Origin of the sequence: Methylobacterium haplocladii (genome assembly GCF_007992175.1) — a bacterium.
GTDB classification, from domain to species: Bacteria; Pseudomonadota; Alphaproteobacteria; order Rhizobiales; family Beijerinckiaceae; genus Methylobacterium; species Methylobacterium haplocladii.
Window position 1 is genome coordinate 56,149 of record NZ_BJZT01000004.1, and the last position, 53,298, is coordinate 109,446.

Sequence of the window (53,298 nt, forward strand, 5' to 3'; positions counted from 1 at the left end):
TCGCGACCAAGAACGACATTTTCAACGCGGTCGCGTCCTGGACGTCTGGCGGGACCTGAGGCCCGATCCGCCGTCGGCGGCAGGCTCGGGGATATCGGGTCGGACGCCACGAAAAAGTCTCAAAACCAAGCGTTCACCAACCGTGAAGAAGCTTCGGGGCGTTTGGAAAAACCCTCGGAGCTTCCGACGTTTACGGGGCATTCACCCTGTTGTGCGATCGTGTGGAACTCCCCCGCATCGTTAAGTTGCCCGAAGGCCACGACCCGTCAAAATCCCCTTGGGTCGTCCCTGTGGCCGTTGCTTCGCTTCGGAATCCCGATAGAAGCGTGGCTGGGACCAGAGGGCGCTACGCCGCAAAGGCGAGCGTCTGCGGGTGCGAACCCGTACTGATAATAACGAGACGGGCGAATACATGATGTCGATGACGGGGATACGCCGGCGCAAGTCGGCGGAGCGGACCATCGTACTGATCGCCTCCGCAGCTGCCGGTGTCGTTCTGGGCGGCGCGGCATACGCGCAGCAGATCGTCGTCGAGGGCAACCGCCGGGTCGAAGCCGATACCATTCGCTCCTACGTGACCGGAACGGCCTCCGGGTCGCCCGAGGAAGCACGGCGCAGCCTGCTCTCCACCGGCCTGTTCTCCGATGTTCAGGTCTCCGCCCGCGGCGGGACCACCGTCGTCCGCGTGCGTGAGAACAACGTGATCGGCCGCGTGTTCTTCGAGGGCAACAAGAAGCTCGAAAAGACGACGCTTCAGGGCGTGGTCGAGTCGAAGGATCGTGGGGCGCTCAGCAACGCCGTGATCGCCGCCGACGTCGAGCGTATCCGCGAGACCTATCGCCGTTCCGGCCGCGGCGGGGCGAAGGTGACCTACCGGTTGGTCGACCTGCCGAACGGCCGCACCGACGTCGTCTTCCAGGTCGACGAGGGCGACAAGACAGGCGTGCGCGAGATCGTGTTCGTCAACAACAACGCCTTCTCGGAATCGACCCTCAAGGGGCTGATGACCACCTCCGAGATGAACTTCCTGAGCTTCATCAAGACCTCCGACGTCTACGATCCCGATCGCATCGCCTCCGATCTCGAGATCGTCCGCCGCTACTACCTGCGCAACGGCTACGCCGACTTCCGCGTGGTCAACGCCGATGCCCGCTACGTCGACGGCGACGGTGAGGCCGGCTGGGTCGTCACGGTCACCGTCGAAGAGGGCGAGCAGTATACCGTCGGCGCCGTCTCGGTGGATTCCCGCGTGCCGGGCGTCGACCAGGGCTCCCTCGATGGCGAGATCCGCGCCCAGGTCGGCGACGTTTACAACGCCGAGGACGTCGAGAAGACGCTCTCGGGCGTCACCACCGAGGTCAACCGCCAGGGCTATCCCTTCGCGCAGGTCCGCCCCACCGGCCAGCGCGACCGCGCCACCCACCAGGTGGCCCTCGGCTTCGTGGTCGAGGACGGCCCGCGCGTCTACATCGAGCGCATCAACGTGCGCGGCAACACCCGCACCCGCGACTACGTCATCCGCCGCGAGCTCGATCTCGGCGAGGGCGACGCCTACAACCGCGTGCTGGTCGACCGGGCCGAGCGCCGTCTGAACGGCCTCGGCTTCTTCAAGAAGGTGCGCTTCTCCAACGAGCCGGGCTCTGCGCCCGACCGCGTGGTGGTGAACATCGACGTCGAGGATCAGCCCACCGGCTCGTTTTCGGTCTCGGGCGGCTACTCCACCCAGGACGGCATCATCGGCGAGGTCTCGGTCTCCGAGTCGAACTTCCTCGGCCGCGGCCAGTACGTGCGCATCGCCGGCACCGGCGGCCAGTACGCCAAGGGCGTCGACTTCTCCTTCACCGAGCCGTACTTCCTCGGCTACCGCCTCGCCGCCGGCTTCGATGCCTTCTACAAGTATTCGGACCTGACCCGGTACTCGCGCTACGAGACGACCGTCTATGGCGGCCAGCTCCGCATCGGCCTGCCGATCACGCAGGAACTCGGCGTGACGTTCCGCTACTCGCTCTACAACACCGAGCTGACAGTACCGAATACGCTGAAGCGGCCGTACAACGACTGCTCGGTTCCGATTCCTGGCTACACGGTGCTTAATCCAGCCGGCACGATCGACCCGACGACTGGGCTGAACGTGAGTGGTCTCGCGGCTTACCCGAACTGTGCGTATGACGGCGAAGCCTCGATCGCGCTCAAGGGCTCGCAGGGCAACACCCTCACCTCGCTCGTCGGCGCGACGCTCGCCTATTCGACGCTCGACAACATCGCTCGGCCGACCAACGGTTTCTACGGCGAGATCAAGCCGGACATCGCTGGTCTCGGCGGCGACTCGAAGTTCTTCCGCGTTACCGGCGATGCCCGCTATTACAAGGAAATCTACGAGGACGTCGTCGGCTTCGTACGCATCCAGGGCGGTCACATCTCCGCGCTGAACGACGAGCCGCTGCGCATCACCGACCAGTTCTTCCTCGGACCGTCGCTGGTCCGCGGCTTCGCGCCGAACGGCATCGGCCCGCGTGACGTCGGAACCTCGGATGCCCGTTCGAACGCCATCGGTGGCACCACCTATTTCGGCGGTACGCTCGAAGTTCAGTTCCCGATCCCCGGCATTCCGAAGGATCTCGGCCTGAAGGGCGCCGTGTTCGCCGATGCCGGTACGCTGTTCGGCTACAGCGGTCGGACCCAATTCAACGTGAACGGCGACGCGTTCATCAACGGTACGCCGCAAGGCGCTGGTGGTATCTGCAATTACACCAGCATCGGTGCCGGCGCGACAAGGGTCGAACCCGAGTGCGTGAACGTGCGTGATAAGCCCACGATCCGCTCCTCGGTGGGTGCTTCGATCCTCTGGAACTCGCCGCTCGGCCCGATCCGCTTCGACTACGCCTACGCGCTCAGCAAGGACGAGGGCGTCCAGACCGCCTTCGGCCGCGTCGGCAAAGACCAGATCCAGGCCTTCCGCTTCTCGGGCGGCTCGCGCTTCTGATCCGAACGACAGGCCGCCCGGCCCACGGGCGGCGCTCTCTCCCGAAGCCCGGAAACGCCAGCCGTTTCCGGGCTTCCTCATGTCCGGAGCGGAGACCGCCTCCCGAGACGGATCGGGGTCCGCTTCGCCCGAAATTGCCGGGGGTTGTTGGAATCCGGGCGGTTCCGTGGTCTTGGACCGCATGATCGCAGAAACCGTCGTGAACGCCTGATGTCGGACCGCGCATTCTTTCGGACCAACGGCCCGTTGAGCCTTGCCGGGATTGCCGAGGCGGCGGGGATCCCCTTGCCCGATGGCGCCGATCCGGCCGCTCGGGTGACCGGCGCGGCTCCCCTCGAGAGCGCCGGTCGGGACGATCTCGCCTATATGGACAACGCCAAGTACGGCGACGCATTGGAGACGACGCGGGCTCGGGTCTGCCTCGTCTCGAAGCGGTTCGCGACCCGCGTCCCCGCCGGCACCGTCGCGCTCGTCGTGCGCGACCCCTATCGGGTCTACGCGACCCTCCTCGGGCAGCTTTATTCCGACGCCCTGCGGCCGGGCTCGCTGTTCGACTCCGCCGGCGTGTCGCCCGGCGCGCACGTCCATCCAGAGGCACGCCTCGAAGACGGCGTGCGCGTCGATCCGGGCGCCGTCATCGGACCGGGTGCCGAGATCGGATCGGGCACCGTGATCGGACCGGGGGCGGCCATCGGCCCGAACGTCTGCGTCGGCCGTGACTCGTCGATCGGTGCAGGCGCGACCCTGACGAACGCCCTCGTCGGCAACCGCGTCATCCTCCATCCCGGCGTCCGGATCGGCCAGGACGGCTTCGGCTTCGCCATGGGTGCGGCCGGCCACCTCAAGGTGCCGCAGATCGGCCGGGTCATCATCCAGGACGACGTCGAGATCGGCGCCAACACCACGGTGGACCGCGGCGCCAGCCGCGACACCGTCATCGGCGAGGGCACCAAGATCGATAACCTCGTCCAGATCGCCCACAACGTGGTGATCGGACGCCATTGCGTGATCGTCTCGGGCGTCGGCATCTCCGGCTCGACGACGCTGGAGGATTACGTGGTGCTCGGCGGCCAGGTCGGCGTGGTCGGCCACGTGCGCATCGGCATGGGCTCGCAGATCGCCGGATCGTCCAACGTCAACCGGGACGTACCGCCGGGCTCACGCTGGGGTGGAACGCCGGCCAAGCCCGTCCGGACCTGGTTTCGCGAACTCACCACGCTTGCGCGCCTCGCCGAGAAGAGCACCGACAAGGGCGGCGAACCGGAGGCGTAAAGGCCTTCGTCAGGCCGCGTCGAACAGCGCGCGGATCTCGGGCGCGCCGGACCAGTGTTCGGTACGGTGGCAGATCAGGCGCGCCCTCGGCATCGCGTCATAAAGCGCGAGGCTCTCCGCAACCAACCCCTCCACACCCAGCATCGACGGAGCCGCACCGGGCACTGCGCGCCGCTTGAACGCGTAGGAGCCCGCCAGGCCGTAAACCTCTGCGACCGGTGGGTAGATCGGCCAGATCACGTCGTCGAGCAGGTCATCGACGAGATAGGCGTCGACGGCGAGGTCGAGGGGAGCGAGACCCGCATCGCGGGCGACACGGCCTGCGAGATCCGCCAGCACGAACAGCTTCGGATGATTGATCGCGTGCATGAACGCGCCCCTGCGCGACCAGCGCAGGATCTCGGGCGCGAGATCGACGCCGACGGCCCGGCTCGATCGCGCGAGGTCGTCGGCGGAGAGTTGCCAACCGTCGAGATAGCCGAGGGCTGCGAAGGTCTCTTGGCGAAACAGCCGGACGATGCGCTGGGCGGACAAGCCGCGCAGGTATCCGAACAGGACGATGGCCGAGTGGTAGGTGTGGAGCGGGGACGGGACGAGGGCCAGTTCCGCGCCCGCGCCGAAGTCGCCGACATAGACCATGTCGGGATGGAAGGCCGGAAACACGATCGCCGGAAACAGCCGCGCCCGTGGCAGCATTCCGACCAATTCCGCCGAACCACCATCGCGAAAACGTCCGGTCAGGAAGGGCTGCGTGAAGACATGGTCGTGGTCCGTCAGACCGTCCGCCAAGGCCTTCAGGCTGCGCCGGCCCCGGCCGAGCGTTCCGATGGGCATCAGCTCGATGCGGGCATTCGGCAGCAGCACGGTCAGCGCGCGTGCGACGCCGCGGGCCTGGCAATTGCCGATCACCGCGATCCTCGGCCCGGTGCGGCCAGACGCGGCGCGATGTATCCCGGTCCAGGGCAGCAGGGCGAGGCCGCGCTGCAAGGCCTGCCGGCCGGTCTCCAGAAGAGCCACGCGGCGTCTATTCGCGCTTGATGATGCGGTCGACCACGAGATCAGACCAGAAGCCCGGACGGAAATCGCGCTTGAGCGCTTCGGGATCATAATCGTGCTCGACCCAGTCGAGGAATCCCTGGCCGCGTGGCTCGCCCTCGCGCAGATACATGGCGAAGAACGCATCGAGGATGCCGGTCTTGGCGAAGCGGAAATGGCCGTAGCGGGGCGACAGCTGCGCCGCAGCTTCACGGACCGACACGCCCTCGTGCAGGATCAGGAACAGGGCCGCGCCGAGGCCGGCCCGGTCCGCGCCGGACTTGCAGTGCATCACGGCGGGATATTCGACGCCGGCGAAAAAATCCGTGGCTGCGAGGATGGTGTCCCTGGCCGGCGCCTCGCGGGAGCGCAGTACGAACTCGACGAGCTTCAGCCCCTCGCGCTCGCAGGCCTCGCGCTGCAGCTGCCAGGAGCCGTGCTCGCGGCCGCCGCGCAGCGAGATCACGCTTTTGACGCCCTGCCGCCTGAACCAGGCGAGCTGGTGCGGGCTCGGCTGAGCCGAGCGCCAGATGATGCCGCTGCCGACCCGGTGCCGGTTGAGGTAGGCGAGTCGGAAGACGCCATGGTCGACGAGCAGCATGTTCGCCCACGCCCCAGCGCGCGAGAGCGGTCCGGCGATCGGCTGCTCGAACTTCGCGATGCGCGCCATGCGCCGCGCGTAGCGCGTCTCGGGGGGAAGGAAGCGGTTGAACACCTGGACCGGTCGCGGGCGTCTCGGCACGGTTTGCCGGCGCCGCTCTAACAGGCGGCCGGGCACCCGACAACGCGTCGGTCCCTGGCGTGCGGCCCTTCGCCTTGGTTTCGCCATTGCTCCGGGTCTCCATTTGTCGGCATCATGCACCGACCTGCTTCGGAGGCACCCGCATCCATGAGCACGAAGACCTTCAGCGTCCGCCGGGCGAAGCCGGCCGATATCGGGATGCTGTCGGCGGTGTTCGACGCGGCTTGGCGGGAAGCCTACCAGGGTGTCATCCCGGGCGTCGCGCTGGAGCGCTTCATCGCCAAGCGTGGACCCGCCAGCTGGCGCGGGATGATCGGCCGGGGCCGCGGTCTCGCCGCCATGGAATTCGGCGACAATCTCGTCGCCTACGCCGCGTACGGTCGAGCGCGCGACCGGTCTCTGACGGCCGAGGGCGAGGTCGACGAGATCTACGTGGCGCCGGAATACCAGGGGCTCGGGCTCGGCTCCCGCCTGTTTCGTGCCGTCCGCAACGATCTCGCCGACCACGGCCTGGCGCGGGTCGGGGTCTGGGCGCTCGCCGACAACGGTCGCGCCCGTGCCTTCTACGAGGCGCTCGGCGGCCGCGCCGGACCCGAGGCGATCGAGCGCGTCTCCGGCTCGTGCCTGCCGAAGGTCGGCTACCTGTTCGGCTGATAGCGTCACCGAGAACGCGAAACTGGCCTAACGGCCGATTTCCTTCATGCGTTCGGCGGTTTAGAAGGCCGGGACAGGACAAGAAAGCCGCTCTCGGGCCTCTCAGGAAACGCCATCATGCTCATCGACGCCATCTCGCTCGGCAAGAATCCGCCCCATGACGTCAACGTCATCATCGAGGTGCCGTTGGGCGGCGAGCCGATCAAGTACGAGATGGACAAGGAATCCGGCGCCCTCGTCGTCGACCGCTTCCTGTACACGCCGATGTTCTATCCGGGGAATTACGGCTTCATCCCGCACACGCTCTCGGGAGACGGCGATCCCTGCGACGTGCTCGTCGCGAATACCCGCGCCATCGCTCCCGGCGCCATCATGAGCGTCCGGCCGGTCGGCGTTCTGGTGATGGAGGACAATGCCGGCGAGGACGAGAAGATCATCGGCGTGCCCTCGCGCCATCTCACCGCCCGCTACAACAAGGTCGAGAACTACACCGACCTGCCCGACATCACGATTTCCCAGATCCAGCACTTCTTCGAGCACTACAAGGATCTCGAGCCCGGCAAGTGGGTGAAGATCCTGCGCTGGGGCGACAAGGAGGAGGCGCACCGCCTCATCCTCGAAGGCATCGAGCGCGAGAAGGCCAACAAGGCCGCAAAGGCCTGAGACCTAGTCTCGCGCTTTCCAAGCTTCGCGCTCGGCGCTGGAAGCGGGCCGTTCGGTCTGGTTCTCCGGCGCGGAGAGCCTCGGATCGGGGCCGAGCGGGATCTCGATCGCGTGCTTGGTGAAGGCGCTCGGCGTGACGACCAGAACGCCGTGGGCGTCCAGGAAGGCGACGCCGATTTCCTGGGGACCGCGCCAGACCACCGTCACGGGACAATCCTCGCCGGTCTTCTGGACGACGAGCCGAAACTGATTGGGAATGCCGAGCACGCTGTCGACGAACAGCCGCGCGCCATCCATCGACCTATCCTTGATCCGGCAGGCGACGGGATTGCCGGTCTTGGTCACGATGAAGGCCACGCTGTCGACGCGCATGCGTGGCCTGTGTCTGCGCTCTGTCACGAACCATCTCCCTATCTCCGGAGACTATACGCGCAAGAGTTGTATTGTTTGGTTGCAATCTCGTTAAATCAGCTTGGCAGTCACAGGCTTGTCGTGCCGTGGGTTGCAATCACCCTTCCAGATCGTGATCTCGACGCGGTCGCGGGCCGATGAGCCGCTGACGCTCCACCTTATCGGCCTCGGCCACGCGGACGGCTCACGCAATTCGGGAATCGCCGCTCTCGCCCAGCAGGGTCGACAGCGTACCGATGCAACGGTCTCGAGACAGAAGGGGCGCAGGCCAGGCTCGTCGGAAGCGTCTAAACGAAAAGGGCGGCATTGCTGCCGCCCTTGAGAAAATCCGTGATTCAGATCGGCGCCGATCAGCGCGACATCGCCGCCACTTCGGCCGCGAAGTCCGGGCCTTCTTCCTTCTCGATGCCCTCGCCCAGCGCGTAGCGGACGAAAGCAGTGAGCTTGACGGGGGCGCCGGCCTTGCCCTCGGCCTCCTTGAGCACCTGAGAGACCGTCTTGGAGCCGTCGTGGACGAAGGGCTGCTCCAGGAGGGTGACCTCCTTGTAATAGCTCTTCAGGCCGCTCTCGACGATCTTGGCCATGACGTGGTCCGGCTTGCCAGCGTTCTTCTCGCGCAGGATGTTGCTCTCGCGCTCGAGCACGGCCGGATCGACGCCCGAGGCGTCAAGTGCCACGGGGTTCGTCGCGGCAACGTGCATGGCGATCTGGCGGCCGAGCGTCGAGAGGAAGTCGACGTCGCCTTCGGATTCGAGTGCGACGAGCACGCCGATCTTGCCGAGGCCGGGGCTGACCGGGCCGTGCACGTAATTGGCGACGACGCCCTTCGACACGTCGAGCTTGGCGACACGGCGCAACGTCATGTTCTCGCCGATGGTGGCGATGAGGCTCTGCAGCTTGTCGGTGACGGTCTCCTGCGAGCCCGGGTAGGTCTTGGCCTGTAAGCCTTCGAGGGTGCCGTCGGAATCCAGCGCCAGCTTGGCGGTCTCCCGAGCGAAGCCCTGGAAGCTGTCGTTGCGGGCGACGAAGTCGGTCTCGGAGTTCACCTCGACCAGCGCGGCATGGTGGCCGGCGGACTCGACGGCGACGAGGCCCTCGGCGGCAACGCGGCCGGCCTTCTTTGCGGCCTTGGCAAGGCCCTTCTGGCGCAGCCAGTCGACACCGGCCTCGAGGTCGCCGGCGACCTCGGTGAGGGCGCGCTTGCAGTCCATCATGCCGGCGCCGGTCTTCTCACGAAGCTCCTTGACGAGGGCTGCGGTGATCTCGGCCATGGGATTCTCTCTCAGCGAATAGGGGGCGGACGGGTCTTTGAAGTGAGTGAGCCCGGCGCTTGGATAAGCGCCGGGCTTTGCAGTGGAGTGACGCGCTGTCGAACCGGACTGACGCCCGGTGGCAGCCGGCCGTTACGCGGCGGCGGCGTCGAGCAGGCCACGCGCCTGGGCGACCCAGCCGTCGCGCTCGATGCGGCCGTTCAACTTGAGGTCGGCGTCGAGCTTGGCGACGTCGTCCGGGGTCATGGCGGCGAGCTGCCAGTAGTGCCAGACGCCGGCGTCGTTGAGCTTCTGCACGATCTGCGGGCCGGCGCCGTTGAGCTTCATCATGTCGTCCGGCGCACCGCGCGGGGCGGGAAGCAGCTCGTAATGCTCGGTCGAATCGGCGAGCGCGGCGACCTCGGCCTGGGTGATCGCGTCGGACTCGATCGAGGCCGGAGCGGAGGTCTCCTCGGGCGGCAGCTCCTCGGCGGTCGGCTCGACGGAGGCGCCGGTGTCGACACCCGACTGGCCCTGGCCGCGGCCGATGCCCTCGATCGCCGCGCGGGCGATGAGATCGCAGTACAGCGCGATGGCGCGGCCGGCGTCATCGTTGGCGGGCACGATGTGGGTGATGCCCTCGGGGTTGCAGTTCGTGTCGACGATGGCGGCCACCGGGATCCCGAGGCGGTTCGCCTCCTTGATCGCCAGCTGCTCCTTGTTGGTGTCGATGACGAAGATCAGGTCGGGCACGCCGCCCATGTCCTTGATGCCGCCGAGCGCCTTCTCGAGCTTGTCCTTCTCACGCGTGAGCATGAGGCGCTCCTTCTTGGTGAGGCCCGTGGCGCCGCCTTCGAGCGTCTCGTCGACCTTGCGCAGGCGCGCGATCGAGCCGGAGATGGTCTTCCAGTTGGTCAGCATGCCGCCGAGCCAGCGGGAGTTGACGTAATACTGGGCCGAGCGCTTGGCCGACTCGGCGATCGCCTCAGCCGCCTGACGCTTGGTGCCGACGAACAGCACGCGGCCGCCCTTGGCGACCGTATCGCTCACGGCCTGCAAAGCGGTGTGGAGCGCCGGCACGGTCTGGGCGAGATCGATGATGTGGATATTGTTGCGGGTGCCGAAGATGTAGGGCTGCATCTTCGGGTTCCAGCGGTGCGACTGGTGACCGAAATGGGCGCCCGCTTCGAGGAGCTGACGCATAGTGAAATCGACGGCCATATCCGTTTTTTCTCCGGTTGATTCCGCCGCGGAGGTTGTAGCTGGCTGAACGCCGGCCACCGGAAAGGCCTCATTCAGGCATGAGGCCGCCTCCGCGTGTGGGATGGGTGGTGGCGTTAGCAGATTTGCTTGAATTCAAGCAAGCCGCAAACAGCGGCACGGATCAGGGCAATGTCCGAAACGGCAGTCCGCCGGACCTATGTCGACGATCTCAAGCGATGCCGGCCCGCAGCAGATCGTGGATGTGCAGGATCCCCACCGGCCGCCCCTCCGACGTCACGAACAGAGCCGTGATCCGCTTGCGGTTCATCAAACCGAGGGCCGAACTCGCCAGCAGATCCGGCTCGACGACGACCGGGTCGGCGGTCATCACGGCATGCACGGGCGTGTCGAGGAGGGCCGGGCCCATGTGGCGGCGCAGGTCGCCGTCGGTGACGATGCCGACGAGGCGGCCGTCGGTGTCGGTGACGCCGCAGCAGCCGTAGCGGCGGCTGGCGATCACGATCAGCGCCTCGGACATCACGGTATCGTCGCGCACCAGCGGGACTTCGGTGCCGGCATGCATGAGCTGCTGGACGTTCTTGAGCCGGGCCGCCAGCTTGCCGCCCGGATGCAGCACCTTGAAGCCGGCGGAGGTGAAGCCGCGCTGCTCGATCAGCGCCACCGCGAGCGCATCGCCGAGGGCGAGCTGGATCAGGGTCGAGGACGTCGGCGCGAGGTCATAGGGGCAGGATTCGCGCACCCGCGGCAGCGCCAGCAGGATGTCGGCGGCGCGGCCCAGTGTGCTGTCGGGCTTGCTCGTGATCGAGATTAACGGAATCGAGAATCGCCGCGAAAAGCTGACCACGTCGCCGAGCTCGGCGGTCTCGCCGGACCAGGACAGGGCGATGATCACGTCATCGGGGGCGATCATGCCGAGGTCGCCGTGGCTCGCCTCGGTCGGGTGGACGAAGAAGGCGTGGGTGCCGGTGGAGGCGAGCGTCGCGGAGAGCTTGCGGCCGATATGCCCGCTCTTGCCCACACCGCAGACGATGACCCGGCCCTTGGCCTGGACGATGGTGCGCACGGCCCGCTCGAAGGCCTCGCCGAGATCGCCCTCGAACGCCGCCGTCAATTCCCGCATCGCCGCCATGCCGGATTGCAGGCTGCGCGTCGCGGACAAACGGATGTCGTCCGTCGCTTCCTGCGCCGGGACGAGGCTGAGGTTGCGGAAAGGAACCGTCTCGGTCGCAGTCTTCATGTGCCGGTATCGACTCCAGGCAGTCCCCGTCACCGGGACGCGACGTGCCGAACGACTGCAAAAGATCTCGGAAAATCGAGTGCGCGCAGGGCGTTGAACCTGCGGTCGGAGGGTGTGTAGACGGTATGGTTTAATTGTGACGCCTGCCGGCCGGCCCGCGCAACAGAGCCATTTCCGGCCGAGCGGCGAAGGCCTATCTGACTAGCGCAATGCGCCTTCTCATCATCGAAGACGACCGCGAGGCCGTCGCTTATCTCGTCAAGGCCTTTCGCGAGGCCGGCCACGTCGCCGATCAGGCCTCGGACGGGCTCGACGGCTACGCCCTGGCCCGGGAGGGCAGCTACGACCTGCTCGTCGTCGACCGGATGCTACCGAAACTCGACGGGCTCTCACTGATCCGAAGCTTGCGCGAGCAGGAGGTGACAACGCCGGTGCTGATCCTCTCGGCGCTGGGCCAGGTCGACGATCGCGTGAAGGGTCTGCGCGCCGGCGGCGACGATTATCTGCCGAAGCCCTACGCCTTCTCGGAATTGCTCGCCCGGGCCGAAGTGCTGGCCCGTCGCCGGTCGAGCACGGCAGGCTCGGCCGAGGCCACCGCCTATCGCGTCGGCGACCTCGAACTCGACCGTCTCTCGCACCGGGTCGCGCGGGCCGGCCGCGAGATCGTGCTTCAGCCACGCGAGTTCCGGCTGCTCGAGTACCTGATGCGCCATGCCGGGCAGGTCGTGACCCGGACGATGCTGCTCGAGAACGTCTGGGACTACCATTTCGACCCGCAGACCAACGTGATCGACGTCCACGTCTCGCGCCTGCGCGCCAAGATCGACCGCGGCTTCGAGAACGCCTTGATCCAGACGGTACGCGGCGCCGGCTACGTGGTCCGGGCCGAAGAACCGCGTGCATCGTGAGTGATCCGACGGCGCAACGTGAAAACCTGCTGGCTCGAGTCGGCAAGCTGTTCCGCACGACGGCGTTCAAGCTGTCGCTCGCCTATCTCGCGGTCTTCGCGGTTCTCGCGGTGCTGGCGCTCGGCTACGTCGCGTGGAACGCGCGCCGCGTGCTCGATGACCAGATCGTCCAGACCATTGAGGCCGAGATCAACGGTCTGCAGGAGCAGTACACGGCCGGCGGCCTGCGCAAGCTGATCACGGTGATCGAGCGGCGCGCCAAGGAACCCGGTGCCTCGCTCTACCTCGTCACGACACCGGCAGGCGAGCACATCGTCGGCAATGTAGGCTCGCTGCCCTCCGGGCTGCTGTCGCAGACGGGCCAGTTCGAAATCTCCTACGGCCGCGACTCCGAGACCAGCGGCGCGCAGCACCGGGCGATCGTCCGGATCTACACCCTGGCCGGCGGCTTCCGCCTCCTCGTCGGCCGCGACACCGAAGAGCGCGACCGTCTGCGCGCCGCCATCGGCAACACCTTCGGTACCTCGCTGGCGCTGGTGCTGTTGCTCGGCGTCGTCGGCGGCTGGTTCGTGGCGAGCCGCGTCCTCAAGCGCGTCGACGACATGACTGAGACGACTCGCAGCATCATGGCGGGCAATCTCGACGGGCGGCTGCGCGTCGGCGGCAGCGGCGACGAGCTCGACAGGCTGGCACAGAACCTCAACCTGATGCTGGAGCGCATCGGCGAGCTGATGCGCGGCATGCGTGAGGTCTCCGACAACATCGCCCACGACCTCAAGACGCCGCTGACCCGCCTGCGCAACCACGCGGACGAGGCCCTGCGCGGAGAGCGCTCGCCGGAGGAATTGCGCGCGGCGATCGGCGCGGTGATCGAGGAGAGCGACGGGCTGATCCGGGTGTTCGAAGCGCTCCTCACCATCGCACGTCTGGAAGCCGGCAGCGCCCGCGAGACCTTTTCGCAGTTCGACGCGAGCCAAGCGCTACGCGCAGTCGGCGAGCTATACGAGGCGTTGGCAGAGGAGAGTGGTCTCACGCTTACCGTCGCAGCGGAGCCCGGTCTGATGCTCCACGGCAACCGCGAACTCGTCGGACAGGCGCTGGCGAACCTCGCCGACAATGCGATCAAGTACGGTTCGGCCGGCACCGGCGAGCGGCGCATCGCGATGACGGCGCGGCGCGGACCGGGCGGGATCGAACTGATCGTGGCCGATCACGGCCCCGGCATCCCGGAGGCCGAGCATGCCCGCGTGCTCGGCCGCTTCGTCAGGCTGGACGACGCCCGCTCGCGCCCCGGCTTCGGGCTCGGCCTCAGCCTCGTCAACGCGGTGGCGCGGCTGCATGGCGGTACGCTGGCACTGCGAAACGACGCGCCGGGTCTGATCGTTACGCTGTCGCTGCCGGCGGCCTGACGGGCCGGGGGAAGATTTGCGCCGGCGCGAAAGCGACACCCGTGCAGCCCCATGTTAGGAGACGGCATGCCCACGATGCCGACGCGCGACCCTCCCAAAAGAGACCGCTTTTTTGCCGAACCCCAGCGCGGCGGCGGCCATCGATGACCGGTGAGCCGGCTCGCAATGGCGACGAAGCATGCCGTCTTGCGGCGCTCCGCAGCTACGACATCCTCGACACGCCGCCCGAGGCCGAGTTCGACGACATCGCGCAGATGGCCGCGCAGGCCTGCGACACGGCAATGGCGCATATCAACTTCATCGACGCCGACCGGCAGTGGATCAAGGCCGCCGTCGGCCACGACGCCCGCGAGATGCCGCTGGATTTCGGCTTCTGCACGGAAACGCTGGAGAAGGCCGGCCTCCTGATCATCCCGGATCTGTCGGAGCAGCCGGAACGGGCAGACAATCCGCTCGTCAGTGGGGCGCCACACCTGCGCTTCTATGCCGGCGTTCCGCTGAAGAGCCCCGAGGGCTGGGTGATCGGCACGCTCTGTGTGCTCGACCGGGTGCCGCACGACCTCAGCGATCAGCAGATCTTCATCCTGCATGCGCTGGCGCGCACGGTGATGGCGAAGCTCGAAATGCGGCGTACCGACAATGCCCTCCGCCGCAGCGAGACCCGGCTGAGGCTGGCGCTCGCCGCAGCCGGCCAGGGCGATTGGGAACTCGATCTGCGCACGCTGAACCTGCAGACCTCGGAAACCTGCCGGGCGCATTTCGGCCGCGCTCCCGATCGGCGTTTCACCTACGACGAGTTGCAGGCGAGCGTTCACCCGGACGATCGCGAACGCATGCAGGCCGCGGTGGCGGGCGCCATCGCGGATAAGGTCGACTACGACATCGAGTACCGCTGCATCCGGCCGGATGGGATCGAACGGTGGATGCACATCCACGGCCGGCCGAGCTACACGGACGACGGTACTCCGCGCAGCATGGTCGGCATCTCCACCGACGTCACAGCGCGGCGCGAGATCGAGACGGCGTTGCGCGCGAGCGAAGCCCGGCTCTCGGCGAGCGAGGCGCGCCAGGCCTTCCTGCTCAAGCTGGCCGACGCGATCCGTGCGCTGACCGATCCGCATGCGATCATGTCCGCGGCGGTCGAAGCGCTGTGCCGCCATCTGAAAGTCGGCCGAACCGGCTACGGCCGGGTGCAGCCGGACGGGCGCACCATCGTGCGCGAGGTCGGCTACACCGACGGCGTCCAGCCGGCGACCGGCCCCCAGGACATGGAAGCCTTCGGCAGCGAGCTGCTGGACAAGCTGCGCGCCGGCAAGACCATCGTCGTGAGCGACGTCGCGTCCGGTACGGCGGCCGATCCTTCGGTCTGGCAGGCCGTCGGCGTCCGCGCCTTCATCGGGGTGCCGCTGGTCCGCGACGGACGGCTGATCGCGACGCTCTACGCGACCGAGAATCGAATGCGCGTCTGGACCTGGGACGAGGTCACGCTCGTCGAGGACGTCGCCGCCCGCACCTGGGATGCGGTCGAGCGTGCCGGCGCCGAGGCATCGAAGCGCGAGAGCGCCACGCGGCATCGGCAGATTCTCGACAGCACCATCGACTACGCCATCATCGCCATGGACCGCGACGGCCGCATCACCGAGTGGAACGAGGGCGCACGGCGCATCCTCGGCTGGGACGAAGCCGAAATGCTCGATCAGACCGCCGAGCGCTTCTTCACCCCTGAGGACCGCGCCAAGGGGCAGATCGAGGCCGAGATGCGTCGCGCTGCGACGACCGGAATCGGCAACGACGAACGCTGGCACCTGCGCAAGGGCGGCGAGCGCTTCTGGGCGAGCGGCGAGATGACGCCGCTGCGCGACGAAGCAGGCCAGCCCATCGGTTTCGTGAAGGTGCTCCGCGACCGCACGGCCGACCAGCTCGCGCGCGAGGCTCTGGACGAAGTACGGCAGCGCCAGGAGATCGCCCTCGATACCGGCCGCGTCGGCTTCTTCGACTGGGATGTCGAGCGGGACGTCATCGAGGGCGATGCCCGCTTCGCAGGCTTTTTCGGGCTCGATGCCGCGGCGACGGCGGCCGGCGTGCCGATGGCCGACGTCCTCGCCAGGATCCACGAAAAGGAACGGGACGGCGTCACCCGCCACATCGCGCAGACGCTGGCGTCACGAGGCGACTACACGCAGGAATACCGGGTCCGAACGGAGGGCATGGATCGCTGGCTGATGGCGCGCGGGCGCTGTTACGCCACCGCTCACGGCCGGCCGCTCCGCTATGCCGGCACGGTCATCGACGTCACCGAGCAGAAGACGACACAGGCCAGGCTTCGCGACAGTGAGGATCGCTACGGTACTCTGTTTCGCTCGATCGAGGCGGGCTTCACGATCATCGAGTTGCAGTTCGAGGGCGAACGCGCCGTCGACTACCGCTTCGTCGAGGCGAACCCAGCCTTCGAGGCGCAGACCGGCCTCGTCGGGGTCGTCGGCCGCTGGGTGAGCGAACTCGTTCCCGGCCTGGAGCAGCATTGGTTCGATACGTATGGGCGTGTTGCGACGACAGGAGAGTCGATCCGCTTCGAGAACGGCGCCTCGGCGATGGAGGAGCGCTGGTTCGACGTCTACGCTTTCCGCGTCGGCAATCCGGTCGCTCGACGGGTCGCTCTGCTGTTTACCGATATCTCGGTCCGCCGGCGCCTGGAGCTGCAGTTGCGGCGGCTCAACGAGACGCTCGAGACGCAGGTGGCCGAGCGCACCGCCGAGCGCGACCGCGTCTGGCGCAACGCCCGCGACCTGCTTGCGGTCATCGACCGGACCGGCGTCTTTCGTGCCGTGAACCCCGCCTGGGAGGCCACGCTCGGCTTCAGGTCGGACGAGATCCTCGGTCGCAACTTCCTCGATTTCCTCGCCCCCGAGGACGTGGAGCGCAGCCGGCGCGCGCATGAGATCGCCATGCTCGAAAGCCTGTCCAACTTCGAGAACCGCTACCGCCACTTCGACGGCAGCTGTCGCACCATCGCCTGGCAGACCTCGGTGGAGGGCGAACTCGTCTACGCGTATGGCCGAGACGTCACCGTCGAGCGCGAGCGCCACGCTGAGCTGACGCATGCCCAGGAGGCTTTGCGCCAGTCGCAGAAGATGGAGGCGGTCGGCCAGCTCACCGGCGGCGTCGCGCACGATTTCAACAACCTGCTGACGATCATCCGCTCTTCGGTCGACTTCCTGCGCAGGCCCGACCTGCCCGACGACCGGCGCAGGCGCTACATGGACGCTGTCTCGGACACGGTGGAGCGCGCCGCCAAGCTCACCGGGCAGCTTCTCGCCTTCGCCCGGCGGCAGGCGCTGAAACCCGAGGTGTTCGAAGTGGGCAGCCGGCTCGGCGGCGTCGCAGACATGGTCGACACCGTGACCGGCGCGCGCATCAACGTGGTGACCCACGTGCCGGACCAGCCCTGCTACATTCGGGCCGACATCAGCCAATTCGAGACCGCGCTGGTGAACATGGCCGTCAACGCCCGCGACGCCATGGACGGCGAGGGCACGCTGACCCTGCGCCTCGTCTGCTCGACGCCGATGCCGGCCTTGCGCGGCCATGCCGGCGCGCGCGGCCCCTTCGCGGCCGTCTCGCTGCATGATACCGGCTCGGGGATCGGGGCCGATGCACTCGCGCACATTTTCGAGCCGTTCTTTACGACCAAGGAGGTCGGGCGCGGCACCGGGCTCGGTTTGAGCCAGGTCTTCGGCTTCGCCAAGCAATCGGGCGGCGACGTCGCGGTGGAGAGCGAGCCCGGCACGGGCACCACCTTCACCCTGTTCCTGCCCGAGATCGAGGCGCCGGAAGGCGGCGAGTTGGCCCAGCCCCTGGAATCCGACCTGTCCTCCGACGGCACCGGACGGCGCGTGCTCGTCGTCGAGGACAATATCGAGGTCGGCCGGTTCGCCACGCAGATCCTCCAGGACCTCGGCTACGCCACCGCCTGGTCCGCCAATGCCGAGGAGGCGCTCGACTCGCTGGGCAGCGACGGCGCCGGCTTCGACGTCGTGTTTTCCGACGTGGTGATGCCCGGCATGGGCGGCGTGGCGCTTGCGGAAGAACTCCGCCGCCGCCTTCCCGAGCTGCCCGTGGTCCTCGCCTCCGGTTACAGCCACGTCCTCGCCCAGGAGGGCGCGCACGGCTTCGAGCTGCTGCACAAGCCCTACTCGGCCGAGCAGCTCTCGCGGGTCTTGCGACGGGTCAGTTCACGGGGACCGCGGGTGAAGGGGGAGTAGGCGCCCATGAGCAGCCCGCAGCCGCTGAGCGCGCGCCTCGGCGCGGCCCCTCCCCTCTCGGATCCGGACGAGGCCGAGGAGCGGTTCTCGACGATCGCGGAGGCTCTGCCGGCCACGCTTCGCACAGGCCGGCCGCGCGACCTGCTTCTGGCCCTCGCCGACCACTCGACTTTTCTCTGGACCCTCGCCTCTCGCGACCCCGACCGCCTTGCCAGCCTGTTCACGGAAGCGCCTGAGGCCGCCAACGCCCGGATCGTCGCCGACCAGCGCTCGGCAGGGCACGGATCGGACGATCTCGACGCCGTCGGCGTCCGGCTTCGCACCAACCGGAGCGAGCACGCATTGCTGGTCGCACTCGCCGATATCGGCGGCGTCTGGCCGGTGAAGGCCGTGACCGAGGCCTTGTCGGATTTCGCCGACGCCTCGGTCTCGGCCGCCGCCGACGCGATGTTGCTTCAGGCCGCCACCGCCGGGCGGTTCCTGCCGTCCGATCCCAAAAACCCGCAGGCGGGCTCCGGCCTCGTCCTGCTCGGCCTGGGTAAGCTCGGCGGTCGCGAGCTCAACTATTCGAGCGACATCGACCTGATCGTGCTGTTCGACGCCGAGGCCGCCCCGCTCAAGGAGGGGCTGGAGCCGACGCCGTTCTTCTCGCGGCTGGCGCAGGGCATGGCGAAGCTCCTGCAGGAGCGCACCGCCGAAGGCTACGTCCACCGCGTCGATTACCGCCTGCGGCCGGATCCCGGCTCGACGCCGACGGCACTGAGCCTGGACTCCGCTTATCACTACTACGAGAGCACCGGGCAGAACTGGGAACGCGCCGCCTTCATCAAGGCGCGACCGATCGCCGGCGACATTCCGGCCGGCGAGCGCTTCCTCGCCGACCTGACGCCCTTCGTCTGGCGCAAATACTTCGATTTCGCGGCCATCGCCGACGTCCACGCCATGAAGCGGCAGATCCATGCCGTGCGCGGCCACGAGGCGCTGGCGGTCGCCGGCCATGACATCAAGCTCGGGCGCGGAGGCATCCGCGAGATCGAGTTTTTCGTGCAGACGCAGCAGCTGGTATTTGGGGGCCGTCGGCCGGCGCTTCGCGGACGCGGCACCATCCCGATGCTGTCGGCCCTGCACGACGACGGCTGGATCTCGGAGCAAGCCCGCGACGAGCTCGGCGCCGCCTACGGCTTCCTGCGGACCGTCGAGCACCGCCTGCAGATGGTGCGCGACGAGCAGACCCAGCGCCTGCCCGCAGATGACGGGGAGCTGGAACGCTTTGCCCACTTCGCCGGCTACGAGACCCGAAAGGACTTCGAAGAGGCGCTGCTCGGCCACGCCCGGCGGGTGCAGGGGCATTACGCGCTACTGTTCGAGGCGGGGCCGGACCTGTCGTCGGAGATCGGCGATCTGGTCTTCTCGGGCTCCAATGACGATCCGGCAACGCTGGAGACCCTGCGAAAGCTCGGCTTCCGCGAGCCGGAGCGGGTGGCCGAGACCGTGCGCGGCTGGCATTTCGGGCGACGCTCGGCCGTGCGCAGCAGCCGCGCCCGCGAGGTCCTGACCGAGCTGGTTCCGGCGCTGCTCAAGTCGCTCGCCGGCACGCCCGATCCGGATGCCGCCCTCGACAATCTCGACCGGGCCTTCGCCCGCATGCCCGCTGCCGTCGAACTGCTGACGATCCTGCGCGAACGCGAGCGCCTGCGCACGCTCTTCGCCGACCTCGTCGGCAGCGCGCCGCGCCTCGCCGACATCGTCGCCTTCAGCCCGCACGTGCTCGATGCGGTGATCGACCCCGGCTTCGTCGAGCCGACGACCGACGCGGCCGAGATCGCTGCGCATTATCGCGGCCTCGTCGGCGAGCCCGACAGCCACGAAACCTTCCTCGATCGCTCGCGCGACGCGGCGCGCCAGCTTCGCTTCGTCACCGGCGCGCGGCTGCTCTCCGGCATCCTCACGCCCGAGGGTGGCGGCCGGGCCTTCTCAGCGATCGCCGATGCCGCCGTCGCGAGCTCGCTCGAAGAAGTCGCCGGGCATTTCGAGGCCGAGCACGGCCCCGTCCCGGGCGGGCGCATGGCGGTGCTCGGCTTCGGCCGACTCGGCTCGCACCAGCTCACGGCGGAGTCCGATCTCGACCTCGTGGTGCTCTACGATTTCGACGCCGACAGCCGCGCGAGCACCGGAAGACGCCCGCTGGATGCGGCGGTGTACTTCAATCGGCTGACGCAACGCCTCGTCGCGGCGCTCACCGCCCCGACCCGGCGCGGCAGCCTCTACGAGGTCGACCTGCGCCTGCGTCCCGGCGGTGGCCAGGGCTCCGTCGCCACGCAGTTCCGGAGTTTCCGTGCCTATCAGGGTGAGGAAGCCGAATTGTGGGAGCACATGGCCCTCACCCGCGCCCGCGTCGTCGCCGGGGACTCGGGCCTCGCCGAAGAGGCGACCGGGGTGATCCGCGACGCGCTGATGCAGACGCGCGACCCGAAGATCGTGAGCCGCGAAGTCCGCGCGATGCGTGCCCTCATCTCGAAGGAGAAGGGCGACGACGGTCCCCTCGACCTCAAGCTCGCGCCCGGCGGCCTCCTCGACCTCGACTTCCTGGCACAGGCCCTGGTGCTCGGCCATGCCGGCGCAATGCCGGACCTGATCGGCCTCGACGCGCCCGCCGTGTTCCACTTCGCGGCGGAGCACGATCTGCTGGCGGCCGGCGATTGCGAAACCCTCGTGGCGGCCTACCGTCTGCTCGACGATGTCCATCACTGGCAGCGCCTGATGGTCGAGGGCGATCCGACGACGGCCACGCCCGTGGCGCTGGCCCGCCTCGCCCGCGCGGTGAACCTGCCGGATGCGCAGGCGTTGGGGACGCAGTTGGAGACCGAGCGGAAGGCCGTGCGGCGGCTGTTCGAGGCATTGCTCAAGGCGGGGCGCTGAGCGCGTTGTACCGAGAGGGGGTCCGGTGTAGCCGAGAGGCCTATTCGACGTTCATCGGCAACCCCAACGCTCCTCATGCTGAGGTGCCGAAGTGAAGCGGAGGCTTCGAAGCACCCACGACGGTCCTCCCAACGGAAACCCCGCTTGGGAGATACGGTCAGGGGTGCTCCGAGGCTCCTTCGGAGCACCTCAGCATGAGGGTCGTTGGGGATTGCCAATCACGGCGGAGCCAACCGTCGGCGAGACCACCCCGACCGCCCCGAGGCCCCATGACCTTCCGCTCCGGCAACCCGGCCGTCGACCGCTACATCACGGAGGACTACGAGAGCGTGCGCGGCATGTCCTCGCGCTTCGCGGCGACGATCTGTGCGCACGTGATCCGCCGGCAGACCGACCTCGGCATTGCGGGGCACTTCGCCGAGATCGGCACCTTCGAGGGCCGGTTCTTCATCGCCATGGCGCTCGGGCTGGCGCCCGGCGAACGGGCGCTCGGCATCGACACGTTCGACTGGCCCGATGCCGGCATCGTCGATCGGTTTCACGGCCACTGCGCCCGGCTCGGGCTAGCCGAGGACCGCGTCGTCGCGATCAAGGCCGCCGCCCGCGACCTCACCGACGGGGACGTCGCGCAGGCGCTCGGCGGCCCGGTGCGCTTCTGGCACATCGACGGCGACCACACCCCGAAGAGCCTCACCGCCGATCTCGACCTCGTCGTGCAGAGCCTGCACCCCCAGGGCATCCTCTGCCTCGACGACATGCTGCACCCGGGCTACCCGCTCCTGATCGTGGCGGTCCACGCTTGGCTCGCGCGCCATCCCGAGATGCGGATACTCGCCGTGATCGACCGCGAGGACATCGTCGCGGCGGCCAAGGTGATGATCTGCCGAGCCGATGCCGTCGACCTCTACGGGCAGGACCTTGTCGATGCCTTCCCGGCCCATCATTGGAAGCTCGGATCCGACTGGGGCGACTATTTCGCGGTCGTGCTGACCCCCAACCCGCGGCTGGCCGTGGTGGAGTAGGCAAGCTCTTCCCGTCATCGCGAGCGCAGCGAAGCGATCCAGGGCCGAGGCGCCGACCGTCGCGGGCGTGGCCCTGGATCGCTTCGCCTCCGGCTCGCGATGACGGGATGGGCATTGAACAGCGCCGCTCTTTCGGATGCGTCCCCCGATATTTACCTCTATAAGCCCGCCCAACGCCGGCTGACGGTGCCGTTCCGGCATCTCGCGGGCGACACTTTCGTAGTCCGCAGGTTCACGATGCTCGGTGCATTCGCCAAGAAGATTTTCGGCTCGGCCAACGACCGTCGGGTCAAGGGCTTCCGTCCCCGTGTCGACCAGATCAACAAGCTGGAGCCGGAAATCGCGGCGCTGACCGACGATCAGCTGCGTGAACGCACCCTGGCCCTGAAGGCCGAGGTCGCCGCCGGCAAGAGCCTCGACGACGTCCTGGTCCCGACCTTCGCCCTGGTGCGCGAGGCGGCCAAGCGCGTTCTCGGCCAGCGCCACTTCGACGTGCAGCTCATGGGCGGCATGGTGCTCCACGAGAGCGGCATCGCCGAGATGAAGACCGGCGAGGGCAAGACCCAGGTGGCGACGCTCGCCGTCGTGCTCAACGCGCTCTCGGGCAAGGGCGTCCACGTCGTCACCGTGAACGACTACCTGGCCTCGCGCGACGCCGAGTGGATGGGCCGGATTTACAACTTCCTGGGGCTGACCGTCGGCACCATCGTGCACGGGCTCGACGACGACCAGCGCAAGGAAAGCTACGCCTGCGACATCACCTACGGGACCAACAACGAGTTCGGCTTCGACTATCTTCGCGACAACATGAAGTACGAGCTCTCGCAGATGGCGCAGCGGGGGCATAACTTCGCGATCGTCGACGAGGTCGACTCGATCCTGGTGGACGAGGCGCGCACGCCGCTGATCATCTCCGGCCCGGTGGACGACCGCTCCGAGCTCTACATGGCCGTCGACGCGGTGATGCCGCAGTTGGAGCGCGAGCATTACGACCTCGACGAGAAGCAGCGCACCGTCTCGCTGACGGAATCCGGAAACGAGTTCATGGAGGAGGCCCTGCGCGAGGCGGGCATCCTCAAGGAGGGCGACCTCTACGACGCGCACAACGTCACGATCGTCCACCACGTCACGCAGGCGCTGCGCGCCCACACCCTGTTCACCCTGGACAAAGACTACATCGTCAAGAACGACGAGGTGGTGATCATCGACGAGTTCACCGGCCGCATGATGCAGGGCCGGCGCTACTCGGAGGGCCTGCACCAGGCGCTCGAGGCCAAGGAGCGGGTCACGATCCAGCCCGAGAACCAGACTCTCGCCTCGATCACCTTCCAGAATTATTTTCGACTTTACAATAAGTTGGCGGGAATGACCGGTACGGCCGCGACCGAAGCCGACGAGTTCGCGGAGATCTACAAGCTCGACGTGGTCGAGATCCCGACGAACCGCCCGGTCGAGCGCGTCGACGAGGACGATCAGGTCTACCGCACGGTCCAGGAAAAATACGACGCGATCATCCAGGAGATCGACAAGGCGCATGAGCGCCATCAGCCGGTCCTCGTCGGCACCGGCTCGATCGAGAAGTCGGAGCTGATCGGCGAGATGCTGACGAAGCACGGCTACACGCTGCTCGACTACTCGGACCCGAACGCGCTGACCGACGTCTACAAGGCCGCCCGCGAGAACCGGGTGACCAAGCGCTTCGCCGTGTTGAACGCCCGCTTCCACGAGCAGGAGGCCTACATCGTCGCCGAGGCCGGCGTGCCGGGCGCCATCACCATCGCCACCAACATGGCCGGCCGCGGCACCGACATCAAACTCGGCGGCAACCTCGACATGCGCATCGAGAAGGAGCTCGCGGAGCTCGCGGACGGCCCCGAGCGCGACGCCGCCATCGAGGCGCTGAAGGCCGAGATCGCCGAGAATCGCGAAAAGGTGCTGAACTCGGGCGAGAAGGCCAACCCCGAGGTCGGCCTGAAGAAGGACCTGCCGGGCGGCCTCTACATCGTCGGCACCGAGCGCCACGAGTCTCGCCGCATCGACAACCAGCTCCGCGGCCGTTCCGGCCGCCAGGGCGATCCCGGCCGCTCGAAGTTCTTCCTGTCGCTGCAGGACGACCTGATGCGGATCTTCGGTTCGGACCGCATGGACGGCATGTTGACGCGGCTGGGCCTGGAGCAGGGCGAGGCGATCATCCACCCCTGGATCAACAAGGCCATCGAGAAGGCGCAGCAGAAGGTCGAGGCACGCAACTTCGACATGCGCAAGAACGTGCTCAAGTACGACAACGTCATGAACGACCAGCGCAAGGTCGTGTTCGAGCAGCGCCGCGACCTGATGGGCCAGGACAGCGTGCGCGAGACGGTCGACGAGATGCGCGAAGGCGTGATCGACGACCTCGTCGCGCTGCACGTGCCCGAGAACGCCTATGCCGAGCAGTGGGACATCGCGGGGCTGAAGGAGCGCACGCAGGAGGTGCTGAACCTCGACCTGCCGGTGCAGGACTGGGCGGCCGAGGAGGGCATCGCCGACGAGGAGATGCGCGAGCGCCTGAAGAAGGCGGGCGAGGAATCCTATGCCGCGCGCACCGAGAAGAACACGCCCGAGGTGATGACCTATGTCGAGAAACAGGTCGTGCTGCAGACCCTCGACCACCTCTGGCGCGAGCACCTCGTCACCCTCGACCACCTGCGTCAGGTCATCGGCTGGCGCGGATTCGCCCAGCGCGACCCGCTGAACGAGTACAAGTCGGAAGCCTTCGACCTCTTCAACGGCCTCGTCACGGCGCTCCGCGAGCAGGTCACCGGTCAGCTCTCGCGCATCGAGATCATGTATCAGGATCCGGAGGGTGCAGACGGCACCTCGGCGAGCTTCGAGCAGGCCGGGCTCGGCCAGCCGCAGCTTCCGCCGATGTTCGCCCAGCATCTCGATCCCGTCACCGGCGAGAACGAGTTCGGCCGCGGCGGCTCCGGCAGCGATGGCGGCGGCGGTCCGGCCTATGGCTACGCCGCACGCGACCTGTCGGCGGACACGGCCGTGCTCGAACGCAACCCCGACGACAGCACCACCTGGGGAAAGGTCGGCCGCAACGAGCCCTGCCCGTGCGGCTCGGGCAAGAAGTACAAGCACTGCCACGGGCGGTTCGAGAGCGAGGCCTGAACAGCGCCGATGGCGCAATCGGGCATCGTCTACGGCGTCGAGCCGAACCTGAGCGCGGCCGAGTTCCGCCGCGTCCTCGTCGCCTCCGGGCTCGATGCCCGCCGCCCGGCCGGGGATCCCGACCGGTTGGAGCGCATGCTGCGTGGTGCGAACCTGATCGTCACGGCCCGCGCCTACACACCGGAACGCGCTCTCCTCGGCGTCGCGCGGGTGATCACCGACTTCGCCTACTGCGCCTACGTGTCGGACCTCGCCGTCGCTCGTCCGCAGCAGGGCAGCGGCATCGGCCGAGGCCTGCTCGACGCGGTCCGGAAGCAGGTCGGCCCGGAGGTCGCGGTGATCCTGATCGCGGCGCCCGGGATCGAGACGTACTACGACGGGATCGGCATGAGCCGGGTAGCGCATGCGTTCAGGTTCGACCGGGAACGGTAGTTCCGAGCCCTGCCCGAATCCGTCGTATTCTCAAGCTCCGGACGCCGCGATCACCCCGGTTGCCCAGCCGGCACCAGGATCGGCGACGGGATCCGTGCCCGCACCTTCCGCACCTGCCGCACCGTCACCGGCCGATAGAGCTGCTTCGTCGCATCGATGACGTGCAGCCCCGCGAAGGGCAGCGACAGGCTGGTGCCGAGCCACTCCCAGGTTCCGGCTGTCTGCAGCATCAGCCGGGTGCGGACCGGCGGCATATAGAGCGTCTCGGCCCAGCCCTCCGGCGAGAACAACGTGTCGCGCATCAGCCGGCTGAGCTGCGAGCGGCTGTAGGGCTGGCCGTGGCCGAACGGGGTCGCATCGCGCCGCGCCCAGACCCCGGTGCGGTTCGGGACGACGAGGATCATGCGGCCGCCTGGCGTCAACACCCGCCAGACGTCGGCCAGCAACTCGCTCGGGCTCTCGACGCCCTCGAGTGCGTGGACGAGGATGACGCGGTCGACCGCGGCTTCGGGCAGCGGCATCATGGTCGGGTCGGCGAGCGCCGTGATCGAGCGGCCGGTGGCGGGCCAGTTCACTACGCCTTGCGTCGCCGGCATGAAGGCGAGGGTGCGCTCGGCGATGTAGTGGACCGGCCCGAGATACGGCGTCACGTAGCCGAGGCCGAGGATGCGGAGGCCGGAAACCGAGCCGAGAAACCCCTCGATCGCCCGCGCCACGAAGCGGTGCGTGACGAGGCCGAGCGGGCTCGCATAGAAGGCCCGCAGATCATTGACGTCGAGACGCATCGGGACGGGTTCCGGCACGGCCGGTTTCCTCTGCCGGACAGCTTGGGTGCACCTCGCAAAACTCCCGACCGCCGGAAGTTCACCCGATGCCCTCGACAGCGCAGCGGGAGTTTCGTGAGAGACACTCGGCATGAATGGGGATTGCCCGCTACGTGGGCAAGCGCGGCCGGCCTGATGGATCGGAACTGCGGTGGGCAACGGCCCGTTCTCCCGCACAATCCGCATTCGTCGCAAGGACGCGAGGCCTCATGAGCGCTGACGGACCCGAGATCCGCACCTTTCTCTGCCGCAGCGACAACATCGGCGTGCTGATCCGCGATCCCGCAACAGGAGCGTGCGCCGCCATCGACGTACCGGATGCCGAGCCGGTGCTGGCCGCCCTCGATGAGGCCGGTTGGACGCTCACCGATATCCTCGTGACCCACCGGCACGGCGACCATGTCGCGGGCATTCCCGAGGTGAAGGCGCGCACCGGTGCCAAGGTTACGGCACCTGCGAAGGCCGGCAATGCCGTGCCGGACGTGGATCGCTCAATCGCCGAAGGCGACCGGGTCGAAGTCGGCATGCTGGAGGCAGAGGTCTGGGAGACGCCCGGCCATTGCGCCGACCACGTCAGCTATATCTTTCGGAATGCCGGCGTCGCGTTCGCCGGCGACACGCTGTTTACCCTCGGCTGCGGCCGGGTGATGGAGGCCGAACCCGAGACGCTGTGGCACTCGCTGGAACGCTTCCTCGTCCTGCCGGACGCCATGAAAGTCTATAGCGGTCACGACTACGTGCTCGCCAATGCACGCTTCGCCCTTGCTGCCGATCCCGGCAATGCCGCATTGCAAGAGCGGATGGCAGAGGCCGAGCGACTCAAGGCTGAAGGCGGATTTCTGATACCCTCCACGATGGCTGCGGAGAAGGCGACGAACCCTTTCCTGCGCGCCGCAGAACCGGACCTCGCCCGCGCGGTCAAACTCGATCCGGGCACCGATCCCGAGAAGGTATTCACGGCACTCCGGGCCTGGAAGAACCGGTTCTGAGCGAAGTCGTCGGCACCGAGCCGCAGCTTGGCCGGGGGCACCCCTTGCCTGACGCGCTGCGAGATGCATGAAGCCGTCCCATCGGCCCGGACCGATCCAGCGTCCTCGGCCCCAACCACGAACCCTATGAGCATCGCGTGATCTTTCCAGCCACCACGGCTTTCTTCGCAGGCCTGCTCGGTCTCCTCTTCGTCGGCCTGAGCGTTTGGGTCGTGGCCGGACGCGTCTCGGACGACGTCCTCTTCGGCAGCGGCGACAACCCGCTCCAGAAGCGCATTCGGAGCCATGGCAACTTCTCGGAATTCGTGCCGTTCGCGCTGCTGCTGATCGCCTTCCTCGAAGCCGGGGGCACCAAGCACTGGATCGTCCAGGCGCTCCTGGTCGTGCTGCTCATCGGCCGGATCCTCCATCCGTTCGGCATGTTCGCGCCCAAGAACTCCCCGCAGCAATTCGCCTGCCGCGGCGGCGGGATCATCTCGACGCTGCTCGTGCTTCTGATCTCGGCTGTCCTGCTGCTGGTCTGAGCGGGCGCGGCTCGCTTAACGCTTGCCAAAGCCGAGCCCAACGCGGAGGCTTGGGGTCAAGGCTGGGGAGGCTCGTCAGCGGATTTCATGCAGCCGGCCGCAACCATCCAGGCACACCGTGAGGCGGGCGCCGAACTGCCGGACGAACCCGAGCGGGTCGAGGGTCCGACCGCAACCCGGTTGCCGCCGCGTTCGCAACGTCTCAGCGGACCGGCTGTCCGGGCGCGGCCGACGCCCGTCTCGACCGACGTCCGGTTGCTGGCCATCGCCTCCGACCACCTCGCCCGGCTCGGCCCGAAGGGCGTGACCGTCGTGGCGGTCGCGGCCGAAGCCGGGATGACCCACGCCAACGTCTACCGCTACTTTCCCTCGAAGGACGCACTGCTCGATGCGGTTGCCGGGCGCTGGCTGCGCGACGTCGAGGCCCGGCTCGCCGGGATCGCCGATGCGCCCGACCCGGCCGACGACAAGATCGAGCGCCTGCTGACCGCGCTGAGCCTGACCCAACGGAAAGCGCTCACGGACGAGCCGAACGTCTTCGCCGTGCATCTCGATGCCACCGTGGCGTCGCGCCCGATCGCCCGCCGGCATCGAGGCCGCCTGCGCATCCTGGTCGAGCGCGTGGTCGACGAGGGCATCGGTACCGGCACCTTCGTAGCCCGCGATCGCGAGCGCGCCATCGCCTGCATCTTCGACGCCAGCTACCGTTTCACCCACCCGCTGGCCATCCAACAGGACGCCGACGTGCCGCGCGACCTGCTGGAAGCGCGACTCGGAGCGGTGATCCAGGCAATCCAGCGCATGCTGCGTTCGGGAATGTTCTGATCCGGCAAAAGGCTGAGTGACAGATCACGCAGTCTGTCACTGTCATGTTTTTGTTGCGACGCCGTTTCGGCACCGCACCTAAAGCTCTCATTTCATTGCGGTTTCAGGAGAAATTGCCGACGAACCGCCGCGAATTCGGTCGTCGGGACCACCCTTCGGGTCCGCCGACTTCGGGTTGAAGCAGCATGGCTTTTCCTCCAAACCAACGCCCGCAACAGGACCGGCCTGTCAGACGCGACGATCCGGGAGGATTTCGATCCCCCGCGGGAGCCTGACGAGCCGTCACAGGCATCGGAGGCTCTTCGCACATGGCACGCAGCAAGATCGCGCTCATCGGCGCCGGACAGATCGGCGGAACGCTCGCGCATCTCGCCGGCCTCAAGGAACTCGGCGACGTCGTATTGTTCGACATCGTCGACGGCGTGCCCCAGGGCAAGGCGCTCGATATCGCCGAGTCGGCCCCGGTCGACGGCTTCGACGCCAAGTACTCGGGCGCCAGCGACTATTCCGCGATTGCCGGCGCGGACGTGGTGATCGTCACAGCCGGCGTGCCGCGCAAGCCCGGCATGAGCCGCGACGACCTGATCGGCATCAACTTGAAGGTGATGGAAGCCGTCGGCACCGGCATCAAGCAGCACGCGCCCGACGCCTTCGTGATCTGCATCACCAACCCGCTCGACGCGATGGTCTGGGCCCTGCAGAAGTTTTCGGGCCTCCCGACCAACAAGGTCGTCGGCATGGCCGGCGTGCTCGACTCTGCCCGCTTCCGTCACTTCCTCGCCGAAGAGTTCAAGGTCTCGGTCGAGGACGTCACCGCCTTCGTGCTCGGCGGCCACGGCGACGACATGGTGCCGCTGACCCGCTACTCGACGGTGGCCGGCGTGCCGCTGACCGATCTGGTCAAGCTCGGCTGGACCACTCAGGAGAAGCTCGACGCCATGGTCGAGCGGACCCGCAAGGGTGGCGGCGAGATCGTCAACCTGCTCAAGACCGGTTCCGCCTTCTACGCCCCGGCAGCCTCGGCCATCGCCATGGCCGAGAGCTACCTGCGCGACAAGAAGCGCGTCCTGCCCTGCGCCGCCTATCTCGACGGCCAGTACGGCATCGACGGCATGTATGTCGGCGTACCGGTGGTGATCGGGGAGAACGGCGTCGAGCGCGTACTCGAAGTGACCTTCGACGAGGCCGAGAAGGCGATGTTCGAGAAGTCGGTCGGCGCTGTGAAGACGCTGATCGCGGCCTGCAAGGATGTGAACCCGGCTCTCGCCTGACGGCAAGCGATGTCATCCCGGGGCCGCGAAGCGGAACCCGGGATCCAGAAACACAGGTGGCGTTCCAGCATACCGCGACGGCGGTTCTGGATTCCGGGTTCGCCTTCGGCGCCCCGGAATGACGGAGAGGATCTTCGATGAACATCCACGAATACCAGGCCAAAGCCGTCCTCAAGGAGTTCGGCCTGCCCGTTTCCCGCGGCGTCCCGATCTTCAAGCCCGAGGAGGCGGAAGCCGCCGCGAAGGAACTCGGCGGCCCGGTCTGGGTGGTGAAGTCGCAGATCCATGCGGGCGGGCGCGGCAAGGGCACCTTCAAGGGCGCGCCCGAGGGCGCCAAGGGCGGCGTGCGCGTCACCAAGTCGATCGACGAGGTGAAGCAATATGCCGGCGAAATGCTCGGGCAGACGCTGGTCACGATTCAGACCGGCCCCGCCGGCAAGCAGGTCAACCGCCTCTACATCGAGGAAGGCGCGCAGATCGCCGCCGAGTTCTACCTGTCGATGCTGGTCGATCGCGAGACCGGACAGGTCGCCTTCGTCGTCTCGACGGAAGGCGGCATGGACATCGAGACGGTCGCCCACGACACGCCCGAGAAGATCGTCACCTTCTCGGTCGATCCGGCCACCGGCATCATGCCCCATCACGGCCGCGCGGTCGCGAAGGCGCTGGGCCTCACCGGTCCACAGGCCAAGGAAGCCGGCGAACTCACCACCAAGCTCTACGCGGCCTTCACGGCCAAGGACATGAGCATGCTGGAGATCAATCCGCTGGTACTCACCGGCGACGGCCATCTCAAGTGCCTCGACGCCAAGATCTCCTTCGATTCGAACGCCCTTTATCGGCACCCCGACGTCGTCGCGCTGCGCGACGAGACCGAGGAGGACGCCAAGGAAATCGAGGCCTCCAAGTACGACCTCGCCTACATCGCCCTCGACGGCACCATCGGCTGCATGGTCAACGGCGCCGGCCTCGCCATGGCGACCCTCGACATCATCAAGCTCTACGGCGAGGAGCCCGCGAACTTCTTGGATGTCGGCGGTGGCGCGTCTGAAGAAAAGGTCACCGCGGCCTTCAAGATCATCACCGCCGACCCGCAGGTGAAGGGCATCCTCGTCAACATCTTCGGCGGGATCATGAAATGCGACGTCATTGCCCGCGGCGTGATCGCGGCGGTGAAGGCGGTCGGCCTCGAAGTGCCGCTGGTGGTGCGTCTCGAAGGCACCAACGTCGAGCAGGGCAAGGACATCATCCGCAATTCGGGGCTCAACGTGATCCCCGCCGATGATCTGGACGATGCCGCGCAGAAGATCGTCGCCGCCGTGAAGAAGGGCTGAGCCGAAACCATGTCCATCCTCATCGACGCGAACACCAAGGTCATCTGCCAGGGCTTCACCGGCAAGAACGGCACCTTCCATTCCGAGCAGGCCATCGCCTACGGAACGAAGATGGTCGGTGGCACATCGCCGGGTAAGGGCGGCGCGACCCATCTCGGTCTGCCGGTCTTCGACACGGTCGCCGAGGCGCGCGAGGCCACGGGTGCCGAGGCCTCCGTCGTCTACGTGCCGCCGCCCGGCGCCGCCGACGCAATCTGCGAGGCGATCGCAGCCGAGATCCCGCTGATCGTCTGCATCACGGAGGGCATTCCGGTGCTCGACATGGTGCGCGTCAAGCGCGCCCTCGAAGGCTCGAAGTCCCGCCTGATCGGGCCGAACTGCCCCGGCGTCGTCACGGCCGGCGAATGCAAGATCGGCATCATGCCGGCCAACATCTTCAAGCCCGGCTCCGTCGGCATCGTCTCGCGCTCCGGCACGCTGACCTACGAGGCGGTGTTCCAGACCACCACCGCGGGCCTGGGCCAGACCACGGCCGTCGGCATCGGCGGCGATCCGGTCAAGGGCACCGAGTTCATCTCGATGCTCGAACTGTTCCTCGCCGACGACAAGACCCAGTCGATCGTGATGATCGGCGAGATCGGCGGCTCGGCCGAGGAAGAGGCGGCGCAGTTCCTGGCCGATGAGGCCAAGCGCGGCCGCAAGAAGCCCATGGTCGGCTTCATCGCCGGCCGCACCGCGCCTCCGGGCCGCCGCATGGGCCATGCCGGCGCGATTATCTCCGGCGGCAAGGGCGGCGCCGAGGACAAGATCGCGGCGATGGAACGGGCCGGCATCCGCGTCTCGCCCTCCCCGGCGCGGCTCGGCTCCACCCTCGTCGAGGTCTTGAAGGGCTGAAGGTTGCCTGCGCGCCTGTGTTGCAGCGCACGCAATACCGCAAGGCCCATGTAGGAGACCGGGGATGAGGGCATCCCCGGTGCGAAAGAGAGGCGGTCGCATCGGCGGCCGAGTTTGAGGACACCAAGCGATGGCACGCCAGGACGCGAACGACGCCTTCCTCGAAACCTCGTTCCTGTACGGCGGCAACGCCGCCTATATCGAGGAACTCCAGGCGGCCTACGCCCGCGATCCGAACTCCGTCGATCCCGAGTGGCAGCGCTTCTTCAAGGACCTCGGCGAGGACGACGGCCTCGTCGAGAAGAATGCGGCCGGCGCCTCCTGGGAGAAGCCGAACTGGCCGATCGCACAGAACGGCGAGATCGTCTCGGCGCTGGACGGCGATTGGGGCGCCCTCGAAAAAGCGGTCGGCGACAAGATCCAGGCCCGCGCGGGCAAGCCCGCCGACCCCGCCGCCAAGGGCGCAGAGATCGTCGCCAAGACCGGCGTCTCGGTCGAGCAGGCGACCAAGGATTCGGTGCGTGCGATCATGCTGATCCGCGCCTACCGCATGCGCGGCCACCTCCACGCCAAGCTCGATCCGCTGGGTCTCTCCAAGCGCGGCGACCACGAGGAGCTGCACCCGCAGCATTATGGCTTCCAGGAAGCCGACCAGGACCGCCCGATCTTCCTCGACAACGTGCTCGGGATGGAATTCTCGACGATCCGCGAGATCGTGAAGATCCTGGAGCGCACCTACTGCCAGACGCTCGGCGTCGAGTTCATGCACATCTCCGATCCGGAGGAGAAAGCCTGGATCCAGGAGCGCATCGAGGGCAAGGACAAGGAGATCTCCTTCACCCCCGAAGGCCGGCGCGCGATCCTGAACAAGCTGATCGAGGCCGAAGGCTTCGAGAAGTTCCTCGACACCAAGTACACCGGCACCAAGCGCTTCGGCCTCGACGGCGGCGAGTCCATCGTCCCGGCACTGGAGCAGATCATCAAGCGCGGCGGCGCGCTGGGCGTCGAGGAGATCGTGCTCGGCATGGCCCATCGCGGCCGGCTGAACATCCTCACGAACGTGATGGCCAAGCCCTTCCGAGCGGTGTTCAACGAGTTCAAGGGCGGCTCGGCCAACCCGGCCGAGGTCGAAGGCTCGGGCGACGTGAAGTACCATCTCGGCGCCTCGTCGGACCGCGCCTTCGACGACAATCACGTCCACCTGTCGTTGACCGCCAACCCGTCCCACCTCGAGATCGTCGATCCGGTGGTGCTCGGTAAGGTGCGCGCCAAGCAGGACCAGCTTGCCAAGCCGAACGTCGAGCGCCGCAAGGTGCTGCCGCTGCTGATCCACGGCGATGCGGCCTTCGCCGGCCAGGGCGTGGTCGCCGAATGCCTGGGACTGTCGGGCTTGAAGGGTCACCGCACCGGCGGCTCGATCCACTTCATCATCAACAACCAGATCGGCTTCACCACCGATCCGCGCTATTCGCGCTCCTCGCCCTACCCGTCCGACGTGGCAAAGATGGTGGAAGCGCCGATCCTCCATTGCAACGGCGACGACCCGGAAGCCGTGACCTTCGCGGCGAAGGTCGCGACGGAGTACCGCCAGAAATTCGGCAAGCCCGTCGTCATCGACATGCAGTGCTACCGGCGCTTCGGCCACAATGAGGGCGACGAGCCGGCCTTCACGCAGCCGAAGATGTACCAGCTGATCCGCAAGCATCCGACGGTGCTGGAAACCTACGGGAAGAAGCTCGTCGAGCGCGGCGACCTGACGAAAGATCAGCTCGACGCCCGCAAGGCCGAGTTCCGGGCGATCCTCGACAACGAGCTCGATGTCGCCGGCAGCTACAAGGCCAACAAGGCCGACTGGCTCGACGGCCGCTGGTCCGGCTTCAAGTCGGTGCGCGAGGACGTCGACGACCCCCGCCGCGGCCAGACCGGCGTGCCGGAGGCGACCCTGCGCGAGATCGCGCAGAAGATCACCACGCCGCCGCCGGGCTTCCAGCTGCACCGCACGATCCAGCGCTTCTTCGACAACCGCGCCAAGGCGGTGGAGACCGGCCAGGGCATCGATTGGGCGACCGCCGAGGCGCTGGCGCTGGGCTCGATCCTGATCGAAGGCAACCGCGTCCGGTTTTCCGGCCAGGACGTCGAACGCGGCACCTTCTCGCAGCGCCACGCCGTGGTGATCGACCAGGAGAACGAGCAGCGCTACACGCCGCTGAATTCCGTGAAGGAGGGTCAGGCTCGCATCGAGGTAATCAACTCGATGCTGTCGGAGGAGGCCGTGCTCGGCTTCGAATACGGCTATTCGGCCGCCGAGCCGAACGCGCTGGTGCTGTGGGAGGCGCAGTTCGGCGACTTCGCCAACGGCGCGCAGGTCGTCATCGACCAGTTCATCTCATCCGGCGAGCGCAAGTGGCTGCGCATGTCCGGCCTCGTGATGCTGCTGCCGCACGGCTACGAGGGCCAGGGGCCCGAGCACTCCTCCGCCCGTCTGGAGCGGTATCTCCAGATGTGCGCCGAGGACAACATGCAGGTCGCCAACTGCACGACGCCCTCGAACTACTTCCACATCCTGCGCCGCCAGCTGAAGCGCGACTTCCGCAAGCCGCTGATCCTGATGACGCCGAAATCCCTTTTGCGCCACAAGCGCGCCGTCTCCCGGCTCTCCGAGATCTCGGAGGACTCGACCTTCCACCGCGTGCTCTGGGACGATGCCGAGCATGAGGATGGCGGGATCAAGCTCGTCAAGGACGACAAGATCCGTCGCGTCGTGCTCTGCTCGGGCAAGGTCTATTACGACCTGTTCGACGAGCGCGAGAAGCGCGGCGTCAACGACGTCTACCTGATGCGGGTCGAGCAGCTCTATCCGTTCCCGCTCAAGGCGCTCGCCAACGAGATGAGCCGCTTCCGCAACGCGGAGGTGGTCTGGTGCCAGGAGGAGCCCAAGAACATGGGCGCCTGGGCCTTCGTCGACGACTACCTCGAATGGGTGCTCGGACAGGCCGGGTCTTCGGTGAAGCGGGCGCGCTACGTCGGCCGACCAGCCTCGGCCTCCACCGCCGTCGGTCTGATGTCGAAGCATATCGCGCAGCTTCAGGCCTTCCTCAACGAGGCTCTGACGGTCTGAGCATGGCCTACTTCCTGCTCAGGCTTTCCCCGCCGCGCTCGAGCTTCCCGTTCGACGCGACGGAGGTGGAGAAGGCGCTGTTCGCGGAGCATGCCGGCTACTGGCTCGATAAGGCTGGGCGAGGGGAGGCCATCGCGGTCGGTCCGGTCTTCGATGCCACCGGGACTTGGGGCCTCGCGCTCGTCGAGGCCGAGAACGAATCCGAAGCGAACCGGCTCGGCGAGGCCGATCCCGTCATCCGGGCGGAGGCTGGTTTCGCCTACACGATCGCCTCGATCCCATCCCTGATTCTGCGGCAGCCATGATGCCTGTCCGCACCCTGAGTTCCAGAGGAGGTCCCCGCGCAGGGGGCAATTGATCCATGGCCACCGACATTCTCGTCCCGACCCTCGGCGAATCCGTGACCGAGGCCACGATCGGCCGCTGGTTCAAGCAGCCCGGCGACACCGTCGCGGCCGACGAGCCGCTGGTGGAGCTCGAGACCGACAAGGTCACGCTCGAGGTCAACGCTCCGGCGGCCGGTGAGCTCGGCGAGATCCTGGTCAAGGACGGGGAGACCGTGGAGCCGGGGGCGCTGCTCGGCTCGATCGTCGATGCCGGCAAGGGCGGCGGCGCGAAGAAGCCGGCCGCCGCCAAGGGTGCTGAGAAGACGGAGCAGAAGGCCGAGAGCCGGAGCGAGGAACCGAAGGCGAAGCCGACCAGCGAGCCCGCCAAGTCGGATCCTGGCGGTCGCCCCGCCGAGGAGAGCGGTCCCGCCGTCGCCAAACTCGCCCGCGAGACCGGCATCGATCCGGCTACGCTGAACGGCAGCGGCAAGGACGGCCGCGCCACCAAGGGCGACATGCTCGCCGCCAAGGACGGCAAGTCGGCTCCCGCCGCGCGGTCCGAAGCGCCGGCTCAGGAGACCAAGCCTCCGGCCCCGCCGCGCCCGGCTTCGGCACCCGACGACGCTGCGCGCGAAGAGCGCGTGAAGATGACGAAGCTCCGGCAGACCATCGCCCGGCGTCTCAAGAGCGCGCAGGACAATGCCGCGATGCTCACCACGTTCAACGACGTGGACATGGGCGCCGTGATGGCGATGCGTAGCCAGTACAAGGAGATCTTCGAGAAGAAGCACGGCACGAAGCTCGGCTTCATGGGCTTCTTCACCAAGGCGGTGATCGGCGCTCTCAAGGACGTGCCGGCGGTGAACGCCGAGATCGACGGCCAGGACCTCGTCTACAAGAACTACTACCACATCGGCATCGCCGTAGGCACCGACAAAGGCCTCGTCGTGCCGGTGGTGCGCGATGCCGACGACCTCTCCATCGCCGGCATCGAGAAAAAGATCTCGGGCTTCGGCAAGAAGGCCCGCGACGGCAAGCTCTCCATCGAGGAGATGCAGGGCGGCACCTTCACCATCACCAACGGCGGCATCTACGGCTCGCTGATGTCGACCCCGATCCTTAACGCCCCCCAGTCGGGCATCTTGGGCATGCACCGGATCGAGGAGCGCCCGGTGGTCCGTGCCGGAAAGATCGAGGCGCGGCCGATGATGTATCTCGCCTTGTCCTACGATCACCGGATCGTGGACGGGAAGGAGGCGGTGACCTTCCTCGTGCGGGTCAAGGAGGCGCTGGAGGATCCGGCGCGGCTGGTGCTGGATCTGTAAACGGCCCGAGCCGCAGCCCTTATCCTTCAGAACTGAACGCATGTCCCGACGGTGGCGGTGCCCGCCACCGCACTCTTGAGCCGAGAACTGAATGTCCTACGATCTCGTCGTCATCGGCACCGGCCCCGGCGGCTATGTCTGTGCGATCCGCGCGGCGCAGCTCGGCCTGAAGACGGCCGTCGTCGAGAAGCGGGCGACGCATGGCGGCACCTGCCTCAATGTCGGCTGCATCCCGTCGAAGGCGCTGCTGCATGCCTCCGAGGCCTTCGAGGAAGCGAGCAAGCACTTCCCGGATCTCGGCATCCAGGTCGGCACGCCGAAGCTCGATCTCGCGAAGATGCAGGCCTTCAAGCAGGGCGGCGTCGACGGCAACACGAAGGGGGTCGAGTTCCTGCTCAAGAAGAACAAGGTCGACGCCTATCACGGCACCGGCCGCATCGCCGGGGCCGGCCGCGTAGAAGTGATCTCCGAGGACGGCGGCAACCAGATGCTGGAGGCCCGCAACATCGTCATCGCCACGGGCTCGGACGTCACGCGGCTCCCGGGCGTCGAGATCGACGAGAAGACCGTCGTCTCGTCAACCGGTGCCCTCGAACTCGGGAAGGTGCCGAAGAAGCTCGTGGTGATCGGCGCGGGCGTGATCGGCCTCGAACTCGGCTCGGTCTGGCGCCGTCTCGGTGCCGAAGTGACGGTGATCGAGTACCTCGATCGGGTGCTTCCGGGCATGGACGGCGAAGTCGGCAAGCAGTTCCAGAAAATCCTCGCCAAGCAGGGCATCGTCTTCAAGCTCTCGTCCAAGGTGACGGGCGCCGAGGTCGCCAAGGGCGGCGCCACGGTGACGGTCGAGCCGGCCGCCGGCGGTGAAGCGGAAAAAATCAAGGCCGACGTGGTGCTCGTTGCGATCGGGCGCGTACCCTACACGCAGGGCCTGGGCCTCGAAGACGTCGGCGTGCAGATGGACAATCGCGGCCGCGTCCAGACCGACAGCCACTACGCCACGAACGTCACCGGCATCTACGCCATCGGCGACGTCATCGCCGGGCCGATGCTGGCCCACAAGGCGGAGGACGAGGGCGTGGCGCTTGCCGAGATCCTGGCCGGGCAGTCCGGCCACGTGAACTACGGCGTGATCCCGAACGTGGTCTACACCTTCCCCGAGGTCGCCTCGGTCGGCCGCACCGAGGAAGAGCTGAAGAAGGACGGGATCGCCTACAATACCGGCAAGTTCCCCTTCACCGCGAACGGCCGGGCCAAGGCCAACGGCACCACCGAGGGCTTCGTGAAGATCCTGGCCGACGCCGAGACCGACAAGGTGCTCGGCGTGCACATCGTCGGCGCGGATGCGGGCAACCTCATCGCCGAGGTGGCAGTGGCCATGGAGTTCTCGGCCTCGGCGGAGGACATCGCCCGCACCTGCCACGCCCATCCGACCCTGACGGAGGCGGTGAAGGAAGCCGCACTCGCGGTGGGCAAGCGCGCCATCCATATCTGACCACCGTCATTGCGAGCGTCGCGAAGCAATCCAGGGCCACACTCACAACGTCGGTGCGTTTGCCCTGGTTTGCTTCGGCTTCGCCTCGCAATGACGGGCAAGGCTACGTCTCCACCAACCCGCTGCTCGACCCCGAAGCCTCGGAATGTCCGCCGCCATGCGGCAACCCGAGATATTCGCTCGACCGCATCTCGATCAGCCGCGAGACCGTCCGCTCGAACTCGAAGGCCTCGCGGCCTTCGGTTCCGGTGTAGAGGTCCGGCGCCTCGGCGTCGGCCGAGGCGATCAGCTTCACGTGCGCGTCGTAGAGCGTATCGATCAATGTGATGAAGCGTTTGGCCTCGTTGCGTTTTTCCGGGCTCATCACCGGGATCCCCGCGATGATCAGCGTGTGGAAGGTGTTGGCCAGCGCCATGTAGTCGGAGGCGCCGAGCGGTCGCGCGCAGAGGTCGTCGAATGAGAAACGCGCCACGCCGCCCGCCTCCTCAGGCACCGGCACGTCGCGTCCCTTCACCCGCACCGAGCCGGGCTTGCCCTTGGCTTTGCCGGTGAGCGCCTTGAAGGCCTCGTCGAGGGCGGTGTCGGCGCTCCCCTCCCCGCTCAGGTGGTAGACCGCGCTGCCGCCGAGCTTCTCCAGCCGGAAATCGGTCCGCGAATCGAGGCGCATCACCGCGACGCGCTCCTGCAATTCGGTGATGAAGGGCAGGAAGAGCGCGCGGTTGAGGCCACCCTCGTAGAGCCGATCGGGCTCGACGTTCGAGGTCGCCACCACCGTAACGCCGCGCTTGAACAGGGCCGCGAACAACCGGCCCAGCAGCATTGCGTCGGCGATGTCGGTGACGGTGAATTCGTCGAAGCAGAGCAGCGTCGCCTCCGCCGCAAGCGCGTCGGCCACCGGGGGGATCGGATCGTCGCCCTTGGCCGCGCCGGCCTTGACCGCCTGCCGGTGAGCGTGGATGCGCTCGTGCGCGTCGGCCATGAAGCCGTGGAAATGGATGCGGCGCTTCGGGGCCGGAGCGGCCTCGTGAAACAGGTCCATCAGCATGGTCTTGCCGCGGCCGACCGAACCCCAGATGTAAAGGCCCTTCACCGGCCCGGCATCGTCGTCCTTGCGACCGAACAGCCAACCCAGCGCGCTGCCCTTGCTGGCCCGTTTGCGCCGGCCGAGCTCGATCACCAGCCGATCGAGGGCCCTCACCAGCTTCAGCTGCGCCGGATCGCTCTCGATAGCGCCCGAGCGCGACAGGGCGGCGTAGCGCTCGAAGACCGGCCCCGGCGAGACGGCACCGCTCAGCGCCTGCTCCGAGGGTGTCGGGCTCACAGTCTGACTCACGACGAAACGACCCTGCTCCGCGCAGCGCAGCCATCTCTCCCCAGGGAGAATCCGCAGGGATAATTACGCCGGGCTCAACCTGTGCCGTGCCGTCCTTGCAGGATCAACCCCGCAAGATCGAGCCGTCTCCCGCAAGCCGAGGGCATGCGCAATCTGCGTCGCAAGAGGACGTTTTGCTGCATTGCAGCGCCAGCACCGAAAGGCCATCTCTGGGCGAACGAGCTTGGCCCTGAGCGGCCGGCTGGGAGGTCTCGTCCGGAACGGCGCGTGTCCTGCGCTCAACTGGAGACCATCACGCCATGAGCGACGCTCTTCGCGAACCGCTTCGCAACGGACGCAACGACGTCCGCATCCTCTGCCGCCGGCTCTGGCCGAGCGACCGTGACGCCGTCCGCGCTCACGTGCTGCGGCTCGATCCCGAGACGCGGGCCAACCGTTTCATGGCCGCTCTCGGCGATACCGCCGCCCTGGCCTATGCCGAGCGGGCGCTCGTCGCCGACGGGGTCGCAATCGGCGGCTTCGTCGACGGAATCCTTCGGGGCCTCGGCGAGTTGCGCCCTGCCGGACGGCATGGGCCAGGATTTCTACTCGGTCCGCTGGCGGAGGCCGCTTTCGTCGTCGAGCAGCCCTTCCGCCGCGAGGGCCTCGGCTCGGCGCTGTTCCGGCGGATCGTCGGGGCGGCCCGCAGCCGTGGCGTCGCCGACCTGCACGTGCGCTGCCTGAACGGCAACGGTCCGATGCGGCTGCTCGCTCTGAGACACGGTGCCGAACTGAACCCGGTTGGCTCCGAGACGGACGGCGCCATCCATCTCGACCGTCCGACGCCGCTCTCGCTGTGGTCTCAGGGGCTCGCCGAGGCGTTCGATCTCAGCATCGCCCTGACCACGGCGGCAATCGGCCGAAGTCAGGCAGCGGCGTCCGGCCACGGCACGATGCGATCGACGAGTTCGTCCTCGGTGAACTCCTCCTCGTTGCCTGCGACGCGTCCGCGCACCGAGATGCCGGCCTCGTGAACGCTGGCTCTCCGACCAGAGACCAAAGGGTGCCACGAGCGCAGATCCTGTCCCTCGCGCACGAGACGGTAGGCGCAGGTTGGCGGCAGCCACGGAATGGTGCGCACGGCCTCCGGGGTCAGGCGCACGCAGTCGGGCACGCGCTTGGCGCGGTTGCGATAGTCGCGACAGGTGCAGGAATGGGCATCGAGCAGGGTGCAGCCGACATCGGTGTGGTGGATCTCGCCGGTGTCGTCGTCCTCGAGCTTGAGCAGGCAGCAGCGGCCGCAGCCGTCGCACAGGCTCTCCCACTCGGCCGAGGTCATCTCGTCCAGGGTCTTGGTCCGCCAGAAGGGATTGTAGGTGTTCTCCGCCATCGCACGCTCGTGCAGCAGGTGCGGCCGGCAGGCAAGGGCGAAGAGGCCGGTCGGCCGGGACGCCACCCCGACGCCCCATTTCGCCATCAAGGTTGACGCAAGCTTTCGACGCCGACGCCCCGCTAGGTTGCAACTTCGAGCGGTACGAAGGTGATCGCGAACCTCGCGCAGGCTCGCGAGCCTTGATAGAAGACGGACGATCGGGTCGGTCGACCGCCCCTCGGGCGAGGCGCCGGCTCGCAACCGGGTCATCCGAGGGACCGGACCAAGCCGTGCGCCTGCCCAACCTCACAGCGATCAAGACCCGGATCGGCCGCGCGGCCCTCGGCTTCGATGCCTGGGTCAATGCGAGCATGTTCGAGGGGGGGCGCTCCTCGGGAGAGGCCTATGAGCGCTTCCGCGAGCGGATGGCCGTCTTCGCCTTCCGCGGCTGGAAGCGTTTCGTGCTCGACCTCACGAGCGAGGCCGCGACCATCGGCACCGCCGGCGCACTTCTGGTGCTTTTCCTGGCGCAGTCCGCCTTCAACCTCACCAGCGAGCAGGGCTGGCTGAAGGAGCAGGACCTCGCCGTCACCTTCCTCGACCGCTACGGCAACGAGGTCGGGCGGCGCGGCATCAAGCACGACGATTCGCTCAAGCTCGACGACTTCCCCGAGCTGATGATCAAGGCGCTGCTGTCCACCGAGGACCGGCGCTTCTACGAGCATTGGGGCATCGACCCGATCGGCACGGCGCGCGCACTCGTCTCGAATTCCAGCGGCAAGGGCGGCACCCAGGGCGGCTCGACCCTGACGCAGCAGCTGGCCAAGAACCTGTTCCTGTCCAACGAGCGCTCGATCGAACGCAAGATCAACGAGGCCTTCCTGGCCTTCTGGCTGGAGAACCACCTCTCCAAGAACGAGATCCTCAAGCTCTATCTCGACCGTGCCTACATGGGCGGCGGCACCTTCGGCGCGGTCGCCGCCGCCGACTACTATTTCGGCAAGCGCCTGCAGGACGTGACTTTGGCCGAGGCCGCGATGCTGGCCGGCCTGTTCAAGGCGCCGACGAAATACTCGCCGAACGTCAATCTGCCCGCCGCCCGCGGCCGGGCGGTCGACGTACTGCACAACATGGTCGAGGCCGGCTTCGTCACCGAAGGCCAGATCCAGACGGCGCTCCGCAATCCGGCGACGCCGGTGGTGCGCGCCAAGGACGTCACCGCAGACTACTATCTCGACTGGGCCTTCACCGAGGTGAAGCGCCTCGCAGACGCGGGCAAGCTTCGCAACGACCGCGTGCTCACGGTGAAGACCGCGCTCGACATCCGCATCCAGAAGAGCGCCGATCAGGCCGTCGAGAACGTGCTGCGTCGCTTCGGCGACAGCTACAACGTGGACGAGGCGGGCGTCGTCATTGCCGATCCCGATGGTGGCGTCCGCGCCATGGTCGGCGGCGCCGATTACGGCGAGAGCCAGTTCAACCGGGCTGTCGACGCCCTGCGCCAGCCCGGTTCCTCGTTCAAACCCTACGTGTACGCCGCCGCCCTGTCGTCCGGTCTATTCAAGCCGGACACGGTCGTGACCGATTCGCCGGTCTGCGTCGGCAACTGGTGCCCGCAGAACTACGGGCGCTCCTATTCCGGCCGCCAGCCGATGTGGCTCGCCGTCGCGAAGTCGGTGAATACCATCCCGATCAAGATCTCGATCGCGCTCGGCAAAGGGCTCGGCATCACCAACGAGTGGAAGGCCGCGAAGGCCGGCCGCGACAAGATCACCGAGACGGCAAAGGCCATGGGCGTGCTCTCGCCGCTGCCGGACACGGTCTCGATGCCGATCGGTGCCGACGACATCACCGTGCTCGACCAAGCCTCGGGCTTCGCCGTCTTCGCCAACGGCGGCCGCTACGCGAGGGCCTTCGCCGCGACCGAGATCCGGAATTCCAGCGGCGAGGTGATCTACCGCCGTTCCGACGAGCCGGCGCCTCAGGTGCTTTCGACCAAGGTCGCCGCCGACATGAACTTCATGCTGAACAAGGTGGTCGAAGAGGGCACGGCGCGGAAAGCCCAGATCGAAGGCTGGAAGGTCGCGGGCAAGACCGGAACGACCAACAACTACCGCGACGCCTGGTTCGTCGGCTACACCGGGGCCCTCGTCGGCGCGGTCTGGTATGGCAACGACGATCACGGAACCACCAACAAGATGACCGGCGGTTCGCTCCCTGCGATGACGTGGCACGAGATCATGGAGCCGGCCCATCAGGGCATCGAGATCAAGCCGCTGCCCGGCCTCAACGACAAGGCTAAGCCGGCTCCGGTCGCCCAGGCCGTGCCGGGACTCGCGCCCGTCAACATGACCGCCAGCGCGGCCGGCAAGCTGTCGAAGCGTTCGTTCGAAGTGATGTCGAGCATCAACGGCCTGTTCCGCTCGATCGAGAGCGGACCGGCGGCGGCGAAGTCCGATTCGGCCAAGGTCCTGAAGTCCGGTGCGGTCAGGCCCGATCAGGCCCGGCCGCCGGGGCTCGCTCCCATCGATGTGGCCCAGGGCGGCCGCTTCGAGACGCCGTGAGGCGGCGATCCGTGAACGCACTCACACGCATGATGACCGGCGCGCGCGCCGAACGGCCGGCGCCGGCCGGCGGAACGACGCTGCAGGAGCGCGGCGCCCGGATCGGCGGCGTCCTCGGCGGCTTTTTGCGCCGGACGTCCCGGACCGGCTTCGTGCTCTACGCGCTGGCGCTCGGCGCCGTGCTCGGCCTCGCCAGCGCCGATTTCGCGACGCGCGGCGGCTATCCGTTCGGCGGCACCACGATCGGCGCTTGGACGGCTTGGCCGAAGACCGGCTCGACGGACGCCGACCCCTATTCCCGTGCGGTGAATGCGCGACGCGGCGAGATCCCGCTCGCCATCGGCGAGGGCCTGCTGCTCACCGCCGCCACCGACAATGACGGTCGCACCCTCGATGCGGGCTGCACCTACGCCATCGGCGGCGTGGTGCCTCCGGCCCGGGCCTGGACTCTGACCATCGCCGGCCGCGGCGCGGCCGACCCCGCCGCGACGCCGCTGCGCGAGGGCTTCACCTCGACCGAAATCCTGCGCGGCGACGACGACCGCTTCGTCATCACGATCGGCCGGGACGTCCAGAGCGGCAACTGGCTGCCGATGCCGCGCCCCAAAGGGCCGGTCCGCCTCGCGCTCAGGCTCTACGACACCCCCGTCGCCGCGAGCGTCGGCAGCCTCGACCGCAACACGCTGCCAGCGATCACGCGTCTGGGATGCAGCCGATGAGCACGCGCGGACGCTTCATCCTCGCGACCTTGTGCGGGCTGGTGCTTGCCGGCATCGTCCATATCGTCACGGTGCGGGCGATCCCGTATTTCGCACAGGGCGACGCGTTCTCGCGCGCTCGCAGCAGCGAGAGCCTCGACCACCCGCTGCGCATCCATAGCCTCGCGGTCGCCGGTGCGCCTGCCGCGGCGGAGGCCTGGCTGCCAATCCCGGACCCAGCGGTGGCCGTGGGCGTCTGCGCCTACGATCTTGACGACGGTCCCATGCGCGTCTCGGCCCGTACAGGGGCGCTGACCCTCTCGATCGCCGTGCATAGCCGCAAGGGCGCGTTCTATGCCGTGACCGATCAGGCTGCGGTCCGCGGCAGCCTCGACCTCGTAATCATGACCCGCGGCCAGTACGACGAAGCTCTCGCCTCCGAGAACGAGAACGAGGTCAATCGCGACGTTCGCATCGTTGCCAACGAGCGCGAAGGCTATGCCGTGGTCCGCGTCATCGCGGCCCTGCCGAGCCAGAGCGCCATGGCCAACGACGCCGTCGACGCGGTCTCCTGCTCGATCGACGCGCCGGACGAGCCGACGGACGCGAACACCAAGCCCGGCGGCTGAGTCTCAAGGCCTCTTGGACGGCAACGGCCTGCTGACGAAGCGCGAGCCGGCGAGCAGAAACCGCCACGGCGTCTCGACGCCGCGGCTGATGCCGATGCGCAGGCCGGCCTCGACCCGAACCGGGCCTGCAGGAAAACGCCACGCGAACGGCGCTGCCCCGAGCGGCATCCCGTCATGCGTAGCGCCGACAGCGAGCGCCTGCGACAGGCGGCCCGGCCCAGCGCAGAGCAGGCGTACGTCACCGAGGCCTCGCCGCGTCCGCATCGCCTCCAGGCCTTCGACGGGCTCGAGCGCGCGCAACAAGACCGCACTACCGGGCTCGCAGACGAAATTCAGGCACCAGTGCAGGCCGTAGGAGCGGTAGACATAAGCGTGGCCCGGCGGCCCGAACATGCTGGCGTTGCGCTTCGTCGGCCCCGCGAAGCTGTGCGAGGCCGGGTCCTGCCGGTCGTAGGCCTCCGTTTCGACGATCATACCGCCGACGCCGTCGACCATCAGTGAGTGCCCGATCAGGTCCGAAGCCACTTCGGCTGCGGGTCGAGCGAAGAACGTGGTCTCCACCGAGACGCTCAGGAGGCCTTGGCCGGGCGCCTCGCGCTGTCGAGGGCGAGTGCCTTGCGGGTCCGGGCGACGCCCTCGGGGCCGAGTTCGAGGGCGAGCCGCAGCGCGTCCTCGATCACGACAGCCTGCGGCAATCCCAGGCGCTCGGCTGCCCGTGCGATCTCGCCGGCCAGCCCGACCTCGATCAGGAATGGAATGGTCGCGGCGGCTGTCGGTTCGGGGGACCTCGCCGGCGCCTCCTGTGGCTTTGCCCGCTCGCCGAGGATCTCGCGTCGTCCAAGTGTCGCGAGCACGTCGGCACGCTCGTTGCCGACCTCACCGGAATGGCCGCGCACCCAGGTCCAGCGCACGTCGCGGGTGCGGGCGAGGGAATCGAGCCGCTCCATCAGGTCGACGTTCTTGACGGGGCCGGTAGCCGTGCGCCAGCCGCGGCGCTTCCAGCCCGGCATCCATTCGGTGACGGATTTCACGACGTACTGGCTGTCGCAGCGCATCTCGATCGCCGCACCCTCGGGAAAATATTCGAGCGCGCTGATCGCGGCCGTCAGCTCCATGCGGTTGTTCGTGGTGACGCGGTCGCCGCCGTGAAGCTCGACCGGGCCATCGGCAGCCTGGATGACGACGCCCCAGCCGCCGGGGCCGGGATTGGGGTCGCAGCCGCCGTCGGCATAGACGATGGTTCGCATGGCGGGACTCGTGGACTCGGGAAAACGGTGCTCCGCCGTCAGTACTTCGCGACCACCGGTGCGGCCAGCCCGGCGAGCGGCAGGGCGGTCTGCACGAGGCCGCAACGAGCTTCCGCCTCCGGCGGCAGAAGGGCGGCGAGGATCGGGCGGCGCTCGTCGAGAAAGGCTATGGTGCGCTCGGCACCGAGAGCTTCGCGCCCCGGCATCTCGATGACGAAGTGCTCCAGGGCGTAGCGATACCGCGCCACGCGCAAGCCGGTCTCCAGCCGGACCCACGCGATCAGGCAGCGGTTTTCGGCGACCCGCATCGCGGCATGGCGGACGTCGAAATCGTCGAGGCTCGCCGAGAACGGCAGGGCGCGCAGGCGCAGGCGGTCGGCGTCGAGCACCCGGGAGGCCGTGGCGGCGAACGGTGGAATGAGACGACCGTCGGCGGTGGCATCCTCGGAGAGCCGGCTGTAGCGCGAATAGGGCGAGCGGAACGGGCCGGCGATCAGCCCGGCATGGTAGCCCTCGATGTCGTCGATGCGCCAGAACGGCGGCAGCAGCCGCGAACGCGTCAGGTTGGCGAGAACGTCGACGAAGGCGGCGCGCCCCTGGGCCGGCATCAGGAAGCGCCAGGCCCGATCCCGAAGGATCCGCTCGTCGTCGGTCAGGGGAAATACGGAGGACGGTTCTTCGCGTTCCCGCGCTGCGATGGCGCCGGTGGAATCGACCAGGGCGTTCCAGGCGCTCGGCGCCGGCCGCCCGAAATCGCCTTCCTGGGCGCAGCCGCCGACCAGCAGCAGGCCTGCGAACGGCAGGATCCGCGCGAGGCCCCGTCGCACGGCGTGCGTCACGAACGCTTGCGCTGAGGGATCGCCGGCTCGGCCTGCATGTCCGGCATGCGCTCGTAGCGAACTCCGGTGAAGAGCAGGATCTGCCCGTGCGATGCGGCTTCCGATGGCGCCTCGCGCCGGAAGCGGCGCCCGGCCGTCTGCGGCATGGCCACCACCAGTGCGGACGGACGTGGCTCGGCCGCGGTATCGCGGCTCTTCGAAAGGGTTGTGCGGGGGTTCATGCGGATGATCCCGTCCGATTCCGTGCGGCTGGCGTCACGCGCATCCGCGACAGTGCGACTGAGCGATGGAGGATGGCCGGACGATGGCACCGCTCGGCCTGGGTGCCGCGGAAGATCATCACGGCATCGTTAACGGAGTGTTGCCAAGCGACGACGGCTTCCGTCCCGTTAGACGCGACGATAGCGAGCGAAGAACGATCGATGCGCGAGCCGGTCCGGGAATCGAGGTGGCAACCGTCCTGAAACGGAACGCGAATTCTGATCGGCATGAGAATTGCTGATTAGTCCATGCCCAAGGCGGGCGTTTCCTCCCTTCGACTTCGGCCCCGCTCGATCTCCGAGCGGGGTCCTTTCGCGTCGATCGCATCTCCGCACGCGCGCGCGGAGTGTGTTGCCTGCAGGCGACCCATGCCCAGGAACCGCCTCCGACCCCGGCCGGGCGCGCTTGCTTACGCCGCGCGACGCCCGATATGGCGTCTCGAACGCTTTGAGCGAAAGCGCGTAAGGACACCTCAGGATGATTTCGGATACGGCACGATTCGGGAGCCCGTCGAAGGGCCTGTCGACGGTTTTAAAGATTGCGCCGTTCGCCATCCTCCTTGCCGCGACGAGCCCAGCGCTCGCCCAGCGGGACGATCCCGGCCTGCAGCTGAACTGCGCGAACGACTTCTTCCGTCTCTGCGCCGGCGTCGATCCGAACAGCCCGGACGCCGACAAGTGCATGAATCGCAACCGGCCGCGCCTCTCCGCAGAGTGCAAATCCGCGATTGGCGACTTCGACCGCCGCGAGCCCGGCAAGATCAAGGGCCGCTGAGCGGTTCTCGCAAGCACCGGAGGGGGCCACCTCCTCGTACAATCAGAGGTTACCCATGGCCCTCACCGTCGCGGTCCAGATGGACCCGATCCAGGCGATCCGGATCGCCGGTGACACCACTTTCGCGCTGATGCTGGAAGCGCAGGCGCGCGGGCATCGTCTGCTGTACTACACGCCCGACCGGCTCTCGATGCAGGGTCGGCATGTTACCGCCCGGGTCCAGCCGGTAACGGTCCAGGATGTCGAGGGCGCGCATGCGGCGCTCGGGACCATCGAGCGGATGGATCTCGTCGAAGCGGACGTGGTGCTGATGCGTCAGGATCCGCCCTTCGACATGGCCTACATCACGGCGACCCACATCCTTGAGTCGATCTCAGACGAGACGCTGGTCGTCAACGATCCGGCGGAGGTCCGAAACGCCCCCGAAAAGCTGTTCGTCCTCGACTTTCCCGAACTGATGCCCCCGACGCTGGTCTCGCGCGACAAGGACGAGATCGAAGCGTTCCGCCGCGAATACGGTACGGTGGCGATGAAGCCGCTGCATGGGCATGGCGGCGCCGCAGTCTTCCGGGTGTCGGCGGACGATCCCAATTTCGGATCGATGTTCGACCTGTTCGCCGTGACGTTTCGCGAGCAGTGGGTGGTGCAGAAGTTTCTCGAAAAGGTGACCGAGGGCGACAAGCGCATCATCCTCGTCGACGGCGAGCCGATGGGCGCCATCAACCGGGTGCCGGCCAAAGGGGACATCCGCTCGAACATGGTGCGCGGCGGAGCGGCCGGCCCGTCCGATCTCACCGATCGCGAACGCGAGATCTGCGCCACCATCGGCCCGGAATTGAAGCGCCGTGGTCTGATCCTCGTCGGTATCGACGTCATCGACGGCCATCTCACCGAGATCAACGTGACCTCGCCGACGGGCCTTCGCGCCATCAAACGACTCGGGGGCCCCGACCTGGCCGTATCGGTCTGGGATGCCATCGAGAGCCGTGTAGGCGCGGGCTGACCGGCGCTCAGGTCTCTGCGCGAGGCGTCGCGCTAAGCTCGGTCCAGTCGAATTCTTCCTCCAGTACGAAGAATGCATCGTCGCCGATCTCGCCAGCGCGGCGCAGCGTCAGAATTCGCTCGCGAGCGGCCTGGATCGCCCGGCGTCGGGCATCGTCGGCAGGTAGGCCCTCGGGAGCCAAACCCTCCTCGTGCGCCTCGGCCGCCTCGACGACGAGGCGAAATTCGCGGCGCAGGGCTTCTGCAATCTCGGACTCGTCGCCCTCCAGGCTCCGGATCGCGGCGCTGTAGGCCTCCGCGCGGCCCCAGCCGATCTCGTGGCCGACCGGATCGGTATCTTCGAGCTTCAGCCAGGCGAGCAGCGGCCGCAGAGTCAGCCCCTGGAGCACCAGGGTTCCGATCACGACGGCAAAGGCCGTGAGCACGATGAGATCGCGATAGGGGAAGGCGCCGTTCGGGCCGCTCTCGGGCAAGGCCAGGGCTCCGGCGATGGTGACGAGACCGCGCATCCCCGCCCAGGACACGGCGAAACCCGCGCCGGGGCCGAGATCGGACGATTCGCGTCCACCGGCCGCGATGCCCTTGCGGAAGGCCGTGCCGAGCCCGAGCACCGACCGGTCCTGCGAGCGACGATCCGCAGCGAAGCCGATCCGGCGGATGCCGCTGGCCGGCAGCACCCAGGCGATCCGAACCAGAACGACCGTCAGCAGCACCGAGCCCGCGACGAGGGCGAAGGGCAGGTGCTCGGAGGCGCGCAGCCGCTCGAGGATCGGGCCGAGCTGATTGCCGATCAGCACGAAGGCCAGCACGTTCAGGACGAAGATCGCCGTGTCCCAGACCGCATAGGACAGGACGCGTGGCCTCGGCGCCGTCCGCTCGGGCGCATAACGGGCCACCACCAGCGCGAAGCTGACGACGGTGAGCACGCCCGACAGCTCGATCGCTTCGGCCGCGATCCAGACACCGAACGCAGCCGCAAATTGCAGGACGATGCTGCTGGCCGGATCCGAGACCCAGCGCATCGCCCAGAGATAGATCCGCGCAAGGATCGGACCGGCGATCAGGCTGCCGACGACGCCGAGCAGGAAGGCCGGCGCGACCTCGGACAGGCTGAAGTGCCCGGTGGCCGCAGCCGCGACGCCGAGGCGGTAGATCAGCAGCGAGCCGGCATCGTTCAGCAGGCTCTCGCCGCGCAGGATGGTGGTGAGCCGGTGCGGCAGCGGCACATGCGCGAGCACCGAGAGCGCGGCCACGGCATCCGGCGGCGCGACGATGGCGCCGAGCACGATCGCCGCCGAGAGCGGCATGTCCGGCACCAGCACCTTGACCACCACGGCGACGGCGATGGTGGTGACGGCGACCGCGCCGACGGCAAGGCCTGCGATCGGCCGCCAGTTGACCCGCAGGTCCCGCAGCGAGGTAGCGTAGCCGGCATCGACCAGGACCGGAGCGAGGAACAGCGCCAGGGCGAGATCGGGATCGAGTCGCAGGTTCGGAAAGCCGGGGACCAGCGCGAGCCCGACGCCGCCGAGCGCCAGAAACGCCGGATACGGCGCGCCGAGGCGCCGCGCGAGCGCCGCAAGCAGCACGGCGCCGACCAGCACCGCGACGATCCATTCGAACACGAACATTCAGACCGGAGATAGGGCGTTGCGGGGTCATGGGAGGCAGATCCTCCGCGGCGTCTCAGCCGGGCAGGATATCGTCCGACAAGGCGACGGCGTGCCGGGCGATCGCGCCGGGCGTCGTCAGCCAGATCGTCTTGCGGTGCTCGACGATGCGCGCCAGCGCCTGCCGTAGCGGTCTCAGGCGATGCGGCTGGCCGACGATGTAGGGATGGAGCGCGATGCCCATCACCACGGGCGCGGTCCGCGACGCGGCCCGCATCTCCGCGAAGCCGTCGCGGATCATCCGTGCGAATTCCCGGCCGGTGTGCCCGCGGGCGACGATGGCCGGGATATCGTTGAGTTCCTGCGGATACGGCACCGAGAGGATGCCGCGCCCGTCCCGGGTCGCGAAGCGCACCGGCTGGTCGTCATGTGCCCAATCGAGCAGGTACGCGTAACCGGCCTCCGAGAGCAGGTCCGGCGTGACGCGCGACTGCGAGATCCAGGGGCCGAGCCAACCCGTGGGCGCCCTGCCCTCCGCACGTGCCAGAGCCTGCGTCGCCTCGGCGATCAGCGCCTCCTCGGCCGCCTCGTCGCAATCGCCCTGCCGCTCCGCGTTGCTGCGGCCATGGGCGACGATCTCGATGGGGTGAGTCTCGCCATAACGGCGCACGGCCTCCATCAGTCCGGGGCAATCGGCATGGATGCGGCTGTTGGCGAGCACTGCCAGGGGCAGTGACAGCTCCGCGAACGTGTCGAGCAGGCGGAAGACGCCGACGCGGTTGCCCCAGTCGCGCCAGGAATAGTTGAGTACGTCCGGCTGCGGCCCGCCCGGCGCCAGCTCAGCACCGAGTCCCTCGCCGAAGGCGAAGGTTTCGAGGTTCAGCGCCACATAGACGGCGAGTCGCTTACCCCCGGGCCAGTCGTAGACCCGGCGGCTGGGCAGAGCGCTGTAACGGTAGCGCCCATGTGACGCCTGGATCTCCACCGGTCGCTACTTCGCAGGCGTGGCGTCCGGGGCCTGCGGAGCCGGCGGAAGCGTTTCGCCGGCGGCCATCGGCTGCAGCACGTTCTTGGCAATGCTGCCCTCGGGGCCGTACTCGCCGGCCACCGCGATGCAGGACTGCTCGCGATGCAGCGCCATGTCGTTCGACATCATCGCGAAGATGCCCTGGATCCGGGCGCCGAACGGCCCACGCGGGCTGACGTCCTCGGATTTGGTGTTCATCTTGGAAAGCACCGCGTCGAACTCCGGCACGCCGATCTTGTAGCCGCAGACATTCGAGGCCGAGTAGATGTACGCCGCGAGTTCGAGGGCGCGCGGAGCCGGCGCGTTGCGGATCGTTCTCGGCGGCGCGGCATCTTCCGCCACGGCGGGCAAGGCGAAGCCGGCGAGCATGGCTGCGATGAGGAAATGTCTAGGCATCGTCTGGGGCGTTCCTCGGTTGGAGCAGCTTCTCACGAGCCGCTTATCGACCGCGCGGCATAGATCGTCCGGCGTTGCCCCTCCAGGGGGCATGAGCGCGCAGACGCATCCAGCCTCACTTCAACCGCGTCCAGGTCTGGCTCTTGCAGATCACGCGGAGCACGCACCCCGAGACCTCGAGGCGGTCGGGTCCCTTCGGGGTCATCGAGCCCGAATAGCTCTTGCCGTCGGTCGGGTTGTAGAGTGAGCCTTGGAAACCGTCGCCGCTCGGCGTGCCGGCCGTCAGGATCTGCACGCCGACGAGCTTGCGGGACTTGAGGGCAGGATCGGGGTTGTTGGCGTCGACACCCGAGCCACTCACGCTGACGAGCGTGCCGCAATAACCGCCGCCGCAACGGGCGACGCGAACCTGCGACGCACGGGACTCGGTCAGCCAGAGACCGGTCGGATCTGCCCCACGCTGTGCCGAGGCCGGGTTCGCGGCGAGCATCGATAGCGCGAGCGTGAGAGCTGCGACGGAGGAGATACGCGGTTGCGTGGCATGGCCGGTGGTCATGATTCCCCACGGCTTCGATCGCGGTTCTTCGATCGTTCGCAACAGAGGTAACGTAGGCGGCGATCGGCGTGCAAGCCGGCTGGCGCTCATCGCCACCCGCGAAACCAGTTTCGCGAGACAGCGCCTTGACTTCGCCCCCGTCGCCACCTTCAACGGCGGCCTGACGGCGAGGGCCGACGAGCCGGAGGGCAGCGATGCGGGTGATCGAAACGGAGATCCCGGCGGTCAAGCGCGTGGTCCCGAAGCGGCACGGCGACGAGCGCGGCTGGTTCTCGGAGGTGTTTCGCGTGGACCAGCTCGCCGAGGGCGGGATCACCGCCGCCTTCGTGCAGGACAACCAGTCCTTCTCAGCCCCGGCCGGGACGTTGCGCGGCCTGCACTTCCAGACGCCGCCGGCAGCGCAGGCGAAGCTGGTGCGGGTGCTGGCCGGCGCGATCCTCGATGTGGCCGTCGACATCCGCCACGGCTCACAGACCTTCGGCCGGTACGTGGCGGTCTGTCTCGATGCCG

Annotated in this window: 46 protein-coding genes (1 of these 46 only partly in view); 29 read left to right on the plus strand and 17 right to left on the minus strand. The window is 67.7% G+C overall.

Features of this window, described 5'->3' with window-relative positions; genetic code table 11:
* From rseP to lpxD, 3 genes are all read left to right on the plus strand, one after another.
* On the plus strand, positions 1-59 hold the 3' portion of the coding sequence (gene rseP / locus MHA02_RS01880) for an RIP metalloprotease RseP (RefSeq protein WP_147076278.1). The gene continues 1,102 nt to the left of window position 1, outside the view; 59 of the gene's 1,161 nt are visible here — the last part of the coding sequence; its start codon lies beyond the left edge, outside the window; it ends in the stop codon at positions 57-59.
* Positions 60-412: 353 nt separating this feature from the next.
* Positions 413-2,983: an outer membrane protein assembly factor BamA gene (gene bamA, locus MHA02_RS01885; RefSeq protein WP_147076279.1), complete on the plus strand. Its 2,571-nt coding sequence runs from the start codon at positions 413-415 to the stop codon at positions 2,981-2,983.
* A 210-nt stretch (positions 2,984-3,193) separates the two neighbouring features.
* Complete coding sequence (gene lpxD / locus MHA02_RS01890; protein ID WP_147076280.1) at positions 3,194-4,255, plus strand: UDP-3-O-(3-hydroxymyristoyl)glucosamine N-acyltransferase; 1,062 nt, start codon at positions 3,194-3,196, stop codon at positions 4,253-4,255.
* Between the two features lie 9 nt (positions 4,256-4,264).
* Here lpxD and MHA02_RS01895 read toward each other — a convergent pair whose 3' ends face one another.
* Positions 4,265-5,272 (minus strand): WcbI family polysaccharide biosynthesis putative acetyltransferase, encoded by a 1,008-nt coding sequence (locus MHA02_RS01895; RefSeq protein WP_147076281.1) that lies wholly within the window; start codon positions 5,270-5,272, stop codon positions 4,265-4,267.
* A gap of 7 nt (positions 5,273-5,279) precedes the next feature.
* Entirely contained in the window at positions 5,280-6,005 is a 726-nt protein-coding gene (locus tag MHA02_RS01900) for a fused DSP-PTPase phosphatase/NAD kinase-like protein (RefSeq protein WP_147076322.1), read from the minus strand.
* Positions 6,006-6,179: 174 nt separating this feature from the next.
* On the opposite strand from MHA02_RS01900, the gene MHA02_RS01905 reads away from it, so the two are divergent.
* Together MHA02_RS01905 and ppa are read left to right on the plus strand one after the other, a co-directional pair.
* Complete coding sequence (locus tag MHA02_RS01905; RefSeq protein ID WP_147076282.1) at positions 6,180-6,686, plus strand: GNAT family N-acetyltransferase; 507 nt, start codon at positions 6,180-6,182, stop codon at positions 6,684-6,686.
* Positions 6,687-6,803: 117 nt separating this feature from the next.
* The gene (ppa, locus tag MHA02_RS01910) at positions 6,804-7,349 is read left to right on the plus strand and encodes an inorganic diphosphatase (protein ID WP_147076283.1); all 546 of its coding nucleotides are present in this window, start codon (positions 6,804-6,806) and stop codon (positions 7,347-7,349) included.
* 3 nt (positions 7,350-7,352) lie between these two features.
* Here the strand turns inward: ppa and MHA02_RS01915 are convergent, their stop codons facing one another.
* From MHA02_RS01915 to MHA02_RS01930, 4 genes are all read right to left on the minus strand, one after another.
* The gene (locus tag MHA02_RS01915; RefSeq protein ID WP_147076284.1) at positions 7,353-7,748 is read right to left on the minus strand and encodes a PilZ domain-containing protein; all 396 of its coding nucleotides are present in this window, start codon (positions 7,746-7,748) and stop codon (positions 7,353-7,355) included.
* Positions 7,749-8,110: 362 nt separating this feature from the next.
* Positions 8,111-9,031: a translation elongation factor Ts gene (tsf, locus tag MHA02_RS01920; protein WP_147076285.1), complete on the minus strand. Its 921-nt coding sequence runs from the start codon at positions 9,029-9,031 to the stop codon at positions 8,111-8,113.
* A 132-nt stretch (positions 9,032-9,163) separates the two neighbouring features.
* Entirely contained in the window at positions 9,164-10,231 is a 1,068-nt protein-coding gene (locus tag MHA02_RS01925; RefSeq protein WP_147076286.1) for a 30S ribosomal protein S2, read from the minus strand.
* A gap of 211 nt (positions 10,232-10,442) precedes the next feature.
* Positions 10,443-11,471 (minus strand): KpsF/GutQ family sugar-phosphate isomerase, encoded by a 1,029-nt coding sequence (locus MHA02_RS01930; protein ID WP_170248975.1) that lies wholly within the window; start codon positions 11,469-11,471, stop codon positions 10,443-10,445.
* Positions 11,472-11,680: 209 nt separating this feature from the next.
* Between MHA02_RS01930 and MHA02_RS01935 the strand changes: the two genes are divergently transcribed.
* From MHA02_RS01935 to MHA02_RS01965, 7 genes are all read left to right on the plus strand, one after another.
* Entirely contained in the window at positions 11,681-12,379 is a 699-nt protein-coding gene (locus MHA02_RS01935; RefSeq protein WP_147076287.1) for a response regulator transcription factor, read from the plus strand.
* Positions 12,376-13,788 carry a sensor histidine kinase gene (locus MHA02_RS01940; RefSeq protein ID WP_147076288.1) on the plus strand — a complete coding sequence of 471 codons (1,413 nt, stop codon included), beginning with the start codon at positions 12,376-12,378 and terminating at the stop codon, positions 13,786-13,788. The genes MHA02_RS01935 and MHA02_RS01940 overlap by 4 nt, the downstream gene beginning before the upstream one ends.
* A gap of 143 nt (positions 13,789-13,931) precedes the next feature.
* Positions 13,932-18,050: a PAS domain S-box protein gene (locus MHA02_RS23030; RefSeq protein ID WP_147076289.1), complete on the plus strand. Its 4,119-nt coding sequence runs from the start codon at positions 13,932-13,934 to the stop codon at positions 18,048-18,050.
* Positions 18,051-18,056: 6 nt separating this feature from the next.
* Positions 18,057-20,969, plus strand: a complete 2,913-nt coding sequence (locus MHA02_RS01950) for a bifunctional [glutamine synthetase] adenylyltransferase/[glutamine synthetase]-adenylyl-L-tyrosine phosphorylase (RefSeq protein WP_147076290.1) — start codon at positions 18,057-18,059, stop codon at positions 20,967-20,969.
* Between the two features lie 269 nt (positions 20,970-21,238).
* Positions 21,239-21,991: a class I SAM-dependent methyltransferase gene (locus MHA02_RS01955; protein ID WP_170248977.1), complete on the plus strand. Its 753-nt coding sequence runs from the start codon at positions 21,239-21,241 to the stop codon at positions 21,989-21,991.
* A 237-nt stretch (positions 21,992-22,228) separates the two neighbouring features.
* Positions 22,229-25,147 (plus strand): preprotein translocase subunit SecA, encoded by a 2,919-nt coding sequence (secA, locus tag MHA02_RS01960; protein WP_147076292.1) that lies wholly within the window; start codon positions 22,229-22,231, stop codon positions 25,145-25,147.
* 9 nt (positions 25,148-25,156) lie between these two features.
* Positions 25,157-25,579 (plus strand): GNAT family N-acetyltransferase, encoded by a 423-nt coding sequence (locus MHA02_RS01965; RefSeq protein ID WP_147076293.1) that lies wholly within the window; start codon positions 25,157-25,159, stop codon positions 25,577-25,579.
* A gap of 50 nt (positions 25,580-25,629) precedes the next feature.
* Here MHA02_RS01965 and MHA02_RS01970 read toward each other — a convergent pair whose 3' ends face one another.
* Positions 25,630-26,364 carry a methyltransferase domain-containing protein gene (locus tag MHA02_RS01970; RefSeq protein WP_147076324.1) on the minus strand — a complete coding sequence of 245 codons (735 nt, stop codon included), beginning with the start codon at positions 26,362-26,364 and terminating at the stop codon, positions 25,630-25,632.
* 248 nt (positions 26,365-26,612) lie between these two features.
* On the opposite strand from MHA02_RS01970, the gene gloB reads away from it, so the two are divergent.
* The 10 genes from gloB to lpdA all read left to right on the plus strand — a co-directional run bounded on the left by gloB (position 26,613) and on the right by lpdA (position 38,501).
* On the plus strand, positions 26,613-27,392 hold the full coding sequence (gloB, locus tag MHA02_RS01975; RefSeq protein WP_147076294.1) for a hydroxyacylglutathione hydrolase: 780 nt from the start codon (positions 26,613-26,615) through the stop codon (positions 27,390-27,392).
* 137 nt (positions 27,393-27,529) lie between these two features.
* A complete protein-coding gene (locus tag MHA02_RS01980; protein ID WP_147076295.1) occupies positions 27,530-27,916 on the plus strand; it encodes an MAPEG family protein in 387 nt (128 codons plus the stop codon).
* Between the two features lie 87 nt (positions 27,917-28,003).
* Positions 28,004-28,741 carry a TetR family transcriptional regulator gene (locus tag MHA02_RS01985; protein ID WP_147076296.1) on the plus strand — a complete coding sequence of 246 codons (738 nt, stop codon included), beginning with the start codon at positions 28,004-28,006 and terminating at the stop codon, positions 28,739-28,741.
* Between the two features lie 308 nt (positions 28,742-29,049).
* Positions 29,050-30,012, plus strand: a complete 963-nt coding sequence (gene mdh, locus MHA02_RS01990) for a malate dehydrogenase (protein WP_147076297.1) — start codon at positions 29,050-29,052, stop codon at positions 30,010-30,012.
* 137 nt (positions 30,013-30,149) lie between these two features.
* The gene (gene sucC / locus MHA02_RS01995) at positions 30,150-31,346 is read left to right on the plus strand and encodes an ADP-forming succinate--CoA ligase subunit beta (RefSeq protein WP_147076298.1); all 1,197 of its coding nucleotides are present in this window, start codon (positions 30,150-30,152) and stop codon (positions 31,344-31,346) included.
* A gap of 9 nt (positions 31,347-31,355) precedes the next feature.
* Positions 31,356-32,240, plus strand: coding sequence for a succinate--CoA ligase subunit alpha (gene sucD, locus MHA02_RS02000; protein ID WP_147076299.1), 885 nt, complete (start codon positions 31,356-31,358; stop codon positions 32,238-32,240).
* A gap of 130 nt (positions 32,241-32,370) precedes the next feature.
* Positions 32,371-35,358, plus strand: coding sequence for a 2-oxoglutarate dehydrogenase E1 component (locus MHA02_RS02005; protein WP_147076300.1), 2,988 nt, complete (start codon positions 32,371-32,373; stop codon positions 35,356-35,358).
* A gap of 2 nt (positions 35,359-35,360) precedes the next feature.
* Positions 35,361-35,663, plus strand: a complete 303-nt coding sequence (locus MHA02_RS02010; protein WP_147076301.1) for a YciI family protein — start codon at positions 35,361-35,363, stop codon at positions 35,661-35,663.
* Positions 35,664-35,719: 56 nt separating this feature from the next.
* Positions 35,720-37,009, plus strand: coding sequence for a 2-oxoglutarate dehydrogenase complex dihydrolipoyllysine-residue succinyltransferase (odhB, locus tag MHA02_RS02015; protein ID WP_147076302.1), 1,290 nt, complete (start codon positions 35,720-35,722; stop codon positions 37,007-37,009).
* 91 nt (positions 37,010-37,100) lie between these two features.
* Positions 37,101-38,501, plus strand: coding sequence for a dihydrolipoyl dehydrogenase (gene lpdA / locus MHA02_RS02020; RefSeq protein ID WP_147076303.1), 1,401 nt, complete (start codon positions 37,101-37,103; stop codon positions 38,499-38,501).
* A gap of 103 nt (positions 38,502-38,604) precedes the next feature.
* Here lpdA and zapE read toward each other — a convergent pair whose 3' ends face one another.
* Positions 38,605-39,795 carry a cell division protein ZapE gene (gene zapE, locus MHA02_RS02025; RefSeq protein WP_244612392.1) on the minus strand — a complete coding sequence of 397 codons (1,191 nt, stop codon included), beginning with the start codon at positions 39,793-39,795 and terminating at the stop codon, positions 38,605-38,607.
* A gap of 338 nt (positions 39,796-40,133) precedes the next feature.
* Here zapE and MHA02_RS02030 point away from each other — a divergent pair, with 338 nt between their 5' ends.
* On the plus strand, positions 40,134-40,847 hold the full coding sequence (locus tag MHA02_RS02030; RefSeq protein ID WP_238180499.1) for a GNAT family N-acetyltransferase: 714 nt from the start codon (positions 40,134-40,136) through the stop codon (positions 40,845-40,847).
* On the opposite strand, the gene MHA02_RS02035 is transcribed toward MHA02_RS02030, so the two are convergent.
* Positions 40,739-41,203, minus strand: coding sequence for a YcgN family cysteine cluster protein (locus MHA02_RS02035; RefSeq protein ID WP_147076326.1), 465 nt, complete (start codon positions 41,201-41,203; stop codon positions 40,739-40,741). The two genes, MHA02_RS02030 and MHA02_RS02035, sit on opposite strands and share 109 nt — an antisense overlap.
* Positions 41,204-41,475: 272 nt before the next feature.
* Between MHA02_RS02035 and MHA02_RS02040 the strand changes: the two genes are divergently transcribed.
* Genes MHA02_RS02040 through MHA02_RS02050 form a run of 3 tightly spaced genes read left to right on the plus strand, consistent with a single transcriptional unit; the run spans position 41,476 to position 45,076 of the window.
* Positions 41,476-43,749: a transglycosylase domain-containing protein gene (locus tag MHA02_RS02040; protein WP_147076304.1), complete on the plus strand. Its 2,274-nt coding sequence runs from the start codon at positions 41,476-41,478 to the stop codon at positions 43,747-43,749.
* A gap of 29 nt (positions 43,750-43,778) precedes the next feature.
* Entirely contained in the window at positions 43,779-44,468 is a 690-nt protein-coding gene (locus MHA02_RS02045; protein ID WP_147076327.1) for a DUF1214 domain-containing protein, read from the plus strand.
* Positions 44,465-45,076, plus strand: a complete 612-nt coding sequence (locus MHA02_RS02050; RefSeq protein ID WP_147076305.1) for a DUF1254 domain-containing protein — start codon at positions 44,465-44,467, stop codon at positions 45,074-45,076. Before MHA02_RS02045 ends, MHA02_RS02050 begins: the two co-directional genes overlap by 4 nt.
* Positions 45,077-45,079: 3 nt before the next feature.
* On the opposite strand, the gene MHA02_RS02055 is transcribed toward MHA02_RS02050, so the two are convergent.
* From MHA02_RS02055 to MHA02_RS02070, 4 genes are read right to left on the minus strand one after another with little or no spacing between them, the layout of a single operon-like run.
* Positions 45,080-45,637: a DNA-3-methyladenine glycosylase gene (locus tag MHA02_RS02055; RefSeq protein ID WP_147076306.1), complete on the minus strand. Its 558-nt coding sequence runs from the start codon at positions 45,635-45,637 to the stop codon at positions 45,080-45,082.
* An 8-nt stretch (positions 45,638-45,645) separates the two neighbouring features.
* Positions 45,646-46,323 carry a ribonuclease HI gene (rnhA, locus tag MHA02_RS02060; RefSeq protein WP_147076307.1) on the minus strand — a complete coding sequence of 226 codons (678 nt, stop codon included), beginning with the start codon at positions 46,321-46,323 and terminating at the stop codon, positions 45,646-45,648.
* A gap of 38 nt (positions 46,324-46,361) precedes the next feature.
* Positions 46,362-47,162 carry a hypothetical protein gene (locus MHA02_RS02065; RefSeq protein ID WP_244612391.1) on the minus strand — a complete coding sequence of 267 codons (801 nt, stop codon included), beginning with the start codon at positions 47,160-47,162 and terminating at the stop codon, positions 46,362-46,364.
* A complete protein-coding gene (locus MHA02_RS02070) occupies positions 47,159-47,383 on the minus strand; it encodes a hypothetical protein (protein WP_147076309.1) in 225 nt (74 codons plus the stop codon). Before MHA02_RS02070 ends, MHA02_RS02065 begins: the two co-directional genes overlap by 4 nt.
* A gap of 517 nt (positions 47,384-47,900) precedes the next feature.
* Between MHA02_RS02070 and MHA02_RS02075 the strand changes: the two genes are divergently transcribed.
* Both MHA02_RS02075 and gshB read left to right on the plus strand, forming a co-directional pair.
* Complete coding sequence (locus tag MHA02_RS02075) at positions 47,901-48,197, plus strand: hypothetical protein (protein WP_147076310.1); 297 nt, start codon at positions 47,901-47,903, stop codon at positions 48,195-48,197.
* A 55-nt stretch (positions 48,198-48,252) separates the two neighbouring features.
* Complete coding sequence (gene gshB / locus MHA02_RS02080) at positions 48,253-49,200, plus strand: glutathione synthase (RefSeq protein ID WP_147076311.1); 948 nt, start codon at positions 48,253-48,255, stop codon at positions 49,198-49,200.
* 7 nt (positions 49,201-49,207) lie between these two features.
* Here gshB and MHA02_RS02085 read toward each other — a convergent pair whose 3' ends face one another.
* The 4 genes from MHA02_RS02085 to MHA02_RS02100 all read right to left on the minus strand — a co-directional run bounded on the left by MHA02_RS02085 (position 49,208) and on the right by MHA02_RS02100 (position 52,788).
* Positions 49,208-50,830, minus strand: a complete 1,623-nt coding sequence (locus MHA02_RS02085; RefSeq protein ID WP_147076312.1) for a cation:proton antiporter — start codon at positions 50,828-50,830, stop codon at positions 49,208-49,210.
* A gap of 55 nt (positions 50,831-50,885) precedes the next feature.
* Positions 50,886-51,794 carry a polysaccharide deacetylase family protein gene (locus MHA02_RS02090; RefSeq protein ID WP_147076313.1) on the minus strand — a complete coding sequence of 303 codons (909 nt, stop codon included), beginning with the start codon at positions 51,792-51,794 and terminating at the stop codon, positions 50,886-50,888.
* A gap of 6 nt (positions 51,795-51,800) precedes the next feature.
* Complete coding sequence (locus MHA02_RS02095; protein ID WP_147076314.1) at positions 51,801-52,232, minus strand: hypothetical protein; 432 nt, start codon at positions 52,230-52,232, stop codon at positions 51,801-51,803.
* A gap of 115 nt (positions 52,233-52,347) precedes the next feature.
* On the minus strand, positions 52,348-52,788 hold the full coding sequence (locus MHA02_RS02100; RefSeq protein ID WP_147076315.1) for a DUF2147 domain-containing protein: 441 nt from the start codon (positions 52,786-52,788) through the stop codon (positions 52,348-52,350).
* Positions 52,789-52,982: 194 nt separating this feature from the next.
* On the opposite strand from MHA02_RS02100, the gene MHA02_RS02105 reads away from it, so the two are divergent.
* Positions 52,983-53,298, plus strand: a 316-nt coding sequence (locus MHA02_RS02105) for a dTDP-4-dehydrorhamnose 3,5-epimerase family protein (protein WP_147076316.1), incomplete at its 3' end; no start/stop codon positions are given.

Excerpts from the sequence above, each read along its gene's own strand:
- bamA (WP_147076279.1), top strand. The coding sequence starts at position 413 with ATGATGTCGATGACGGGGATACGCCGGCGCAAGTCGGCGGAGCGGACC.
- lpxD (WP_147076280.1), top strand. The coding sequence starts at position 3,194 with ATGTCGGACCGCGCATTCTTTCGGACCAACGGCCCGTTGAGCCTTGCC.
- MHA02_RS01905 (WP_147076282.1), top strand. The coding sequence starts at position 6,180 with ATGAGCACGAAGACCTTCAGCGTCCGCCGGGCGAAGCCGGCCGATATC.
- ppa (WP_147076283.1), top strand. The coding sequence starts at position 6,804 with ATGCTCATCGACGCCATCTCGCTCGGCAAGAATCCGCCCCATGACGTC.
- tsf (WP_147076285.1), bottom strand. The coding sequence starts at position 9,031 with ATGGCCGAGATCACCGCAGCCCTCGTCAAGGAGCTTCGTGAGAAGACC.
- MHA02_RS01925 (WP_147076286.1), bottom strand. The coding sequence starts at position 10,231 with ATGGCCGTCGATTTCACTATGCGTCAGCTCCTCGAAGCGGGCGCCCAT.
- MHA02_RS01930 (WP_170248975.1), bottom strand. The coding sequence starts at position 11,471 with ATGAAGACTGCGACCGAGACGGTTCCTTTCCGCAACCTCAGCCTCGTC.
- MHA02_RS01935 (WP_147076287.1), top strand. The coding sequence starts at position 11,681 with ATGCGCCTTCTCATCATCGAAGACGACCGCGAGGCCGTCGCTTATCTC.
- MHA02_RS23030 (WP_147076289.1), top strand. The coding sequence starts at position 13,932 with ATGACCGGTGAGCCGGCTCGCAATGGCGACGAAGCATGCCGTCTTGCG.
- MHA02_RS01950 (WP_147076290.1), top strand. The coding sequence starts at position 18,057 with ATGAGCAGCCCGCAGCCGCTGAGCGCGCGCCTCGGCGCGGCCCCTCCC.
- MHA02_RS01955 (WP_170248977.1), top strand. The coding sequence starts at position 21,239 with ATGACCTTCCGCTCCGGCAACCCGGCCGTCGACCGCTACATCACGGAG.
- secA (WP_147076292.1), top strand. The coding sequence starts at position 22,229 with ATGCTCGGTGCATTCGCCAAGAAGATTTTCGGCTCGGCCAACGACCGT.
- MHA02_RS01965 (WP_147076293.1), top strand. The coding sequence starts at position 25,157 with ATGGCGCAATCGGGCATCGTCTACGGCGTCGAGCCGAACCTGAGCGCG.
- MHA02_RS01970 (WP_147076324.1), bottom strand. The coding sequence starts at position 26,364 with ATGCGTCTCGACGTCAATGATCTGCGGGCCTTCTATGCGAGCCCGCTC.
- gloB (WP_147076294.1), top strand. The coding sequence starts at position 26,613 with ATGAGCGCTGACGGACCCGAGATCCGCACCTTTCTCTGCCGCAGCGAC.
- MHA02_RS01985 (WP_147076296.1), top strand. The coding sequence starts at position 28,004 with ATGCAGCCGGCCGCAACCATCCAGGCACACCGTGAGGCGGGCGCCGAA.
- mdh (WP_147076297.1), top strand. The coding sequence starts at position 29,050 with ATGGCACGCAGCAAGATCGCGCTCATCGGCGCCGGACAGATCGGCGGA.
- sucC (WP_147076298.1), top strand. The coding sequence starts at position 30,150 with ATGAACATCCACGAATACCAGGCCAAAGCCGTCCTCAAGGAGTTCGGC.
- sucD (WP_147076299.1), top strand. The coding sequence starts at position 31,356 with ATGTCCATCCTCATCGACGCGAACACCAAGGTCATCTGCCAGGGCTTC.
- MHA02_RS02005 (WP_147076300.1), top strand. The coding sequence starts at position 32,371 with ATGGCACGCCAGGACGCGAACGACGCCTTCCTCGAAACCTCGTTCCTG.
- MHA02_RS02010 (WP_147076301.1), top strand. The coding sequence starts at position 35,361 with ATGGCCTACTTCCTGCTCAGGCTTTCCCCGCCGCGCTCGAGCTTCCCG.
- odhB (WP_147076302.1), top strand. The coding sequence starts at position 35,720 with ATGGCCACCGACATTCTCGTCCCGACCCTCGGCGAATCCGTGACCGAG.
- lpdA (WP_147076303.1), top strand. The coding sequence starts at position 37,101 with ATGTCCTACGATCTCGTCGTCATCGGCACCGGCCCCGGCGGCTATGTC.
- MHA02_RS02030 (WP_238180499.1), top strand. The coding sequence starts at position 40,134 with ATGAGCGACGCTCTTCGCGAACCGCTTCGCAACGGACGCAACGACGTC.
- MHA02_RS02035 (WP_147076326.1), bottom strand. The coding sequence starts at position 41,203 with ATGGCGGAGAACACCTACAATCCCTTCTGGCGGACCAAGACCCTGGAC.
- MHA02_RS02045 (WP_147076327.1), top strand. The coding sequence starts at position 43,779 with ATGATGACCGGCGCGCGCGCCGAACGGCCGGCGCCGGCCGGCGGAACG.
- MHA02_RS02050 (WP_147076305.1), top strand. The coding sequence starts at position 44,465 with ATGAGCACGCGCGGACGCTTCATCCTCGCGACCTTGTGCGGGCTGGTG.
- rnhA (WP_147076307.1), bottom strand. The coding sequence starts at position 46,323 with ATGCGAACCATCGTCTATGCCGACGGCGGCTGCGACCCCAATCCCGGC.
- MHA02_RS02070 (WP_147076309.1), bottom strand. The coding sequence starts at position 47,383 with ATGAACCCCCGCACAACCCTTTCGAAGAGCCGCGATACCGCGGCCGAG.
- MHA02_RS02075 (WP_147076310.1), top strand. The coding sequence starts at position 47,901 with ATGATTTCGGATACGGCACGATTCGGGAGCCCGTCGAAGGGCCTGTCG.
- gshB (WP_147076311.1), top strand. The coding sequence starts at position 48,253 with ATGGCCCTCACCGTCGCGGTCCAGATGGACCCGATCCAGGCGATCCGG.
- MHA02_RS02085 (WP_147076312.1), bottom strand. The coding sequence starts at position 50,830 with ATGTTCGTGTTCGAATGGATCGTCGCGGTGCTGGTCGGCGCCGTGCTG.
- MHA02_RS02095 (WP_147076314.1), bottom strand. The coding sequence starts at position 52,232 with ATGCCTAGACATTTCCTCATCGCAGCCATGCTCGCCGGCTTCGCCTTG.
- MHA02_RS02100 (WP_147076315.1), bottom strand. The coding sequence starts at position 52,788 with ATGACCACCGGCCATGCCACGCAACCGCGTATCTCCTCCGTCGCAGCT.